This window comes from Arthrobacter sp. 10T44, assembly GCF_056393885.1.
In genome coordinates this window covers 113,226-167,552 of record NZ_JBFTGT010000008.1, presented here as the reverse complement: position 1 = coordinate 167,552, position 54,327 = coordinate 113,226, and the positions used below count along the sequence as shown (strand labels likewise).

Annotated in this window: 41 protein-coding genes, 3 tRNA genes and 3 pseudogenes (1 of these 47 cut by a window edge); 9 read left to right on the top strand and 38 right to left on the bottom strand. The window is 65.8% G+C overall.

The window, feature by feature from the left end; all coding sequences use genetic code 11:
* Together AC1DBL_RS14110 and AC1DBL_RS14105 are read left to right on the top strand one after the other, a co-directional pair.
* On the top strand, nucleotides 1-342 hold a 342-nt coding region (locus AC1DBL_RS14110), incomplete at its 5' end, for an HNH endonuclease (protein ID WP_476926352.1).
* A gap of 98 nt (nucleotides 343-440) precedes the next feature.
* Nucleotides 441-815, top strand: a complete 375-nt coding sequence (locus AC1DBL_RS14105; RefSeq protein ID WP_476917214.1) for a VOC family protein — start codon at nucleotides 441-443, stop codon at nucleotides 813-815.
* 101 nt (nucleotides 816-916) lie between these two features.
* On the opposite strand, the gene leuD is transcribed toward AC1DBL_RS14105, so the two are convergent.
* On the bottom strand, nucleotides 917-1,519 hold the full coding sequence (leuD, locus tag AC1DBL_RS14100; protein WP_476926351.1) for a 3-isopropylmalate dehydratase small subunit: 603 nt from the start codon (nucleotides 1,517-1,519) through the stop codon (nucleotides 917-919).
* Between the two features lie 46 nt (nucleotides 1,520-1,565).
* Entirely contained in the window at nucleotides 1,566-3,020 is a 1,455-nt protein-coding gene (leuC, locus tag AC1DBL_RS14095; protein WP_476926350.1) for a 3-isopropylmalate dehydratase large subunit, read from the bottom strand.
* Nucleotides 3,021-3,179: 159 nt separating this feature from the next.
* Between leuC and AC1DBL_RS14090 the strand changes: the two genes are divergently transcribed.
* Together AC1DBL_RS14090 and AC1DBL_RS14085 are read left to right on the top strand one after the other, a co-directional pair.
* Nucleotides 3,180-3,899 carry an IclR family transcriptional regulator gene (locus AC1DBL_RS14090; RefSeq protein ID WP_175322958.1) on the top strand — a complete coding sequence of 240 codons (720 nt, stop codon included), beginning with the start codon at nucleotides 3,180-3,182 and terminating at the stop codon, nucleotides 3,897-3,899.
* A 47-nt stretch (nucleotides 3,900-3,946) separates the two neighbouring features.
* Nucleotides 3,947-4,483 carry a DUF1697 domain-containing protein gene (locus tag AC1DBL_RS14085; RefSeq protein ID WP_476926349.1) on the top strand — a complete coding sequence of 179 codons (537 nt, stop codon included), beginning with the start codon at nucleotides 3,947-3,949 and terminating at the stop codon, nucleotides 4,481-4,483.
* A 19-nt stretch (nucleotides 4,484-4,502) separates the two neighbouring features.
* Here AC1DBL_RS14085 and AC1DBL_RS14080 read toward each other — a convergent pair whose 3' ends face one another.
* The 5 genes from AC1DBL_RS14080 to AC1DBL_RS14060 all read right to left on the bottom strand — a co-directional run bounded on the left by AC1DBL_RS14080 (nucleotide 4,503) and on the right by AC1DBL_RS14060 (nucleotide 11,315).
* Nucleotides 4,503-7,334, bottom strand: coding sequence for an FG-GAP-like repeat-containing protein (locus AC1DBL_RS14080; RefSeq protein WP_476926348.1), 2,832 nt, complete (start codon nucleotides 7,332-7,334; stop codon nucleotides 4,503-4,505).
* A gap of 197 nt (nucleotides 7,335-7,531) precedes the next feature.
* The gene (locus tag AC1DBL_RS14075; RefSeq protein ID WP_476926347.1) at nucleotides 7,532-9,154 is read right to left on the bottom strand and encodes a GTPase; all 1,623 of its coding nucleotides are present in this window, start codon (nucleotides 9,152-9,154) and stop codon (nucleotides 7,532-7,534) included.
* Nucleotides 9,151-10,932 carry a dynamin family protein gene (locus AC1DBL_RS14070; protein ID WP_476926346.1) on the bottom strand — a complete coding sequence of 594 codons (1,782 nt, stop codon included), beginning with the start codon at nucleotides 10,930-10,932 and terminating at the stop codon, nucleotides 9,151-9,153. The genes AC1DBL_RS14075 and AC1DBL_RS14070 overlap by 4 nt, the downstream gene beginning before the upstream one ends.
* Before the next feature lie 106 nt (nucleotides 10,933-11,038).
* Nucleotides 11,039-11,114: transfer RNA gene (locus AC1DBL_RS14065), tRNA-Glu, on the bottom strand.
* Between the two features lie 129 nt (nucleotides 11,115-11,243).
* A tRNA-Gln gene (locus AC1DBL_RS14060) sits at nucleotides 11,244-11,315 on the bottom strand.
* Between the two features lie 357 nt (nucleotides 11,316-11,672).
* Between AC1DBL_RS14060 and AC1DBL_RS14055 the strand changes: the two genes are divergently transcribed.
* The gene (locus AC1DBL_RS14055; protein WP_476926345.1) at nucleotides 11,673-13,145 is read left to right on the top strand and encodes a hypothetical protein; all 1,473 of its coding nucleotides are present in this window, start codon (nucleotides 11,673-11,675) and stop codon (nucleotides 13,143-13,145) included.
* Between the two features lie 456 nt (nucleotides 13,146-13,601).
* Here AC1DBL_RS14055 and AC1DBL_RS14050 read toward each other — a convergent pair.
* Together AC1DBL_RS14050 and AC1DBL_RS14045 are read right to left on the bottom strand one after the other, a co-directional pair.
* A pseudogene (locus AC1DBL_RS14050) lies at nucleotides 13,602-14,466 on the bottom strand (helix-turn-helix domain-containing protein); the annotation flags it as partial.
* Between the two features lie 339 nt (nucleotides 14,467-14,805).
* The gene (locus AC1DBL_RS14045; RefSeq protein WP_476926344.1) at nucleotides 14,806-15,717 is read right to left on the bottom strand and encodes a hypothetical protein; all 912 of its coding nucleotides are present in this window, start codon (nucleotides 15,715-15,717) and stop codon (nucleotides 14,806-14,808) included.
* A gap of 454 nt (nucleotides 15,718-16,171) precedes the next feature.
* On the opposite strand from AC1DBL_RS14045, the gene AC1DBL_RS14040 reads away from it, so the two are divergent.
* The gene (locus AC1DBL_RS14040) at nucleotides 16,172-17,005 is read left to right on the top strand and encodes an ATP-grasp fold amidoligase family protein (RefSeq protein ID WP_476926343.1); all 834 of its coding nucleotides are present in this window, start codon (nucleotides 16,172-16,174) and stop codon (nucleotides 17,003-17,005) included.
* Nucleotides 17,006-17,723: 718 nt separating this feature from the next.
* On the opposite strand, the gene AC1DBL_RS14035 is transcribed toward AC1DBL_RS14040, so the two are convergent.
* From AC1DBL_RS14035 to AC1DBL_RS13925, 23 genes and pseudogenes are all read right to left on the bottom strand, one after another.
* Nucleotides 17,724-17,957: an ATP-binding protein gene (locus AC1DBL_RS14035; protein WP_476926342.1), complete on the bottom strand. Its 234-nt coding sequence runs from the start codon at nucleotides 17,955-17,957 to the stop codon at nucleotides 17,724-17,726.
* A gap of 297 nt (nucleotides 17,958-18,254) precedes the next feature.
* Nucleotides 18,255-18,698, bottom strand: a pseudogene (locus AC1DBL_RS14030) (integrase core domain-containing protein); the annotation flags it as partial.
* A 557-nt stretch (nucleotides 18,699-19,255) separates the two neighbouring features.
* A pseudogene (locus AC1DBL_RS14025) lies at nucleotides 19,256-19,524 on the bottom strand (leucine zipper domain-containing protein); the annotation flags it as partial.
* A 105-nt stretch (nucleotides 19,525-19,629) separates the two neighbouring features.
* Nucleotides 19,630-20,568, bottom strand: a complete 939-nt coding sequence (locus AC1DBL_RS14020) for a glycosyltransferase (RefSeq protein WP_476926341.1) — start codon at nucleotides 20,566-20,568, stop codon at nucleotides 19,630-19,632.
* Nucleotides 20,569-20,616: 48 nt separating this feature from the next.
* A complete protein-coding gene (locus tag AC1DBL_RS14015) occupies nucleotides 20,617-22,557 on the bottom strand; it encodes a glycosyltransferase family protein (protein ID WP_476926340.1) in 1,941 nt (646 codons plus the stop codon).
* A gap of 204 nt (nucleotides 22,558-22,761) precedes the next feature.
* Entirely contained in the window at nucleotides 22,762-23,499 is a 738-nt protein-coding gene (locus tag AC1DBL_RS14010) for an HAD family hydrolase (protein WP_441417443.1), read from the bottom strand.
* Entirely contained in the window at nucleotides 23,499-25,034 is a 1,536-nt protein-coding gene (gene gltX / locus AC1DBL_RS14005; RefSeq protein WP_476893364.1) for a glutamate--tRNA ligase, read from the bottom strand. The genes AC1DBL_RS14010 and gltX overlap by 1 nt, the downstream gene beginning before the upstream one ends.
* A 118-nt stretch (nucleotides 25,035-25,152) precedes the next feature.
* Nucleotides 25,153-25,929 carry a fumarylacetoacetate hydrolase family protein gene (locus tag AC1DBL_RS14000; RefSeq protein ID WP_441417441.1) on the bottom strand — a complete coding sequence of 259 codons (777 nt, stop codon included), beginning with the start codon at nucleotides 25,927-25,929 and terminating at the stop codon, nucleotides 25,153-25,155.
* A 46-nt stretch (nucleotides 25,930-25,975) separates the two neighbouring features.
* Nucleotides 25,976-26,770 carry an MBL fold metallo-hydrolase gene (locus AC1DBL_RS13995; protein ID WP_441417440.1) on the bottom strand — a complete coding sequence of 265 codons (795 nt, stop codon included), beginning with the start codon at nucleotides 26,768-26,770 and terminating at the stop codon, nucleotides 25,976-25,978.
* Nucleotides 26,771-26,795: 25 nt separating this feature from the next.
* Nucleotides 26,796-27,170, bottom strand: a complete 375-nt coding sequence (locus tag AC1DBL_RS13990) for a DUF1304 family protein (RefSeq protein WP_476926339.1) — start codon at nucleotides 27,168-27,170, stop codon at nucleotides 26,796-26,798.
* Between the two features lie 132 nt (nucleotides 27,171-27,302).
* The gene (locus tag AC1DBL_RS13985) at nucleotides 27,303-28,415 is read right to left on the bottom strand and encodes a branched-chain amino acid aminotransferase (RefSeq protein WP_476926338.1); all 1,113 of its coding nucleotides are present in this window, start codon (nucleotides 28,413-28,415) and stop codon (nucleotides 27,303-27,305) included.
* A 95-nt stretch (nucleotides 28,416-28,510) separates the two neighbouring features.
* The gene (locus tag AC1DBL_RS13980) at nucleotides 28,511-29,563 is read right to left on the bottom strand and encodes a 3-isopropylmalate dehydrogenase (protein WP_476926337.1); all 1,053 of its coding nucleotides are present in this window, start codon (nucleotides 29,561-29,563) and stop codon (nucleotides 28,511-28,513) included.
* Nucleotides 29,564-29,635: 72 nt separating this feature from the next.
* Nucleotides 29,636-30,391: a class F sortase gene (locus AC1DBL_RS13975; RefSeq protein WP_476926336.1), complete on the bottom strand. Its 756-nt coding sequence runs from the start codon at nucleotides 30,389-30,391 to the stop codon at nucleotides 29,636-29,638.
* An 81-nt stretch (nucleotides 30,392-30,472) separates the two neighbouring features.
* A complete protein-coding gene (locus AC1DBL_RS13970; RefSeq protein WP_476926335.1) occupies nucleotides 30,473-31,645 on the bottom strand; it encodes a hypothetical protein in 1,173 nt (390 codons plus the stop codon).
* 354 nt (nucleotides 31,646-31,999) lie between these two features.
* A complete protein-coding gene (gene metG / locus AC1DBL_RS13965) occupies nucleotides 32,000-33,559 on the bottom strand; it encodes a methionine--tRNA ligase (RefSeq protein WP_441417434.1) in 1,560 nt (519 codons plus the stop codon).
* 9 nt (nucleotides 33,560-33,568) lie between these two features.
* Nucleotides 33,569-34,336 carry an ABC transporter ATP-binding protein gene (locus AC1DBL_RS13960; RefSeq protein WP_346960862.1) on the bottom strand — a complete coding sequence of 256 codons (768 nt, stop codon included), beginning with the start codon at nucleotides 34,334-34,336 and terminating at the stop codon, nucleotides 33,569-33,571.
* On the bottom strand, nucleotides 34,333-37,122 hold the full coding sequence (locus tag AC1DBL_RS13955; RefSeq protein ID WP_441417433.1) for an ABC transporter permease: 2,790 nt from the start codon (nucleotides 37,120-37,122) through the stop codon (nucleotides 34,333-34,335). Before AC1DBL_RS13955 ends, AC1DBL_RS13960 begins: the two co-directional genes overlap by 4 nt.
* A 202-nt stretch (nucleotides 37,123-37,324) precedes the next feature.
* Complete coding sequence (gene serA, locus AC1DBL_RS13950) at nucleotides 37,325-38,920, bottom strand: phosphoglycerate dehydrogenase (RefSeq protein WP_441417432.1); 1,596 nt, start codon at nucleotides 38,918-38,920, stop codon at nucleotides 37,325-37,327.
* A 137-nt stretch (nucleotides 38,921-39,057) separates the two neighbouring features.
* Nucleotides 39,058-40,083 (bottom strand): ketol-acid reductoisomerase, encoded by a 1,026-nt coding sequence (ilvC, locus tag AC1DBL_RS13945; RefSeq protein WP_441417431.1) that lies wholly within the window; start codon nucleotides 40,081-40,083, stop codon nucleotides 39,058-39,060.
* A gap of 86 nt (nucleotides 40,084-40,169) precedes the next feature.
* Nucleotides 40,170-40,682, bottom strand: coding sequence for an acetolactate synthase small subunit (ilvN, locus tag AC1DBL_RS13940; protein WP_138768975.1), 513 nt, complete (start codon nucleotides 40,680-40,682; stop codon nucleotides 40,170-40,172).
* A gap of 2 nt (nucleotides 40,683-40,684) precedes the next feature.
* Nucleotides 40,685-42,583, bottom strand: coding sequence for an acetolactate synthase large subunit (locus tag AC1DBL_RS13935; RefSeq protein ID WP_441417430.1), 1,899 nt, complete (start codon nucleotides 42,581-42,583; stop codon nucleotides 40,685-40,687).
* Between the two features lie 352 nt (nucleotides 42,584-42,935).
* Nucleotides 42,936-44,657, bottom strand: coding sequence for a dihydroxy-acid dehydratase (gene ilvD, locus AC1DBL_RS13930; protein ID WP_476908628.1), 1,722 nt, complete (start codon nucleotides 44,655-44,657; stop codon nucleotides 42,936-42,938).
* A gap of 128 nt (nucleotides 44,658-44,785) precedes the next feature.
* Nucleotides 44,786-45,724, bottom strand: coding sequence for a LysR family transcriptional regulator (locus AC1DBL_RS13925; protein WP_476926334.1), 939 nt, complete (start codon nucleotides 45,722-45,724; stop codon nucleotides 44,786-44,788).
* A 105-nt stretch (nucleotides 45,725-45,829) separates the two neighbouring features.
* Between AC1DBL_RS13925 and AC1DBL_RS13920 the strand changes: the two genes are divergently transcribed.
* From AC1DBL_RS13920 to AC1DBL_RS13910, 3 genes are all read left to right on the top strand, one after another.
* Nucleotides 45,830-46,747, top strand: coding sequence for a sunset domain-containing protein (locus AC1DBL_RS13920; protein WP_476926333.1), 918 nt, complete (start codon nucleotides 45,830-45,832; stop codon nucleotides 46,745-46,747).
* A gap of 2 nt (nucleotides 46,748-46,749) precedes the next feature.
* A complete protein-coding gene (locus AC1DBL_RS13915; RefSeq protein ID WP_476908626.1) occupies nucleotides 46,750-47,892 on the top strand; it encodes a PQQ-dependent sugar dehydrogenase in 1,143 nt (380 codons plus the stop codon).
* 118 nt (nucleotides 47,893-48,010) lie between these two features.
* Nucleotides 48,011-48,083, top strand: a tRNA-Lys gene (locus tag AC1DBL_RS13910).
* 150 nt (nucleotides 48,084-48,233) lie between these two features.
* Here AC1DBL_RS13910 and AC1DBL_RS13905 read toward each other — a convergent pair.
* The 6 genes from AC1DBL_RS13905 to AC1DBL_RS13880 all read right to left on the bottom strand — a co-directional run.
* Nucleotides 48,234-49,115: an ABC transporter permease gene (locus AC1DBL_RS13905; protein ID WP_476908625.1), complete on the bottom strand. Its 882-nt coding sequence runs from the start codon at nucleotides 49,113-49,115 to the stop codon at nucleotides 48,234-48,236.
* Nucleotides 49,112-50,041, bottom strand: coding sequence for an ABC transporter ATP-binding protein (locus AC1DBL_RS13900; protein ID WP_441417424.1), 930 nt, complete (start codon nucleotides 50,039-50,041; stop codon nucleotides 49,112-49,114). The genes AC1DBL_RS13905 and AC1DBL_RS13900 overlap by 4 nt, the downstream gene beginning before the upstream one ends.
* Nucleotides 50,042-50,207: 166 nt before the next feature.
* Nucleotides 50,208-52,673: a S8 family serine peptidase gene (locus AC1DBL_RS13895; RefSeq protein WP_476908624.1), complete on the bottom strand. Its 2,466-nt coding sequence runs from the start codon at nucleotides 52,671-52,673 to the stop codon at nucleotides 50,208-50,210.
* A gap of 317 nt (nucleotides 52,674-52,990) precedes the next feature.
* Nucleotides 52,991-53,323 (bottom strand): hypothetical protein, encoded by a 333-nt coding sequence (locus AC1DBL_RS13890; RefSeq protein WP_476908623.1) that lies wholly within the window; start codon nucleotides 53,321-53,323, stop codon nucleotides 52,991-52,993.
* A 214-nt stretch (nucleotides 53,324-53,537) separates the two neighbouring features.
* Entirely contained in the window at nucleotides 53,538-53,672 is a 135-nt protein-coding gene (locus AC1DBL_RS13885) for a hypothetical protein (RefSeq protein ID WP_441417421.1), read from the bottom strand.
* A gap of 389 nt (nucleotides 53,673-54,061) precedes the next feature.
* On the bottom strand, nucleotides 54,062-54,327 hold the 3' portion of the coding sequence (locus AC1DBL_RS13880; protein WP_441417862.1) for a MarR family winged helix-turn-helix transcriptional regulator. The gene runs 208 nt beyond the window's last position; 266 of the gene's 474 nt are visible here — the last part of the coding sequence; its start codon lies off the right edge, out of view; the stop codon is at nucleotides 54,062-54,064.

Here is a 54,327-nt window from a genome sequence, read left to right as displayed (position 1 = left end):
CTGGACCACATCATCCCCTGGCACACCGGCGGCGCAACCACAGCAGCCAACGGCGCCGGGCTCTGCGAAGCCTGCAACCACACCAAAGAAACCCCCGGCTGGAACGCACAACCCCGCCCCGGACCCCGGCACACCCTCCAACTCACCACCCCCACCGGCCACAGCTACCACTCCACCGCCCCGCCGCTGCCGGGAACCGGCGCAACCTGCCGGCCGCAACCGCGCTCCGGAGAGGGCAGGGAAACCAACGACCTTCCAAAGCCTCCGCTCCAGAACGGAAAGCTCAAGCACCGGGCCAAGGCCATCATGGTCGTCCGCCTTGCGACGCGACCGGCTGCCTAACCTCGCCGCCCGGCCACGGCGTTGTCTGGTCATTTGCGTCCGTGGTTGGTCGAAGGCCCCCTTGTCCACGGCAGGGGGTGCTGGGCTATCGTGGGGCCATGCCAAGCCAACTAGCCACCATTGCAATCGACGCCGTCCGGCCAAAGGTGGTGGCCGACTTCTGGTGCGCCGTCCTCGACTGGCATGTTGTCGAAGACGATAGCGACATCATCAGCATCGCGCCCCGGGACAAGTCCCGGCCTTCCATCGATGTGATCGCAGTGCCCGAGAGCAAGACGGTCAAGAACCGGCTGCACTTCGACCTGCGGGCTGACGGTGTATCCACCGCTGAGGAGCTGGAACGCCTGCTCGCCCTCGGGGCGCGGCGCACGGACGTGGGCCAGGGCCCGGACGTGAGCTGGGTGGTACTGGCTGATCCCGAGGGCAACGAGTTCTGCCTGCTGTCCAGAACAGTCCAAGACGTCGAAGACTGAGGAATCGTGAGTGAGCCCTGGGCCGCTTACAGCAACGCAAAAGTGCCGCCGTCGGGTCTCACAACCCGACGGCGGCACTCGTATAACTGCAGCAACCGCCCCTAGGACAGCTTGGCTGGCAGCGTCGTGGGATTGAACGACGGCCTCGTGGCCTCGTAAGCGGTGATGTCTTCCTCGTGCTGGAGGGTCAGGCCGATGTCGTCGAGCCCCTCAAGCAGGCGCCACCGGGTGTAGTCGTCGATTTCGAACGGCGCGACCACGTTGCCGCATTCGACCGTTTTGGAGACCAGGTCAACCCTGACCTCGGTGCCGGGAGCGTTTTCCAGCACTTTCCAGATCAGTTCGATGTCGTCCTGCGCCAGTTCGGCGGCCAGTAATCCCTGCTTGCCCGAGTTGCCGCGGAAGATGTCCGCGAAGCGGGAGGACAGCACGGCCTTGAAGCCGTAGTCCTTCAGCGCCCAGACGGCGTGCTCGCGTGAGGAGCCCGTGCCGAAGTCCGGTCCGGCGACCAGCACGGAGCCGGCGCTGAACGGTTCCTGGTTCAGGATGAACGCCGGGTCCTTGCGCCAGGCCGAGAACAGTGCGTCCTCGAACCCTGTCCGGGTGATGCGCTTGAGGTAGACGGCGGGGATGATCTGGTCGGTGTCGACGTTGCTCTGGCGCAGCGGGACACCGATTCCGGTGTGGGTGGTGAACTTTTCCATGGCGGATCCTTCGTGGCTGTGTGGATCGGTGCAGTCGGGGTGGGCGCTACACCGAAGCGGAACGGCGGCCAGCGGATTCGGACACAGGGTCCAGGTCCGACGGCGAGCTCAGCGTGCCGCGGACGGCCGTCGCCGCTGCCACGACGGGCGAGACGAGGTGGGTGCGTCCGCCCTTGCCCTGGCGTCCTTCGAAGTTGCGGTTGGATGTAGAGGCGCAACGCTCCCCCACCTCCAGCTGGTCCGGGTTCATGCCCAGGCACATTGAGCAGCCGGCAAAGCGCCACTCTGCACCGAAGTCGGTGAAGACCTTGTCCAGTCCCTCGGCCTCTGCCTCGAGCCGGACGCGGGCGGAACCGGGCACCACCAGCATCCGGATGTCCGGGTCCTTGGTTCGGCCGCGGATGATGTCCGCCGCGGCCCGGAGGTCCTCCATCCGGGAGTTGGTGCAGGAGCCCAGGAATACGGTGTCGACCCGGATGTCCTTCATTGGCGTGCCGGCTTCAAGGCCCATGTACTGCAGCGCGCGTTCCGCGGCGGCCTTGGCGTTCTCGTCGCCGAAGTCAGCGGGCGAGGGCACCTTGGCGGACAGGGACACACCCTGGCCCGGGTTGGTCCCCCACGTCACGAACGGTTCCAGCGTGTCGGCGTCGAGGTCCACCTCGGCGTCGAACGTCGCGTCGTCGTCGGTGCGCAGCGTGTTCCAGTATTCGACGGCGGCGTCCCAGTCCGCGCCCTGGGGCGCGTGCGGGCGGCCGTGCATGTAGTCGTAGGTGGTCTGGTCCGGGGCGACCAGTCCGGCGCGGGCGCCGGCCTCGATGGACATGTTGCAGATGGTCATCCGGGCTTCCATCGACAATGCCCGGATCGCGGAACCACGGTATTCCAGTACGTAGCCCTGCCCGCCGCCGGTGCCGATCTTGGCGATGACGGCCAGGATGATGTCCTTGGCGCTCACGCCGGGGCGCAGCGTGCCCTCAACGTTAATTGCCATGGTCTTGAAGGGCTTGAGCGAGAGCGTCTGGGTGGCCATGACGTGCTCCACCTCGGAGGTGCCGATGCCCATGGCGAGCGCCCCGAAAGCCCCATGGGTTGACGTGTGCGAGTCGCCGCAGACCACGGTCATGCCGGGCTGGGTGAGGCCCAGCTGCGGGCCGACCACGTGCACGATCCCCTGCTCGGCGTCACCCAGGGAGTGCAGGCGGACGCCGAACTCCTTGCAGTTGTTCCGCAGGGTCTCGATTTGGGTCCGGCTGGTGAGGTCCGCGATTGGCTTGTCGATGGCCAGCGTGGGAGTGTTGTGGTCCTCGGTGGCGATGGTGAGGTCCGGCCGGCGCAGCTTGCGGCCGGCGAGCCGCAGGCCCTCGAAAGCCTGCGGGGACGTCACCTCATGCACGAGGTGGAGGTCAATGAAGAGGAGATCCGGCTGGGCGTTGGCGCCTTCGCCGTCCCCCTTGCGCACCACGTGTGCGTCCCAGACTTTCTCGGCCAATGTCTTTGCCACGGCCTGCTCCCTTCACTGCTGTTTTGCCGCGTGACTGTCTCTGTCGCTTCGCGACGGTCCCGTTCCGGCTGGTTGTTGATCTCCACTGAATCAGCACTGCCGTCAAATATGCCAGCGCAATGATTTGCATCTCAGATATTGAGACGGCAATATCATTACATGGACAATTCTAGTGGCGTCGGCGTCATCGATAAAGCGGCCCATGTACTCGACGCGCTCGAGGCCGGCCCCACCACCCTGGCGCAGCTCGTTGCGGCCACCGGGCTCGCGCGGCCTACGGTGCACCGCCTCGCGCTGGCGCTCGTCCACCACCGCCTGGTGAGCCGCGACATCCAGGGCCGCTTCGTGCTCGGCAGCCGGCTGGTCGAACTCGCCTCCGCAGCAGGCGAAGACCGGCTGATCGCTTCCGCCGGTCCGGTGCTGATGCAGCTGCGCGACGCCACCGGCGAGAGCGCCCAGATCTTCCGCCGCCAGGGCGACTGGCGCGTCTGCGTCGCCTCCGCCGAGCGGCCCATCGGCCTCAGGGACACTATCCCGGTCGGCACCCAGCTCTCCATGAAGGCAGGCTCCGCCGCCCAGGTACTGCTGGCCTGGGAAGACCACGACCGCCTGCTCGAAGGCCTCCAGGCCGCCCGCTTCACGCCCACCGTCCTGGCCGGAGTACGACGCCGGGGCTGGGCACAGAGCCTCGGCGAACGCGAGCCGGGGGTCGCCTCCGTTTCGGCGCCGGTCCGGGGCCCGTCCGGACGCGTGATCGCCGCCGTCTCTATTTCCGGCCCGATCGAACGCCTGACCCGCCAGCCCGGCCGCCTGCACGCCGAGGTGGTCTGCAACGCCGCCCGGGTCCTGACCGAGGCGCTGCGCAAGACCAACGACTAACGCCCCCTGCGCGGGGGAACGCTGGACATCGCAGTTAGGCTGTGGCCATGAACAGCTATGCGGTCTTCCTCCGCGGCGTCAACGTGGGCGGAATCAATATCAAGATGGCCGAGCTCAAAGAGGCCCTCAAGTCACGTCCTTTTTCGGCCGTGAAAACGCTTTTGGCCAGCGGCAACGTGGTGCTGGCGAGTGAGCTTCCGGCGGCCGGCGTGAAAGCCGAGTTCGAGGCCTGCCTCCGGGAGACTTTCGGCTACGACGCCTGGGTGGTGGTGCTGGAAGCCTCCCGGGTTGCCGAACTCGTCGACGCCTGCCCCTACCCGGCGGACGACACCGCCACGCACAGCTACGTCACCCTCTCCTCGGATGCGGGGAGACTTTCCGAACTCTACGACGCCGGCAGCGCCCTTGAAGGGGTGGAGCTGACGCGGCTGGGGCCCGAGGCCGTGGCATGGCTGGCTCCCGCCAGCGGCACCCTCGACAGCCCCTTCAGCAAGCTCTCCGCCAAGGCCAAGTACAAAGCCAGCACCACCACGCGCAACCTGCGGACCCTGGTCAAGGTCCGCGATGCAGCCTCGGAGTTGTAACGGGGACAGGCCACAAAGACTAGCTGCTGGCGAACTTGTAACTCTGCATCAAGAATGGGTAGTTGACCGGCGCACCAACGGAACTAGTCATCACGTCCGAGTATCGGACGGTGCCTGTTGCGTCGATACCCACGATCCCGTTTTTTGCTGATCTGTGCTCAACGACTGTCGAGAATGCAGTCATGGCTTCATACCCCCCTGCAGTGAGCCGCACCGGTGCGGTCGAAACCGTCCCATTTCCCGTCCTCGCGTAGAGATAGAGGGATCCAGTGTTGTTAACGAGCAACGCGGACGAGGTGGACCCTGATGGGACGACCAACACCATCTGCTTGTTTGCCCAGCCAGAGCCGATTGGCATCGGTTCGCTCAGCGCGCCCGATGGCAGCACATTCCATGCCGAAAGTTGTCCGCCGTATCTCTCCGCTGAAAGGACCGCGAGTCCACTGCCCCAGATGCCGACAGCGAGTTTCCGGTTGTTCCAGCCACTCGCCCCAATCGTCACTGGCGCAGAAAAACCACCTTTTGACAATCCCCGGTGCAGTTGCAGTGTCCCGTCACCATGGCTGGTGAGCACATCTAAGAGACCGTCTCCGTTCCAATCCACCACGTGGCAGGACTTCACGTAGGTCGCGAAGCCCGAGTCAGCCCGAATCGGCGTGGCAAATTTGCCATCGCCAAGAGACCGTGCCACGTAGAGCCAACCGTTTGTCCCGACAGTCACTAGGTCGGCCTTTGATCGGATGGTCGGCTTCTGAACTGTGTCAACGTCAACGATGTTTGTGCCGTTCTCGGCGAAGTACAGCCGGCCCCTGCTGGTAACGACCATGTCGGTATAGTTGCCGCGGAGTATCTCTTTTCGTGTCCGAGACTCTGTATCCAACAACGTAACGGTGCCCCCAGCGAGGTGCAGGATGGAGTTGGCCTTCGGAAGGTAGGAGATGCTACTCGTCCTGTATCCCGGAGCGGCACTTCGGTTAAGTAATCGGTAGGTGAATACCGGACTTCCACTGTTCGGGTTAATCCTAATGACGCCGTTGTTCGTGCTCACGTATAGACGTCCGCGAATCATCCTGGGACTATTAATTTCCACTTCGCCGAGCAACTCGCGCTTCCAGAGAAGCCGGCCGGTACTAACATTCCACGCGAACACATGCGCGGACTTGGTGTCGTCCACCGAGCCATATCCGCCTTTTATGCCAGTGGTGCCGTAAACGACGTCACCGTCTCCTACTAGGCCCAGGACGGATTGGCCGGGTACGGGACCGCTGATTACCTTTATGTCTGCGTCGTTCGCGGGGTTGAGAATAACCAGCGCTCCAGTGTTGTGCCCGTACTCCGCGACGGTGCCGGCAACGACCCTGCCCCCGGCGGCTGCCCAGGCAAACGCTCTGGACTGAAGATACTTATCTCGAAGTTCTATAAGCCTCGTTACACTCTTCGTCGTTGGATTGAATCTAAACAGGCGACCGCCAGCATACGAACCCACATAAATGGTGCTTGCGTCGTACTGGAACATTCCTTCTATCTGCGCGATACCGGTGTCAGTCGCGGAACGCCAGATGTCCCGGGAAACTAGGTCAACCGATCCGATGCCGTCCCCCATGTAGGCGCCTAGGTACATGGTGTAGCCGGCGGTCTCGCCCATTAGGGCCTGGACTTTATAGGGCGATTCAGCAAAGACTATTTTGGCTGACTGAGCCACACTTTTTCCGGCTGTAGAGACACTGACGAATTCGTAGATCTGCCCCTCCCCGCAGAGCATGTTGACACGGGTTTCGCCGCTTGCACTCTCCACGCTCAGGGCGCACGGCGTACCAGGAACCAGACACACGAATTCCGCGGCCAGTGTGCCCGGGGCGATGCGCATCAGTTTGTGGCTTCCCAACGTATTCCAGACTGCATAGATATCGCCGGTGCCGCCCAGAGCTGAGGAGACTCGGCCGGCCGGAGCCCAGTCCCAAGGCGGCGTTATCCACTGGCCGGTCTCAAGGTCCAAGACCTTGAAAGCGGTCTTTCCGTCGGCGCCGTCGAAGTAGACAAAAAGGAAACCCGAGTGTGCCTCGATGCTGTTAACAAACCCTTTGGCCGCTGCGCCGGGAAGGGAAATTTCACGCAATTTTGAAGGCGTATCAGTGTGCCAGGTCACAATTCTGGGGCCTTCAACGCCGGACCCAGCGTAGACGTTGTCGCTGCTGTCGATGGTCAGACTTCGGACGTACTGCGCACCGGCATGGATCTGGGGGGAATGGATCGTGACGCCCGTGGACGGGTCGTAGCGGGTCGCGTTCCCGGTCGGGTAATTGCCGTTCCAAATCCTCCCTCTGGAGTCAACCGCGCGGCTGAAGGAGACGTCCGTCGCCCCAGGAGCAGCCTTATAAGCATCTGTGACTGTCCCGGCGGAGTCGATTCTCTTTACAGTGGCGCCGTAAGCGAGGACTGACTTGGTGAGCGGCTCATAGACGACATTTCTCGCACCACCTCCCCCGGCCGTAAACGGCGTGGCCGACAATTCCTTCTTCGCGGTCGACACGTCGAAGACTTGCACCTGGTCAGTCAGCCCCTGGCAGCCGGCTGCCATTTTCAACGCGCCTCCGGACGTCCGGTAAAAGGTCGCGCTGGGGTCAGGGATGCTTTTGAAGACGTTGCTGTAGCGGCGAAGCACAGCTGAAGGCTCGGTTCCGACCAGAGTCAGCGGGACCTCGGTGCTGCTGAGGGCGTCCAGTGAATTTGTCGGCAGACCGGCAGCTGTGGCGCTCTGAGTGCCGTTGGCGGACAACGCTGCTCCCGCCCCGACCGCGACGGCCCACGACAGGACGCTTCTCCGGGGAACGATTCTGGGTTGGTCTGTCACTGATGGAACCTACATTTCGCTGAAGGCGCGCCGCACTGGCATCTCGCCTGGGGAGCTAACAAGCCAGGATTGGATCGGCCATCTACCTTGGCCGATCGCTGATAAGCACCCGGTCATGACATCAAAACCTATCATCGGCTACCGCAGCGCAACCGCTGGAAATCTGCTGCTTTATGCAAGCATTTCAACGGTTTTTCCTAGTGCGGAGCTGCCGCGGACTTCAAGGCGGCGTTGAAGGACTTGAGCCTGCTGATCTCCAGTTCCACCGGATCCACCACCAGTTCCTCCGCGACGGCGGCGACCGCGGTCTGGAGCCGCTTCCTGGCGGCCGCCGCACGGGCGCGCGCCGCGGAGCCGGCAATGAATTTCGCCGCGAGGGCCAGCACGATGCCCAGCAGAACTCCCCCGGCCACCATGATGGTGGGGACGGGCCAGCCCTCGATTCGCGGAATCTCCGGCACGGGCAGCTGGAAGTAGCCCAGCGCGGCCAGCACCCCCAGCCAGCCCAGGCCGCCGAGCGCGACGAGCAGCCCCAGCCACTGGACCACGTTGAAGGCGGTCCACCACCAGGAAGTGCGCCCGGCTTTAAGATCAGTGCCGGCGATCGCCTGGTCCAGAGCGTCCGGGAGCTGCTCCCTGCCCTCGCGGGCGGCGCCGCGGATGACCGCGCGCCAGGGCCCCGGCGCGCCGTCGGACGCGGCGTCGGCAAACTCCCGCACGGCGGCGTCGGTGCGGGCCCGCTCCGGGGCCCCGGCCGGCGGCAGCGAGGTACGGTTCAGCTCCGGGCGCGCCTGGGTCCGTCGCAGGTTCAGCCGCCGCAGCGGATCGGGCCGGAACCGGACCAGCCAGCGCGTCACCGGCCAACCGGTGCGGCGCGTGGCTTCCTGCCGGTAGGACCGTGCCACGGCGTCGACCACCAGCGGCACGTTTGCGGCGACGGCCAACTCCCCGGCCAGCCGCTCCCGGGTGGACCCCCTGACGCCCGCAGCCTCGCCCGCACCGGAGGCCTCGGCAAGCCTCGCCGAGGCCCGGTCGACATCCGCGGCGAGCCGTTGCGAGAGCGCCAGCCGCTGCATGACCACCTGGCGGATGGCGGCCCGGACCTTGTCCACGCCGGTGCCGACAACGGCCGAGGCGCCCAGCACCTGGACTTTGCCCAGGCCGTCCCGCGCCAGGATGCCCTTCAGGGATTCCAGCACCGGCCGGACCTCATGTTCGGGCAGGCGGTCCACCTGGTTGAGCACTACGAGGGTGACGGCGGCGTGCGAGGCGAGCGGGGCCAGGAATTCATTGTGCACCGCGGCGTCGGCGTACTTTTGCGGATCCAGCACCCACACCAGGACGTCCACGAGGCCCACCATGCGCTGCACGATCTCCCGGTTTTCGGCCCGGGTCGAGTCGAAGTCCGGCAGGTCCAGCAGAATCAGCCCGGTGGTCTCGTCGGCGAATCCGGGGACCGCCGCGGCGTGGTGCCGGGTCCGGACGTCGAGCCAGTCGAGCAGTCCGTCGCTGCCCTCGGCACCCCAGATGCCTGCCAGCGGCTCGGAGGTGGTGGGGCGCCGTGCCGCTGCGGTCGCGATTTCTTCGCCGCTGACAGCGTTGAAGAGCGATGATTTGCCGCTGCCGGTCGCGCCGAAGAAGCCCACCACGGTGTGGTCAGCCGAGAGCGAGCGGCGGGAACTCGCCCGTTCCAGGACCCCGAGCACCTCGTTCAGCGTCTCCTCGGGCAGGGCGCCCGCGGCGAGTTCCCGGGCCTCATTGAGGGCTTCCAGCCGGCGGTGCAGCTGCGAGGCCTGCTTGGCGGCGGTGTGGCGGTTCATGCCGAGGCCGCCAGCCGGCCGAGCGCAGCGGCCTGCTCCGCGAGAGTCGCCGGAGGCACTCCGTCGGGCACCTCCAGCCGTGCCAGGAAGCGCTGCTGCTCTGCCTGCAACAGCCGCCGGCAGCGCACCTGCAGGTCCTCGCGCGCCGTCTTGGCCAGCCGGCGTACGGCATCCTCGCCGAAGACGGCTTCGAGCACGCGCTGGCCCACGACGGCGGTTCCGCCGGCCACACCGATCTCCAGGCCGGTCAGGCCCGCGGTCATCGAGAAGACCACGATCATCAGTGCCGCGCCGAGACCGTTGATGCCAAAGGAGAGCCAGCGTGCCTGGCTCCGTTTGCCTTGGCCTTCGGTCCGGATCAGCTCCATCAGGCTGCCCTGCCACGCCCGGATCTCGGCGGCCACGGCGTGGGCGAAGCCCTCGCTGGTGCCGGAGAGGTCATCTGTGCCCAGAAGTTGGCGGCCGGCCGGGTCGGAGCGCCAGCGCTGGTCGGCGTCTTCGGCGGCGTTGGCGGCCTCGTCAAGGATGACAGCCTGCAGGCCTGTTTCGATCGCAGTTTCCACCCGCACGGCCGGGGTGGGTTCGCCCCGGAAGAAGGCGCCCATCCGGTCCCGCAGCCGGCCTATGTTCTGCTCCATGACGCGGAAGAACTCGCCGGTGCCCACAAAGTCCTGCCAGCGGGCAAGGACTTCACCGCGCAGCAGGGCGCCGTCGCGGGTTGCGTCGAGGATCCGGCCGACGGCGTCCTCGTACGCGCTGCTGGCGTCCGTGGCCAGCAGCCCGGCAGCGCGGTGCTGGGCTGCCACAGCGTCCGCGACGGCCTCGACCCGGCCGCCCAGCGCCTTGACCGTGCCGTTGAGCGTCCGGCGGGCAATCGCCGCGCGGCCGGCCGCGTCGGCGGCAAGTTCCTGGAGCCAGCTGCGCAGCGGCGCGACGGCGTCGACGGGCAGCATCCCCATGGCGTCCAGCGCCACCTCGGGCACCACGAAGAGCCGCGCGGAACCCAGGCCTTCGCGGCTGAGCATGGCCTGGAGATCCGCGCTGACCTCCTCCTCTGCCGCCGCCGGCACGCGGTCAAGCACGATGGCCACCATGATGTCGCGAGAGGCGGCGTCCAGCAGCAGGCGCCAAGGGACGGCGTCGGCGTAGCGGTTGGCAGTGGTGACGAACACCCACAGGTCGGCGGCCGCGAGGAGCTGGCCGGCGAGCCGGCGGTTGTCATCCGAGATGGAGTCGACGTCTGGGGCATCCAGCAGAGCGATGCCTTGCGGGACGGCCGGGTCCGCGGCGAGCACCAGGGAGGTGATGGCGGCGGCGTCCGGGGTGGGGCCCGCCTGATGTGCGGGCAGCGGCGCGGCGACCACCGTTCCGCGGATTCGGCTCAGGCTCGGCAGCACGCGCTGGTCCTCGAACCATTCGGCGTCGCCGGGGTGGTGCAACAAAATGGGCTGGCGGGTGGTCGGGCGGATCGCCCCTGCCCGGGTCACCGGGTGGCCCACCAGGCCGTTAACCAGCGTGGACTTGCCCGCGCCGGTTGAACCGCCGACGACGGCGAGCAACGGCGCATCCAGGCTGCGGTAGCGGGGCAGGATGTAGTCATCCAGCTGGGCCAGGACCTGGCGGATGTCGAGCCGCGCGGTATCGGCCCCGGGCAACGCCAGGGGCAACGACACCGTGGACAGTTCCCGCCGCACAGCCTCAAGCAACTCGACGGCGGCGCCCTGGCTTGCGGCGGGGGTCTGCGGTCCGGGGAGGCCGGTGCTTTCGTTGGAGCTCACTGCATCATCATGCCAGTTGGGCCGGGCGGGGCGGGGCCGCCGGCGTCCAGGAGGTTGGTCGCGGCAACGGAAAACGGTCCCGGGCTGATGCCCGGGACCGTTTCGATGGTGACCCCAGCGGGATTCGAACCCGCGTTACCGCCGTGAGAGGGCAGCGTACTAGGCCGCTATACGATGGGGCCAGGTACTTCCAAACAGCATCTCTGCCATTCAAGCCAAGTCAGTATTTCATAAACTCGGCGAGTGTTCCAAATCGGCCAGGCCGCTTCGGAACCCCTGATTCACCGCGGAAACCCGCGGATTATTCAGAGCTGGGATACCAGGACTCGAACCTAGAATGACGGTACCAGAAACCGTAGTGTTGCCAATTACACCATATCCCAATGGAACTTTCGGGCCGGTTCCGCAGGTCAAAACCCGCGCTCCCAGCGCCTCAGCACGAGTAATTACTTTACCCGAGAGTTTTCCCTTGCACAAATCGGTGGCGCCGCCTCGGCCCGCACCGCCGCCAGCACCCCCTCCCGACCCTTCCAAGCGTCGCTTTTTGGGATTCATCCGCAAAAACCCTTGCCAATCCGGCTCCGCCAAGTTTACGCTCGGTAAGTTACCACCGAGTAACAAACCCCTCCCCCACTCAATTGCGGGCAGAATAACGGCCAATTTTGGATGTTAGCTGCATCACAGTTGCGGTGGGCCGGCAGCAGAGCCGTTGCCGGCGAGATCGTCGAGAGGAACAACCCGTGTCACAGAGTCGTGCCGCTACCGTCCCAACCCGCACCCGGGCGCAACAGATCGCCATCGCCATCCTGGCCCTCCTGCTGATCGCGCTACTGGGGTTCTACACCCTGGTAACCGGACGCATCACGGACGGATCCGCGAGGCTCAATGACGGGGCCGGACTGGCCTCTGCCGGGGCACAGCAGTTGAAGGATGGCGCAGGCAAACTTGCCACCGGCGCCGGACAGGCCGACGTTGGCGCCGGCAAACTCTCGGACGGCGCCGCGAAGATCCAGGCCGGGATCGCGGACAAGCTCGCCCCCGGCGCGGAGAAGCTGCAGGCCGGAGCACAAAGCCTCGCCACCGGGGCCGTCAAGATCCAGACGGACGTCGACAACAAACTGGCCCCCGGCGTCTACAAGGTGGACGACGGCGCGCAGAAGCTTGCCGCCGGGGCGGTGCAGCTCTCCGCCGCCCTGACTCCCACCGCTTCCGGCACGGCGCCGAACAACCTCGCCGACGGCGCCACCCAGCTCGACGCCGGGGCGGCCAAACTGGCCGACGGGACCGGCCGCCTCGCTGCCGGCGCCACTCAGTTGAAAGCCGGGACTGACCAGCTGAAGGCCGGCACCAACCAGCTGAAGGGCTACCGCGGAGCGAACAACAATCCTGAAGCCGGCACCGGAACCGCTGCGCTGGCCCAGGCGCTTGAGCTGCTGCAGGCGGCCGCCAACGACCCGGTCCAGGGGCTCGTGCCGCTGGCTGTGGTCAAGGACAAGATTGCGAAGATCCTCGCCGGCGCCCAGCGGCTGGATGCCGGCGCGTCCCAGCTCCAAGGCGGCGCGGGCCAGCTCCAGTCCGGCGCCGGCCAGCTGGAGGCCGGGAGCGCCCAGTTGAACACCGGAGCAGGCCAGCTCCACGCCGGAACCGGGAAGCTGACGGCCGGATTCGCCACCCTGGCCGGCAAACTCAACAGCCGCGATCCCAACAGCCCCGGCGTCGTCCTGGGCACCGAACTGCTGGCCGCCGGCACAGCCAAGATCCGGGTCGGCATGGACGGCGTTCCGGGCGATCCCGAACACCCCGGCCTGCTCAAGGCCACCGCCAGGATGACTGATGGAACCTCCCGGCTGGCGGACGGCACGCAGGCGCTGCACACCGGAATTGCCGGGGACCCCGCGGATCCGGCCAACCCCGGCCTGCTGAAGGGCTCCACGGCCCTCGCCAGCGGAGCCTCGCAGCTCTCCGAGGGCAGCACCAAGCTGGCCTCGGGCTCCACCCAGCTGTCCACCGGCGCCGGCAAGCTCGCGGACGGGAACGCCCGGCTGGCGGCAGGCACCGGAACGCTGTACTCCAGCGCAGCTGCGGTGTCGCCGTCGAACATGATCAAGGCTGACGTGGCAGTGGCCCTGGGTCTCGTGGCGCTCCTCGGACTGGGCGCCGTGGGCGCCTACCTGGCGCTGCGGAACCGGCGACTGGCACAGGAGACCGACTAGCAGGGACGCGGGCCACGAAACGGGGAGTCGGTGGCGGAGACGCTTGACGGTGATCTATTGACCCCCGGCACCGTCTCGATTTTCCGCCAGTATCGCGAACGGTATATCCGCGATCGGCGGTCGAGGACCTATTCCCATCGCGCCACGGCCGATGACTCAGACAGTACCGACGGGCGGCGGCTGATTGCTCCTCCGAACCGGATGTTTTTCGCGGTTGAACCAGATACCCGACAGGTACATGAAGGCCCAGCCCCTCCAGCAGGAGTTTTCGCGCCCGCATCCTGATGGACCCCGATTGCGAATTGATCAACGCCGCGGAAGGAACGACAGCGTCTGCCCGGATAACCGGGATGGGGCTGTCTTCGGTACCGGGCAGATAGCCAAGAGTCCCACGAACACCCTCGGAAGCGCCCAGGGTCTGCGAACACGCTTTCCCGGTCTGGGGGCATCGGGCCGACAGGCTGGTGACACCCTGTTGATGAATGTGGTTCCGATGCCGGTGTGGATTCGATCAGTATTGTGGTGCTGAAGCCAGGGCGCAAGCGCGTCGCTGGTCCAGGGGCAGTGGGTTCGATGAAGCGCTGGACTGCTCCGAGGTCCGTGACCGCCTCACGGAGCGGCGGAGTTGCGGTAGGCGAAGGCATTGCCGGTAATGACGCGTTCGATCCGGTGGCTGCCGTGGCTGGCGAAATGGGCTGCGGCGCGGGTGGAACCCGGCCGCGGTGCCCCCCTTCTCGTCGGGGAGGACCTCGGCGTAGCCTATGCGGGCATGGTCATCGACCGCGACGTGGACGTAGTCGTAGCCGATTCCGCGCCCCTGGACCGGCCCCGAGCGGCCGTGGGCCCGCCGGCCGCCTCCTTGCGGGAGCCGAGCTTCTTCACGTCCAGGTGGACCAGTTCCCCGGGGCGGGCCCGCCCATACCCGTTGGTTGTTGTCCCGGCCGCGCGTACCTGGGCGCCGGTCAGCGGATCGCAGTCCGCCAGCCGCGGGCCCGTCCCGGTGCAGGATCCGGAACACCGCCCGGGCCGAGACGCCGGTGGGCGCGGGGATCCGTGGCGACCCGAACCGGATAGAGCGCCCGGCGTTCAGCACGGCTTGTTCGCGTTCGGGAATTGTCTTGGTCGCTGATGACCTCTGCCAACTCGTCCAGTCCCGCAGCCCGACCGGCCCCTCGGCCCGGAAACGTCTGACTCACCGGTACGCCGTCTGCCGGGAATTGCCCAGCTTCGCAGCGATATGGTAGACCGGGCGGCCTGCGGCCACCCGGTCAACCATCAGGCGCATTCCATGAACGGTCAGTCGGGCGTTAAAGTGGGACACGAGGATCTCCGAGCGCCAAGTGGTGAACTAGACAGCTCCACCTAGCCGGAGGTCCTCCCGGTTTTCAAGCCCTACATGTCAACAACGTCCCGGCTCAGTGCACCTAGCGACTACGGACTCGATGGTGCCAGCCACGCGAAATAACTCGTCGAAGTAGTGACGGCTCGGCCAGCGACGGGTCGACTGGTCACTTCCACAGGAATGGTCCGGCTTTGCTGGAATGCCTCGCATGCGGGGCCACTGCCATCAGAGCTTATTACTGCTCGTCACATCGCTTGGCCGGTTGGTGATTCGGCGGCCGTGGCAGCCCGTTCTGCTGGGTCGGGATGCCCTACGATGTCAGGAATGGGTGAGCGAGACAGCCGGGGGGAGGCTCTCCACCAACGCCATGGCCTCGAGGAATCCGGCTCGGAAGTGCTCTGGGCGCGGGGGCGTGTGCTGGGCGGAGTGCTCGTAAGCGAATGTATGAACTCGCTCAGCGTTGCCGCCCTCCGCCGCGGCGGCCATAAACGGAAGGTAATGGTCAGTATGGTGAAACTCCAGGGTATTGGTGGCGTACAGCACGTAGTTGGCTGTTGGTTTGGAATAGCGTCGAATGGCTGACATCCGGTCGTCCAAGCCAATGGTCCAGTCTTCATCGGGGCCTACCGACGGGGCCCTCAATTCCGGCCACACCACGTTGCGGTAGTTTTTTTGGGCGCCCCAAGCGTACCCGTTAGCGAGATACCCGTAGATACTCGTCTGCGGGTTGAACGGCAGAGCAACCGATCGGGGGACGAGGGCTGATACCTGGAGCGCCACGAAGCCGCCACCGGATGAACCCGTGAATAAGATGCGAGTAGCGCCGATCGATTTAGCGGCCGTGACCGCCCAGTCCGCGGCCGCACGCTGGGCGTCGAAGCCATCCCATCCGGTAAACCACGCCAGCTGGAAGTAATTCTCGTGGTTCAACCACAGGGAGGGGTCAGCGAAATACATCGAGGAAACGTCGTAGCCCAAGAACGAACGGAGCCGTTCGAAGCGCGGGAGCGCATTCTTATCGCGGTCGGTGGCGCCGTGAAAGCTCACCACAAGGACATCGGCTCCCTTGTTCACGAGCAACGCGTCGAAGTGCGCCCCGTTCTCGAGGGTGTGCCGGTAGCGGCCTGCTCCTGCCGAAGGATCCGGAGAGAATCCTTCGAGATCATCCATGTTCTTGAGTGGAGCGTTAAGGCCGCCGTCTTGCAGGTCGGCCGGGGAAATCAGAGTCATTTCTTTACCTTATCGTCAGCGCACCTTCGCTGCTGCAGCCCTGTCCATCAGCAACGGACTCAGGCCCAGGGCGTGGAAAGCTTTCGAGAATCACACATCGGGGCGCTCGGCACCAATGCCGCTATCCGCACCTACGGCGGGGCTATGTGCCTGCTGGAAGCAATAATGACCTCCTCCCGGCTGACCGAGGTACCGCTGCAAGAATGCGGGCAACAGCAATCGGCCCAGGGACGGACGACAAGCATGCCGACACGGACCAGGCTCAGTCTATCTTCCGACCGAATGTGGGCGAACTGCAGCGGAGAGAAGATAAGCATCTGGCCGATCATCCCAGGTCATAGCTCGCAGCCACTATGGTCCGGTCCGCACGGGGACAGACGGCCTGCGTGAGGACGCCGCCAGGCTGCTCGCTCTCACTTTCGCGCTTTCAGCCCGGACCGCTAAGATCTGGTGCGTGGATTACTTTGAGCACCTAAAGCAGCGCCTCGACGGCAATGAAGAGTTCGTTCCCGCAGGGTTGGGAGATAAGAACCGTTCGCGGGACTTCGCGAAGCTAATCGGTGTGCAAACGCCGCGTGTCTTCTTTCGAGGGGCGCTGTCAGACCTGGTCGACGCGGAGCTACCGGATGAGTTTGTTATCAAACCTTCTTACGCATCGACCTCCATCGGGATCCTACTGCTCAAGAAAGTCGAAGACAGAAAGTTCGAGGACATCCTGCAAGATCAAGTCCTGAGCATGGACGACATCCTCGAAAGATACCGCTCCATCTCCCAGCGCTACTATGACGACCCAGAGCGCGGGGAATATATCGTCGAACAGCTCTTGCGGGATCATGAAGGCTCCACTCCGCCCCAGGACATTCGCTTCTACACGTTCCAAGGTGAAGTAGGAATGATCCTCAAGGAGGACCACCTCACTGGCAGTGCGGCCCGTGCCATGTATTTCGATGGATCTTTCCTACCCTTCTCAGACGTCCATGCCCGGTACTCCGTCGCGGACAAGGCACAGCATTTGGAAGAGATAGTCACTGCGCGGACACCTGCCAATTGGCGCGAACTCCTTGCCGTTGCCAAACGTGTTTCCGCAGCGGTGCCCTCGGCGTTCTGCCGAGTGGACCTTTATGACACGCCGGACGGCGTGCATCTGGGCGAGGTGACCTTTTACCCGGGGACCTTCTACTATCGCGACCGAAAGATCATGTCTCAGGCCGAGGCGGAGCGTCTCGGGCGACTCTGGGATGAAGCCGCCGCCAAGCTAGCGGGTTCCACGAGCGGTCGTTCTTCGTAGAATCCACCTCACTGCTCAAAACTAGAGCGCAACGCCAAAGCGCCTTCATTGTCTTCATGAACAACGGATCGAGTCCTGCGGGTTAGACAAGGGACGAGAAAAAACAACGCACCATAATCAGTGGTTACGTCCTCCCATTTCCACGCTGCTTTATCGCGACTGACTGCTACACCTCAAACAGATGCCCCTTTAAAATCCACTAACGTGACGCGTAGCGTCCTCGAGCTGTTCGGCCCCCTCACCACCCAGCTCGCCGCGGGGGCAACCACGTCTCAGTCCTTGATGTCTAGCGTTCCAGACCCGGAGCTTTGAATCGATTGGTTTCGAATCCGACCCCGTCTCCGCTTATCGTGCGCACCCAGGCAGGTCAGGACGGCCTCTGATTCGAGGACCTCACCCTGAGATGGCGGACCCGGTGTCAGCGATGCTCGATAACTGAGCCGTTCGTGGGTTGAAAAGTGTGCTTCGTGATCGTTCGTTATTCCGCCTAATTGTCCGGTCGTGTCGAAGGCATGGGCCCGTCGACGTAGGTTCGACGGTGGCTTGAGCCCCAAGGGTGACTTCCTTTGCGCAAAGGACGATGGAAGCGATCATGGCCGAGGCGAGGACTCGGTCTCCGATACGTGGCCCCCAGTGTGCGAACAGCAGGTTCCAGGTCAGAGTCGGTGAGGCGTGCCGCAGCGGTGGTCGCCCGCCCTGGAACCGGGCAACCATGTCGTTAACAGTCGCGAACACGGCCCGGCGGCCCGACTGGGTGCCCCCGGCGGCGACGGGCCGCTGGGTGGGTTTTGCCAGCTCCGGAAGGCCCGCGCAAGACGATGATGGATGCTTCGCTGGGGAACTGGCTGGTTTCCAGGTCCACGATCGTGTTACGTTCGAGGCCGGGCTGGTAGTCGAAACTGAAGCTCTCCCTCATTTTGCGCTTAGAAGCGCTTCGGGACCTGGCGACCACCAATGTTGACCTTGAACACCGCGCAGGTCATCGGTGTGACGAACGCGGCCGTACAGGCTTCGGCAGGTGGGTCGTCGCTCGCCGGTCCGACCAAGCGCCGCGGCGACCGAGTCGTCCTCCTCAACCCTTCGGCGGCACTCCGTAATGCCTCCGGATGCGGTTCCCGGGACCTCGTCGAACATAGCGGGCCACAGACGGCCCGTCTCTCGCTCACGCTCTCCCACTGATGGAAGTCAATCGAAGTCCTCATCATAGCCCGCGAGACCGCAGCGACGGTCGCAGCAAGAAAACCCGCCATCAACCGTTTGAAACGGACCGGCCGGGAGCCGGCCCAGCTGTCCCGCCCCCAGGCAGGTTGGCTAAGCCGCTGATGGGCGGGTGGCCTCCGATTGCGGTGTTAGGCCTTTGGTGATTGTAGTATTGCAGCCGTGCCGGGAGGGCGCTTCTGCGGGCCGATTCGGAGGCGTAGAAGCGTTTGAACGCCCACCCCTCGGCGAGTGTTCGGTGGAAGCGTTCGATCTTTCCATTGGTCTGCGGCCGGTAAGGGCGGGTCTTCTTTGGCGTGATGCCCAGTTCCCGGCACTTGTCCCACCAGAGATGGGATTTATGGGCCGAGCCGTTGCCGGAGAGGACCTGTTTGACTGTGACGCAGCGGGCGGTAAACCATGACACTGCCCGCTGGAGTACTCCAACTGCGGTAGCCGCCGTTTCATCTCCGTGGAACTCTGTGCAAGCGACCCGGAAGAGGCATTGGGGTTGGGACATGAGGACCTCACGGTCGCTGCAGCGCTTGTCTACGCAACTCAACTGTGCAGCCGGAGGTCCCCAGCTATAAGTCAGCGACTCCAGCGAGTCACCACATTCACCGAACCCACGTCCCTGGGCAGTACACCCAGCCGAACTCGAACCTCGTGCATCAGGCTCGGAAGTGCAGTCCGAACGGCGGCATATGCATTCATCGGGGAATTCGCCACAAACCGCGGGGAACCTGTTCCGACACAGTTCCACCGGACCGCATTACGGCGTTCACGAATAGGTCCGGGGGCCTGTTCGTGGACCGCGCGACGATGGACCTGAGGCTCGGATTCAAAGAACGGTAACCGGGCACACCGTGGCTCTGAGCAAGACAATCGGCCTTAATCGCGTTTGAGGCTTGCGGCCCCACTCAAAGTCCAGCGCAACAACGATCCCAACCCTACAGGCCTGCGGGCCGGCTTGCCCCCGCAGGCCAAGGCTCGAGCGCCCACAAAGCACGAAGAGCCGATACACATACTAACGTCTCGGGTCTCAGCTCTAGTTCCGCTGCGGCGGGTGCAATGCAGCGCCAGACTCCGCCGCTCCGTGCCGGGCTTGGTGCGATTCGGGCTCCGGTACGGCAGCGATGACAAGTCATCCTTCCATCCTCACCGCAGGCCCGGTACCGGTGCGCCCGTTGCCTCGCCGTGGCCGGCGAGCATCGGAACCGTTGTGCGGCGCGGCGCAAAGTCCGCCCTCCTCGCTAACCAGCCCGGCGAGCTTTCCCGCGCCTGAGCGTCGGGTCTGCATTGGCATTGCTGACGTAGGACACGAGAGCCTCCTGGCGTCGAGATGAGTGTGGTAACCCAAATCGGTACCGGAGGCTCTCCGTCTTTACATCGCGCCACGCGGTTCACAAACTGCCCCGGAACTGCACCTAGAGTTCTGAGGGCTTCGGAAGACCAGCAGCTTCCAGGATCGCCCCCGCCATGCCGACTAGGGAACCAACAGGCACCAAACGGTAATCCTCTATCGGATGCTCACGGAGCGGCCCAACATCGTAGGCAACGACAGAGGCACCACACGCACCAGCCTCGGCGACACCATAGCCGAAGGACTCCGAAAGCGCAGTACTGCAGAAGACTCCACCCCGCTCCGCCACCGCTCGATGAATGGAGCCCATTTCTTGCTGAGCCACATTTAAGTAGACATCAACTCGATCCTCTACATCGTAGTACGCTGCTGCCGCCAGCAGAGAACCCATCCGGGCGGGGTCTGTCTCCAAACTTGCGATCATTAGTCCGTAAAAGTTATCCGGCAACAACTTTAGGACACGAAGAAAATCGATGTAGTTTTTCTGGGTATTTTCAAATCGCCCAATCCACAACAGCGGCGTCATGCCGTCGCGGGAGAGAAATTGCGCTGAAGGCCCCTCCAAGTTGAACGAAGTCCGGTCCACCATATTGGGCACCGATTTCACTTGGACGTGCTTTCTTCGCGGCAAACGTGATCGCACAAAATCGGCCGCCCATTCGCTGGGAGCATGAATCTCGTCGACCGCATCAAAGCTGAGTTTCGCTAGCTCGGCCTCGACAATCGATGCGATCGGTGAGTGGAACTCATAGAATATCGAGGTAGTGCCGTCCCACTCCAGTTGTGCAGGCAGGTCCGGAAGGCTGGTGATGGAAACCTCATGATATTTGAAAATACTGAGTAGATAATTTATGTAGTTCTTTAGCCTATCCTTACGGACAATCCTCACGGTGCAGTTTGGGAGTGCTTCATAGGTCTGCAGACCGCCCCGGTCGAACAAAAAGACAAAATCGTACTGGGTGTCAGGATTCTCGAGCGCACGCGCTCGATAGACGCTGGTCATTCCCCCTAGTGAACAATTCGTATATACGGTCAAAACGCGTTTCTTCACTTAAACCCCTTCAAGAATTGCCAGCATTTCCAGTGCTCGCTTAGACCAGGTCACCTCGGTGATATAGGCTTCGTAGGACGCGAGCTCAGCTGGCGTTATCGGCCGTGAAACGGCGTCCTGAACGCCATTGACTGCTGACTCGACATCCGTGTAAACCCAAGTGCCCGGGATACTCTCCACCGATCCCATGGGGGCACTAACAGTCCTGAGGCCCAGGGCGACGTACTCATAAACCTTGTTGGGATCAACACCGTAAGTCAGCGGCGATATCTTAAATGGTATGAGACCTGCCCGCCACCCCTTTGCGTATTCAATGCATTCATGGTGCGGCATGGCACCTAGATAAGCCACATTTATTGGAAGTGCGAGATCCTCGGGGAACTCATGCCCGATAATCTCGAAGTCCACCTGGGGTAACCGCTGCGCCACCGCGATGAGCAGATCCCAGTCAAACCAAGAAGGCGTGAGGTGACCGATGTAGCCAACCTTCTTCGAGTTACGTCTGAGCTCCATGGACGCATCCGTGCGCAAATAGGCCGCACTCTCAACTAGTTCATCTGGCGCGGCATTGGGGACCAATCTGACATCGTTTCGGCCAGCTATGGTGGAGATCTTCTCTCGAAGCCTCGGACTAACGGCCACCACGAGGTCAGAACGCTTGGCGACGCGCGCCTCAAGAAGTGGATTGAACCACTTGGAATAGCCTACTCGGTTGAACTCTTCCATATCATCACGTACTTCGTACATGACCGTCCATCCGCTGTCTTTCATCCGATCGATCGAAGAAGCCGTCTGGAGGTCCGTAAACGAAGAACATATGAACTTGTTCTTTCGACCTTTGCGCTGAATTGCAACATCCATGAAGGTCTTGAAGTTCTTGCGGTCCATCTGGAGAATGCGTTCGTGCGGCCTGGACGATTCGTCAGCTTCAAGCGAACCGAACGGGAAAAAGACCACCCAGTTGCCCGCTTTCGCATATTCTAGAGCGAGCCGGTTGGATCGCAACAGCAAACTCCCGTTTCCAATAGCGCGGGCTGTTGTATAAATAACAATGAGGCCGTCATCTTCAGGCATACCTTCGAAGAAACGCCGCAATGGCAAATCAGAGGTACTAGATTCTGCTTCTGAGAAGAAGCGGACTTCAGGCGCCTGGGATAGCGTTATGCGACCGGCAGTCCAGTCCTGACCCCTTAGTCGAACAGAGCGGCAGTCAGCCGGGAGCCTAATGGAAGTAGAGAGCTCGCAATCCTGCTGTTCTAGCCCGGCCTCCAAATAGAGGAACGCTCCGTGCAGCGGATTCACCGCGAGATCCCCTGTCGGCGGCAGTAGGTCTCCTCCGACGCCAAGAAAATCAACCAGTATCAACGCCTTGGTCGCCTTGCGCTGGTCATCCCCCTGGAACTTAAATCCGAGGTGCAACTCACTTGTTTCATCTGGCACCGTAAGCGTGGCGGTGTAATCGCTGACCGGCATCGGCACTGGCTCGCCCATGACGGTGAGGAACTCCGAGTTTTCATTAGTACCTTGCCGCTGCAGAACCGGGAGGCGGTTCAGAATGGTGGCTACCTTGTTGTTCCACACATGGCCGTTTAGCTCGCAACGAACTGCCCCGGGGGGTACCTCTAAGTTCTGGAAGGTATGAGCCGGGCTTGTGTCTCGGCTCGGTTCGAGATAAAAGAACGGCCCATGCACCTTACTGATGAAGTGCTTTTCCACCGCCTCGACGACGAGTCCGTCCTGATCGTAGAACTTGTACGCGACCAGAGCGGCACGCGGCACCCCATGCGGTTCAGAAAGCGATTCAATTGAAACCAAGATGCTCGTGCAACCCTCAGTGATTTCAATCTTACCGTGGTACTCCGAAATGCTCTGATTTACCGCCGCTGACATGAGGTCAAACTCAGATGGTTCTTGGTCTAACATTTCGCTTTTACCTGTCATTGCTACGTGTACCTCTTCATGTCAGTTCGCCGTTCAATGTTTCCTGATGAATTCTTCTTGGCACGACCGCCAGGTCCTGCAGTCCCTACTGCGTTCGCGCTCAGCATTTAGCGATCCGCGATCCTTGTTCTTATGTCCTTGCCAAGTTGCTTAAACAAGAAGTCATGACTGAACGAATATATACCGAATCGCCCGACTGCCGCGTCAGGCCAGCAGCTCCAGCAGCGAACCGATCTCGCGCCCGGAGAAGCCTGCTGCGGGCTCCCCGCCGCGGTTCAGCCACACGCCCAGCAGGCCCGCCGCCGTCGAGCCTTCCGCGTCAAGAAGCCGGTTGTCGCCGACATACAGCGTTTCGCCGGCCCCGGTTCCGAGCCGGCGCACCCCTTCGAGGTAGATCGCGGGATCCGGCTTGGGCACGCCGACCGTGTCCGTGCCCACGAGGACGCCGATGCGCCCCAGCCCGGCGGCGTCAAGCTTCACCCGCTGGTAGTCGTGCACATTGTTGCTCACCGCCCCGTACGGAACGCCGGCGGCGTCGAGCGCGTCCAGCAGCGGCGCCACGTCGTCAAAGGCACGGATGTAGCTGTGCTGGCGGCTGGCGTAGGAGCTCACCCAGTGGTGGGCCTGCTCGCCCTCCTCGAGTTCGACGCCGAAGTGACCCAGCGCGGCCCGGCCGCGCAGCAGCCGTTGTTCGTTGAAGCTCAGTTCGCCGGCCAGGTAGCGGTCGTAGAAATGGGTCGTCTCCCGCGTGAAGATCCGCCCGAACCGCTCCCAGCCGGCCTCATCGAGACCGGGAAGGAGGTGTTCGCTGACATCCCGCAGGGCGGTCGTCATCGCGAACTCGAGGTCCACGAGGGTGTCGTCGATGTCGAACAGCACCCCGCGGATGCCGTCCAGACCGGCGGCGAGGATCCCGCTCCCGGACCCGGACCCGCCGTTCATCAGCCGCGGAACGCGCGCAGGCGGGCCAGGGACGAATCCTTGCCCAGGATGACCATGGACTCGAACAGCGGCGGCGAGATCCGGCGCCCGGAGATGGCCGTGCGGACCGGGCCGAACGCCAGGCGCGGTTTCACGCCCAGGCCTTCCACCAGGGCCTCCTTGAGGGCGGCCTGGATGTTGTCCGCGGTCCAGTCGGCCACGGGTTCCAGCGCTGCCAGGGCCGCGTCGAGCACCTCGGTCAGGTTCTCCGGGAGGCCCTTGCGGGCGTCGTCGGCGACGTCGATCGCGTCGTCGGCCTTGAACAGGAAGGCCAGCATCTCAGGCGCTTCGCCGAGCAGCGAGATGCGCTCCTGGATCAGCGGCGCTGCTTCCGCGAGGATCTCCTCCTCACGGGCGCTCAGCTGCTCCCCGACCAGGCCGGCGGACTGCAGGTAGGGAACCAGGCGGCCGCGGAAGTCCTCCGGGTCCAGCATGCGGATGTGCGTGCCGTTAATCGCTTCGGCCTTCTTGATGTCGAAGCGGGCCGGGTTGGCCAGCACGTCATTGACGTCGAAGTTTTCGATCAGCTGTTCAACGGTGAAGATGTCCTCGTCCGCGGAGAGGCTCCAGCCCAGCAGGGACAGGTAGTTCAGCAGGCCTTCGGGGATGAAGCCGCGGTCCCGGAGCAGGAAGAGGTTGGACTGTGGGTCGCGCTTGGAGAGCTTCTTGTTGCCCTCCCCCATGACGTACGGCAGGTGCCCGAAGACGGGCAGGTAGCTGGCGACGCCGATCTCCATGAGCGCGCGGATCAGGACGACCTGGCGGGGCGTGGAGGAGAGCAGGTCCTCGCCGCGCAGCACGTGCGTGATACCCATCAGGGCGTCGTCGACCGGGTTGACCAGGGTGTAGAGCGGCGAGCCGTCGGCACGGACGATCACGTAGTCGGGGATGCTGCCGGCCTTGAAGGTGATCTCGCCACGGACCATGTCCGTGAAGGTGACGTCCTCGTCGGGCATCCGCACGCGCAGCACGGGCTTGCGGCCCTCGGCCTTGAACGCAGCGAGCTGTTCCTCGGACAGATTCCGGTCGAAGTTGTCGTAGCCCAGCTTGGGGTCGCGGCCGGCGGCGCGGTGGCGGGCTTCGACTTCCTCCGGGGACGAGTAGCACTCGTAGGCGTAGCCGGCCTCCAGGAGCTTGGCCACGACGTCCTTGTAGAGGTCCAGGCGCTGGGACTGGCGGTACGGCTCGTGCGGGCCGCCCACTTCCACGCCCTCTTCCCAGCTGATGCCGAGCCACTTGAGCGCCTCGAGCAGCTGCTGGTAGCTCTCCTCCGAGTCGCGTGCCGCGTCCGTGTCCTCGATGCGGAACACGAAGGTGCCCTTGGTGTGCTTCGCGTGGGCCCAGTTGAACAGGGCCGTGCGGATCAAGCCGACGTGCGGGGTGCCGGTCGGCGACGGGCAGAACCGGACGCGGACCGGGGTTTCGGCGGTGACTTCACGGGTCATTTCCGTGGTGGCGGTGCTGGAGGCGGCGTCGGGCGCAGAAGGAGTAGTCATAGTGGTACCAACTTTACCGCGTGCCCGCCGTCGGATTCCGCTGCGGAAACGGACAGCCGCACCGTGGGTCCACGGTGCGGCTGTCCGAAATCGGCGCGGTTTCTTCCGCGTGGGGCAGTTAGCGGCGGACCACCGGGTTGGAGAGGCGGCCGATGCCCTCGATCTCGACCTCGAACCGGTCTCCTGCCTTGACCAGGCCAACGCCGGCCGGGGTGCCGGTCATGATGACGTCGCCGGGGAGCAGGGTGAAGGCCTGCGAGACGATGGAAACGAGTTCGCGGACGCCGCGGATCATCTGGCTGGTGCTGCCGTCCTGGCGGAGCTCGCCGTTAAGCCGGCCCTGGATCTGCAGGTCCTCGGTGTCCAGTTCGGTCTCGATCCACGGCCCCAGCGGCGCCGAGGTGTCGAAGCCTTTCGCCCGTGCCCACTGCAGATCGGTCTTCTGGACGTCCCGGGCGGTGAGGTCGTTGCCGCAGGTGTAGCCGAAGACGACGTCATCGACGCGCTCCTCCGGGACGTCCTTGCAGATACGGCCGATCACGACGCACAGCTCGGCTTCGAAGGAGACCTCCTCGGAGAACTCCGGCAGGATGATCGGATCGTTGGGGCCGATCACCGAGGTGTTGGGCTTGAGGAAGAGCAGCGGCTGCGCCGGCACCTCGTTGCCGAGCTCGCGGGCGTGTTCCACGAAGTTGCGCCCGACGCCGATGACCTTGCTGCGCGGGATGATCGGGGCGAGGAGGCGGACGTCCTCCAGCTTGTGCTTGACGGCGGTCCGCTCCACACCGTGGAAGAAGGGGTCGCCATTGATGACAGTGACTTCCTCACTGCCGGGCTGGCCCTCAACAATGCCGTACATGGGATCAGAATCGACTACAAACCGGGCGATACGCATGGTTCCTAGCGTACCGTCTCAGGCGGCAAGGCCCGGGCTGCGCGATTCAGGAGGGGCCACGTGAGCGCAGGTAATCGAGTTGTGCGGCGACGGACAGTTCCGCCGCGGGCCGGACAGCCGGGTCGACGGCGGCGTAGACGGCGTCGGCCACTTCTTCGACGCCCGCCTCCGCTCCGAGCCCGGCGAGGGCGGCGCGGATCTGGGCCAAGCGGTCCTGCCGGTGGTCCCGGTAGGCGCGAACGATGCTGTCCAGCGCCGGAAGCATGGGGCCGTGGGCGGGCAGGACGGTGGCCGGACCCAGGCTTTCCAGCCGGTCCAGGGACTCGAGGTAGTCCCCCAGCTTGCCGTCGGGGTAATCCAGGACGGTGGTGCCGACGCCTAAGATGGTGTCCCCGGTGAGGACTGCGCCGTGGGCTCCGTCCTGGGGCAGGTGGAAGCAAACCGAGTCGGAGGTGTGGCCAGGTGTCGCCAGCACGCGGATTTCCACCCCGGCGGCATGCAGCACCTCGCCCTCCCGAAGCGGCTCTCCCCCGTGGCAGTGTGCGGGGTCTGCGGCGCGGACGGGGGCTCCGGTGAGTTCGGCGAAGCGTGCCGCGGCCGCGGTGTGGTCGGCGTGGCGGTGCGTAATGAGGATCAGTTCGACGGCGCCGTACTGGGTCAGTTCGCGCAGGTGGTCTTCGTCGAGGGGTCCCGGATCCACCACCACGACGCCGGCCGAGCCGGGTGCCGCCACCACGTAGGAGTTGGTGCCGTGCAGGCTCATCGGGCCCGGGTTCGGGGCAAGGCGGAACCGCGTCAGCTCGGTGCTGCGGACCAGGGCGCGGGCATCATCGGGAATCACTCTTCCATCTTCCCACCGGGGACGCTCAAAGGAGCAGCAGGACGACAATGACGGCGGGCAGAAGGGCCTCGGCGATGGCGCTGGCCCAGAGCCGGCGCTCGGACAGGACCAGAATGATGCCCAGCAGGACGTGGCCGACGGCGGTGAATAACAGGAGGGTTCGGCCGGCCGCCGGCTCCGCACCGGTCAGCATGAGCGCACCGATAATCGCGCCCACGCCCCAGATCATGTTGTAGAAGCCGAGGTTGAAGGTCCACATCCGTACCGCCGCGACGTCTTCCGGTTCGATCAGGAAGAGCCGGTAGAACCGCTGGTCACGGAAGAAAAACGACTCCAGGATGCCGACGGCGATCAGGACGATCCCGAAAACGATGCCCAGAACCTGTATCAGCCCAGTCATGGCTCCAGTGTGGCGCTGCGGCCGGCAGGAAAACAGGGACTTCCGGACCATAAGGGTGTGTTGGCTGGCGGCCGCAAACTGCGGCGGCCCGCACCCGAAGGTGCGGACCGCCGTCGTACTTGTTGCTGCGGGCTACGCCAGGCGGGTCAGCCAGCCGTGCGTGTCCTCCACGGTCCCGGTCTGGATGCCGAGCAGCTGCTGGCGGATGGCCATGGTGGTCTCGCCGGCCGTGGCGTCCTCGGAGCCGATGAACTCGGTATCGTCCTTGAGCACGCCGATCGGGGTGATGACGGCTGCGGTGCCGCAGGCGAAGACCTCGGTGATCTCGCCGGAGGCGACACCGTCGCGCCACTCATCCAGGGTGATCTTGCGCTCGGTGACCTCGCGGCCCATGTCCCGGGCGACCTGCATCACGGAGGAGCGGGTGACGCCCTCCAGGATGGTCCCGGACAGCGCGGGGGTCACCAGCGAGCCGTCCTTCATCACGAAGAAGACGTTCATTCCGCCGAGTTCCTCGACGGCGTTGTCGTTGAACTGGTCCAGGAACAGGACCTGCTTGCAGCCGTGCGCCTCGGCTTCCTGCTGCGCAATGAGGGAGGCTGCATAGTTGCCGCCGCACTTGGCGGCGCCGGTGCCGCCGCGGCCGGCACGGGCGTATTCGCGGGAGATCCAGATGGAAACCGGCTTCAGTTCGCCGCCGAAGTAGTTGCCGGCCGGAGAGGCGATGACGCGGAACGACACTTCGCGGGCAGCCCGGACGCCCAGGAAGGCCTCGGTAGCGATCATGAAGGGGCGCAGGTAGAGGGCCTCGCCGTCGCCGGAAGGAACCCATTCCCGGTCCACGGACACGAGCTCGCGGATGGCGGTAAGGAAGTATTCCTCCGGAAGCTCCGGGAGGGCGAGCCGGCGCGCAGACTTGTTCAGGCGCGCGGCGTTGGCTTCGGGCCGGAACGTCCAGATGGAGCCGTCGGCGTGGCGGTAGGCCTTAAGCCCTTCGAAGATCTCCTGGCCGTAGTGAAGGACCGCTGCGGAAGGATCAAGCATGATGGGACCGTAGGGTTCGATCCGCGGATCGTGCCAGCCGCCTCTGCCCTCGGCGTCGACGCTGTAGTCGACGATCGCGGTGTGGTCGGTGAAATGGTCGCCGAATCCCGGGTTGGCCAGGATGGCTGCACGTTCTTCAGCGGACTTCGGGGTTGCCGAGAGCCGCTGGCTGAATTCGACGCCATGGGCAGTCTGGGTCATGGTTCCTCCACGGTCGGCTGCCTGGTGTATGAACGTGGTTCATCCTCGGACCACGGCAGCATTTTGGTGATTCGCAACAAGCTTACGCCCGGGTGTCAGAGGGCGGCGGCGATCGCGTCGCCGATGGCGGCGGTGCTCCGGTAACTGCCGTCCCGGCTTTCGACGTCGGCGGCGACGGCCGCCTCGATCTTCCGTGCCGCAGTTGCGTAGCCCAGGTGGTCCAGCAACAGCGCTGCGGACAGGATGGCCGCGCTGGGGTCGGCCTTCTGCTGGCCGGCAATGTCCGGCGCCGATCCGTGGACCGGCTCGAACATGGACGGCGCGGTGCGGTCCATGTTGATGTTGCCCGAGGCTGCGAGGCCGATGCCGCCGGTGATAGCGGCGGCAAGGTCGGTGAGGATGTCACCGAAGAGGTTGTCCGTGACGATGACGTCGAAGCGCGCCGGGTCGGTGACCATGAAGATCGTGGCAGCATCCACGTGCAGGTAGTCGTGGCTGACCTCGGGGAATTCCTGCGCCACTTCTTCCACGGTCCGCTTCCAGAGGTGCCCGGCGAAGACCAGGACGTTGTGCTTGTGCACCAGGGTCAGCTTCTTGCGCGGGCGCTCGTTGGCGCGGCGGAAGGCATCCCGGACCACACGCTCCACACCGTGGGCGGTGTTCAGCGAGACTTCGGTGGCCACCTCGTGCGGGGTGCCGGCCCGCAGCGTCCCGCCGTTGCCGACGTACGGCCCCTCGGTGCCTTCGCGGACCACGATGAAGTCGATGTTGCCCGGGTTCGCGAGCGGGCTGCCGACGCCGGCGTACAGCCGGGAGGGGCGCAGATTCACGAAGTGGTCCAGGCTAAAGCGCAGCTTGAGCAGCAGTTCGCGTTCGATGATCCCGGAGGGGATCCGGGTGTCGCCGGGGGCGGCTCCCACCGCGCCAAAGAGAATGGCGTCCCGGGTACGGAGGTCGGCGAGGGTTTCTGCCGGCAGCGTCTCCCCCGTCTCCAGCCAGTGCTGGGCGCCGAGCTTGTAGTGGGTCTGCTTCAGGTCGATGCCTTCGGCGGCGGCGGCCTTCTCCAGGACCTTTAGCGCCTCGGCCGTAACTTCCGGGCCGATGCCGTCGCCTGGGATGACTGCGAGATCAATCGTGGATGCGCTCATGTTTTCAGGGTAGCCAAGGCATCCACATGCTGGTCAAATTGTCTCAATATTCGGAAGGGCGGCGGGGGATCCTCAGCCGGCCGCAACCGGGGACGCGACCACGGTCACGTTCTTTCCCCAGAGGTCCCCGGTATAGCAGGAAATCAGCACCAGTCGATTGGGGACGACGGACCAGATTGGGCTGTCCTTCAGGCCCGACTTGAGGTAGGTGGTCACGGAATCCACCTTGTAGGTGATGACGCCGGTGGCCGTCTGTACAGTCAATTTGTCGCCGCGTGCGGCCATCGTGCTCAGGTGGTTGAAGGGCGCGTCGACGCCCTGCCAGCTGTGGCCGACGACGTAGGTGGTGTTTGTCGACCCGACACCTGGCACGCCGAAGGGGGTGAGCCAGTAGCCGTCCATGGTTTCGGGAGGAACGATGCTCTGGCTTGCAGCTTCACTCTGGCTGGGCTGCAGGGGATGAATCACCACGTCCATCCGCGCTGCGGGATAGGAAATGCGCTGCGGGGCGGCCGCAGCCGGGCCCGGCGCCGGCGGGGCGGTGCGTCGGACGGCCGCCTTGGGGGCTGCCTTTTGTGGAGCAGACGAGGTGGGTCCAGGGGCGGACGGAACCGGGCTTTGCGCTGCTGCGGTGGCCGTAGGAATGGGTCCCGCTGCGGGCCCGGCGGCGCCGCTACCTCCGGCATTGAGACCGAAGGCCGCGTAGACGAGCCACGCCGCCAGCAGCCCAACGATGCAGGCGACCAGCACCAGTTTGTCCCGGCCACCCAGCAGCAGTCCACGCGGTGCCGTCTCGACGGAATGATCGGCATTACGGCGAAGGGCCATGAGAGCTCCTGGTGCAGTGCTTGCTCGAGGGCAGTAGCTGTGCGGGCCGGCTGCACAACGGCAACCGGCCCGCATCTTTCCTTAGCTGTTGGCGTTACCGCTCCGGACCATGCCCCGGAGCAGGGCCGTTGCGGCCCCCGCTGTCAGGAGTCCGGTCAGCACGGAGAGCCAAAGCGGAATTCCGGCACTGGGAGTGCCGGCCACCGCCGTCTGGACGTTGAAGCCCATGTTGACCACGGGAGCACCCTGGGCCGCGCCGGTCGGCGGTGCCACAGGCTTCGCTGCGGGCGGCGCTGCGGGCTTCACAGCCGGCGGGTTCTTGGGCTCGTGTGCCGGCGGATCCTCACACTCGTCCTTGTCCCACTTGCCCGGCCAGTCGCAGTCGTCGCCGTGGTGATGACCCTTGTCGCCCTTGTCCCACTTGTTCGGCCAGTCGGCGCGGTCTCCCCTGTCTCCATGGTCGCCCTTGTCACCGCGGTCGCCCTTGTCCCACTTGTTCGGCCAGTCGGCGCGGTCGGCCGTGTCGCCATGGTCGCCCCTATCCCACCTGCCCGGCCAGCCGGCGTGGTTTCCCTTGTCGCCACGGTCACCCGGCTCGCACTTATCGTCCTTGCCGGGCCAGTTTGCGTGGTCGCCATGGTCGCCCTTGTCGCCGTGGTCGCCGTGCTCGCCATGGTCGCCCTTGTCGCCATGGTCGCCCTTGTCGCCCGGCTTGTGCGAGCCGTCCGGCTTGTCACCCGGCTTGTGCGAGCCGTCCGGCTTGTCACCCGGCTTGTCGCCCGGCTTGTGCGAGCCGTCCGGCTTGTCACCCGGCTTGTCACCCGGCTTGTGCGAGCCGTCCGGCTTGTCACCCGGCTGGTGCGAATTGTCTGGCGTTCCGCCGTTTGCCGGCGGGTTGGTCACCGGAACGGTCGGAGTCTCTGGAGTCCCGCCGTTGGCCGGCGGATCGGCCACTGGCGGGATCGTCACGGGCCCCGGCAGGGGGTCCGGCTTCTCCGAGTTGTCCGGCGTACCCGAGGCCACGGGCGGGATGGTCACCGGACCCGGCAGCGCATCCGGCGCCCCCGCGATGTCCGGTGCCCCCGCGATGTCCGGTGCGCCCGGGTTGTCGGGCTGGCCGGCGCCAGGCGCCTGGCCAGGGCCGCCCGTGCCGGGCGAGGATGTCACTTCCCCGCTCCCGGTGTCACCGCCGCCGACAGCAGCGGCGTTGGCCGTGCCCGCTGAACCCAGCAGTGCCAGACCTAAAATCCCCATTGTTGCCATAGTTCGTCTCATTTTTGGTTGCTCCATCACGAGTCGACTTTCGACCTGACGGCACCCAGCGGAGCAACATCGGCGACCGGGTGTGCGAGTCCCGGTCTGGAACATTGAGGGTGAGTGATGAGTTACTCCCCCAAGGGCTTCATCAGACCGCTAACGCCGTAACCGTATGCCGGGGCAACTCGGAGAGTCCCGAGTAATCTCTGCCCGCTTTCACTCCCGGAGCACCCGTTACGAAAGGGAAACTACTTGGGCGCAAGAAAGCGAGGTGACAGTTCACGGCGGTGTTCCGGGCGAACACTGCCGTGAACTGTCACCTCGCGGGGTGGTGCGGGGGATCAGCTGGGGCTACGCCTCTGCGGGCTCCTCGTACTTGGGAAACACCGGGGCCGGGGCGGGCAACGGCGTCCCGGCCTCGATCGGGGTCTCCAGGGCAGCGAAGTCGCGGGCTTCCCCTTCGGACTGGCCCAGGCTGTCAAGGATGGCCGCGGCCGCCGTCGGCATGACCGGCTGGGCGAGGATGGCGACGATCCGCAACACTTCGAGGGTGACGTACAGAACGGTGTTCATGCGTTCGACGTCGGTCTTCCGAAGCACCCACGGAGCCTGCTCGGCGAAGTAGGCATTGGTGTCGCCGAGCACGTTCCAGATGGCTTCGAGCGCGCGGCTGAATTCCTGCTTCTCGAACGCTGCGCGGGCGATGCCCAGCAGGCCCATGGCCTGGCCCAGCAGTGCGGCGTCCTCTGCGCTGAAGCCGGCCGGGACCGGGACGCGGCCCTCGCAGTTCTTCGCCACCATGGACAGGGAACGCTGCGCCAGGTTGCCGAAGTTGTTCGCCAGGTCCGAGTTCATCCGACCGACAATCGCGTCGTGGCTGTAGTTGCCGTCAGCGCCGAACGGCACCTCTCGGAGCAGGAAGAAGCGGACCTGGTCCAGTCCGTACTGCGCCACCCAGTCAGCCGGCGCCACCACGTTGCCCAGCGACTTGGACATCTTGATGCCCTGGTTGTGCAGGTGGCCATGGATCATCACACGCTTGGGCAGTTCCAGCCCGGCGGACATCAGGAATGCCGGCCAGTACACAGCGTGGAACCGGGAGATGTCCTTGCCGATCACGTGGACGTCGGCGGGCCAGTACTTCCGGAAGCTCTCCGAACCCGTGTCCGGGAAGCCGACGCCGGTCAGGTAATTGGTCAGCGCGTCGACCCAGACGTACATGACGTGGTCCGGGTTGCCCGGCACCGGCACACCCCATTTGAAGGACGTCCGGCTGATCGAGAGGTCCTCGAGGCCGCCCTTGACGAAACTGATGACCTCGTTGAAGCGGCTGTGCGGGGCGCCGAAGTCCGGGTGGTCCGCGTAGAGGGCCAGCAGCCTGTCCTGATAGGCCGAGAGCTTGAAGAAGTAGCTCTCCTCCTCGGTCCAGGTCACCTCGGTGCCGGTTTCGGAGGCGTAGCGGAGGCCGTCTTCACGGACCTCGGTCTCGTCCTCGACGAAGTAGCGCTCGTCGCGGACCGAGTACCAGCCGGCGTACTTGGAGAGGTAGATGTCTCCGTTGGCTTCCATCCGCTGCCAGAGCGCCTTGGCCGCCTCGTAGTGGTCCGGGTCCGTGGTACGGATGAAGCGGCTGAGCGAGATGCCCAGATCATCGCTCATCTGGCGGAACGCGGCCGAGTTGCGGTCGGCAAGCTCCTTGACCGGGATGCCTTCCTTTTCCGCCGTCTGCTGCATCTTCAGGCCGTGCTCGTCGGTGCCGGTCATGAAGAACACGTCATAGCCGTCCAGCCGCTTGAACCGCGCCATCGCGTCGGTGGCGATGACCTCGTAGGCGTGGCCGATGTGCGGCACGCCGTTGGGGTAGCTGATGGCCGTGGTGATGTAGAACGGGGTTTTTTCGGAAGGCGTCACGTTATTAACCTAGATCAGTTCGGTCAGGGTATCGCTCTGGCGGACAAGTTCGTGGTCGTGTGAAGCGACCAGGACGGCGATGCCGTCCGACGTCGTGTCCTTGAGGATGCTGATGATGCGGTTGGCCGAGGTGCGGTCCAGGCTCGCGGTGGGCTCGTCGACCACCAGCACGCGGGTGCCGAGGATCAAGGCCCGGGCGATTGCGACGCGCTGGCGTTCGCCGCCGGAGAGCTGGGCGGGACGGTGGCGCATGCGCCGGCCCAGGCCGACGAGGTCCAGGAGGTCCTTGGCCATGTCGCGGCGCTGTTCCACTTCGCCGTCGGGGACGGCCGGAAGCAGCACGTTCTCCAGCGCGCTCATGCCGTCAATCAGGGCGCCGCCCTGGTCGACGTACCCGATCAGCGCACGGCGGCGGTCGGCGATTTCGTCGTCGCCCATGGTTTCGAGCGAGTCGCCTTCCCAGAACACCCGGCCCGACGTCGGCAGGGTCAGGCCCGCGCCGACGGTCAGGATGCTGGTCTTGCCCGAGCCGGAGCGGCCGGCGACACAGTGCATTTCGCCGGCGTGCAGCGTCATGTTGAAGTCGTCGACGACGTTGACCGCCTCCGCGCCGCCCTTGCCGCCGCCGTAGTGGATGGTGATGTTGCTCAGTTCCAGCGGTGTGGCGTGGTCCGTGGCCTTCACGATCGTGTTGGCGCGGGTCTGGTGGCCGCCGTTCCCGGTGCTCTCCGGCATCCGGTTCCGGGCCGCCCTGGTCAGGTTCAGCTCGTTAGTCATTGGACCACTTTCGTTGCAATCGGAATCCAGCAAAGTACAGCCACGAGTCCGGCGATTCCGGCCCAGAGTGCGGCATAGGGGGCGAGGAGCAAGCCAATGCCCAGGGCGCCAAGGACACCCAGCGGCACGGCGATGGCTCCCACCATGGCATTTTCGAAGAAGCGGACCTGGCCCAGCATGTCCGGGTTCCAGCCCATCGCCTGCAGGATCCCGAGATACTGGCGCTTGGCCCCCAGTTCGAAGCGTCCGGTGACCATGGTCAACAGCAGGCCCACGGCGACGCCGGACACGCCCAGGATGATGCTCGGCATCGCGATACTGGCCGCGGCCAGTCCGCTGAGGGCGCTGGCGCCCGCGGCACGCGGAATGTCGATCAGCAGCGCGGCGAGTCCGCCCACCGCGGCACCGAAGACGCCGACGGCGACGGCGAGGGAGCCGGTGTTGAACTTGTTGGTGCTCAGCTGCCGGCTGGCGAAGGTCAGCGGCGAATCGACGGGGATGAGCCGTTCATCGTGCTGCGGTTCCTGGTCGATGACCTCCCGGTGCCGCAGCTGCTGCGCCGCGAAGTAGGCGGCGCCGCAGTAGAGGACCAGGACCGAAGCGGAGACGACCGCGGTGGCAGGGTTCCAGCTGAGCAGGCTCAGGGCGATCCCGGCGACGGCCAGCAGTGCCGCGCCGACGCCGAACTCGGCGAGCACCCAGGACCGGATCTTGCGTTGCGTCCAGCCCATGGCCCGGAGCGTTCCGGCCTCGCGGCGGCGCTTGCGGACATAGCTGACGGTGGAGGCGCCGGTGAGCAGGGCGGCCCCGCACAGGGTCAGGAAGAGCAGGGTGAGGTTGGTGCCGGTCAGCGAGCCGGAGACCGCGTCGGCGGCGTCCTGGCGAACCCAGGACTGCTGCACGGTGCCCAGCGGCGACTCCTTGCCGGCGTCGTCCTTGGAGTAGCCGGGCACGAAGATGCTGGCGTCCTCGCGGGCCGAGCCTGCAACCACGGTCGCCTGCAGGCCCATGTCGCGGATCTCGCTGGCAAGCTTCTCGACCTCGGGCTGGGCCTGCTTCCAGCTGCCGTCGACCTTGGCACGGACGCGCACGGCGTCGATCACGGAGGCGTTCTTCTCGTAGCCGCGGGCCGCGGCCAGGCCGTAGTAGTCGGTGATGGCGCCGGCCGACTGGCTGACCAGGCCGGTACCGCTGAGTGAAGGCTTGAGGGCGGTCTTTTCGACGTCCTTGCCGTCGGCGTCCTTGGTCAGGGTGAACGGGGTCGGGTCATAGCCGCCGAGCGGAAGCCGGTTGACGTCGCCGGCCGCTTCCTGGACCTTGGCTGGATCGAAGGTGCCGTAGACCATGGCCAGCGGGGTGGCGGGCTTCTTCCCGGTCGCAAGGTTTTCGCGGTAGGAGCGCTCGTCGACCGGGGTGCGCTGCGTCTGGTCCACCGGGGCGTCGTTGGCGCCCTTCTCCGGCAGCCGGTTGACGGTGACCCAGTCGCCCGGGACCGCGGACTTGTCGACGGCGCCGTTGCCGGCCGTCTTTCCGTCCTTGTACTTGGGCGCGGCGGCGAAGTCGGTGCTCCAGGTCGCGGGGTTGTAGAGGCCCTGGCCGAAGCTGCCGGTGTCGCCGAGCAGCTTGGAGAGGTCCTTGGATCCGGGCCACTCCAGGGCGAACGGGGACTTGGAGACGAAGGGAAGGTAGTCCTTGTCCAGTGAGCGGGTCACGGTGCCGACGTCCTTGGTGACGTTGCCGGCGTCGTCGATTTCCTCGATCTTGACGGAGTACTTGAGGTCAAGGGAGGTGCCGGACCGGACGATCAGCGGAATCGCCTGCGAATCGTCGGTCAGCTGACCGGCGCGCTTGGCCTGCTGGTACTGCGTCATCAGCGGGGCCCAGTACTTCAGCTTGACGCCAAGGAAGTCGGGGCCTTCCTTGAGCTGTTCCATGCTGATGCCGCTGGTGAAGAGGCTTTCGAAGTGGCGGCCGATCGCGCCGGCATTGCGGGCGTCGGCCGGGGGCGCCTTCTCCAGCGGCGCGAGGAAGTCGCCGGAGCCGCCCAGGAGCGCGCGCTCCGAGACCGGATCGACGGCGACGACGGACTCGGTCACCTGCGGGGCCAGCGGCAGCGAAACCGAGAGGTTGAACAGGTTGTGCTCCGAGCCGCCGGCCGGGGCGGGGAACTTGATTCCGGTCTCGCCTTCCGGGCCCGCGATCCGGACGTTCTTGCCGCCGGCCACTTCCTCTTCGATGAGCTTGGCCTTGCCGAGGGAGCCCTCGGCGGTCGTCTTGAACAGGGTCTGATCGGACGTGCCGTCCGACTTCACGGCACTGGCGGTGAGGCGGTATTTCTTGGCCGTGTCGCTCAGGACAGACTCGGCGGCGGGCCACTTGGACGGATCGGTGGCGCTGGGGTCACCGGCGGTGCCGGCCAGTCCGGCGTTGTAGCCGAGGTAGTCGGTAGCGTCGAGGCGCGGGGTTTCGAGGTTCTGCGAGACCCGGGAAACGAGGCTGATCGGAGCCGCGACCGAGGTGCCGGAAAGCTTGCGGATGGAGTCCAGCTGTTCGAAGCTGATGCCGCCCTGGCCGGTGGCGATTTCGGGCTGCATGAGCCCGCCGTTGTCGTCGGCCTTGGCCTGGACGAGGACGTCGTAGAGCCCCCGGGAGTTCTGGTCAACGGTGCGGTTCAGCGCGGCCTGCGACTGGCCCTGCACCAGCACGGACAGGCACATGGCCACGATCAAAATGGACGCGGTCAGCAAAAGCACTCTGCTTCTGATGAACCTCTGGACGGCGTTCATTGGGCTCCTGAAAGCTGGATTGCGTGCGCACACCGCTGTTCATTCCGCGCGGAAATGAAGGCGTCCCCGGCCGGGTGTGCAAAAGTAAAGGCCGGTCTGCCGGCCAAATCCGAAATTCGGACCTAGCCATTGTACGCAGACCGGCCGCTCATTCGTGGCCGCCTGCGACGGTGTTGCCGCCGCAGGCGCCCACGCTGGGGACCTAGTCCTCGAGGTCGACCTCGCGGACCATATCGGCGCCGATTCCGGCCTTGATCGCTTCCAGCACCTGCTGCGGCACGGAGCTGTCGATGGTCAGGAGCGCAAGCACCTGGCCGCCCTCCGCCTGCCGCGCCACCTGCATGCCGGCGATGTTGATGTTGTTCATGCCGAGGATGTGCCCGATCGTGCCGATCACGCCCGGACGGTCCGAATAAGCCACCACCACGAGGTGTTCGCTGATCGGGATTTCGACCTCGAAACCGTTGATTCCGACGAGCTTCTGGATCTGCTTGGGCCCGGTCAGCGTGCCGGCCACCGAGATCTGGCTGCCGTCGCTCAGGGCCCCCCGCAGGGTCAGGACGTTGCGGTAGGACTCCGTGTCCGGGGTGGTGATGAGCCGGACGTTGATCCCCCGCTGCTCGGCGATCACGGGCGCGTTGACGTACGAGACCTGTTCGGTCACGACGTCGGCGAAGATGCCCTTGAGGGCCGCGAGTTCGAGGACCTTGACGTCCAGCGAGGAGATTTCGCCGGCCACCTCCACGTCGAACTGGGTCAGCGAAGCGTGGGTCATTGCGGTGAAGATCCGGCCCAGCTTCTCGATCAGCGGGATCCCGGGGCGCACGTCCGGGGCAATGACGCCGCCGGCTACGTTCACGGCGTCTGGCACCAATTCGCCGGCGAGGGCCTGGCGGACGGACTTGGCAACGGAGACGCCTGCCTTTTCCTGGGCCTCGTCGGTGGACGCGCCCAGGTGCGGGGTCACCACGACGTTGTCGAGCTTGAAGAACGGCAGGTCGGTGCTGGGCTCCTTGACGAACACGTCGACGCCGGCGCCGGCGATCTCGCCGGACTCCAGTGCCGCGTACAGGGCTTCCTCATCCACCAGGCCGCCGCGGGCGACGTTGACGACGTACGCGCTGCTCTTCATCTTCTTGAAGGCCTCCGCGCCGAGCATGCCGACGGTCTCGGGCGTCTTGGGCATGTGGATGGTGATGAAGTCCGACTGGGCCAGGAGCTCGTCCAGGGTCACCAGCTGCACGCCGAGCTGGGCGGCGCGGGCGGAGGTGATGTAGGGGTCGTACGCGAGGATCTTCGTGTCGAAGCCCTTCAGGCGGGCCGCGACGAGGGCGCCGATCCGGCCGAGGCCGATGATGCCAATCTTCTTCTCGAAGAGCTCCGTGCCGGTGTACTTGGAGCGCTTCCACTCGCCGTCCTTGAGCGCGGCGGAGGCCTGCGGGATGTGGCGGGCGAGGCTGAGGATGTGGCCGACGGTGAGTTCGGCGGCAGAGACGATGTTCGACGTCGGGGCGTTGACCACCATGACGCCGGCCTGGGTGGCGGCCTTGATGTCGACGTTGTCCAGGCCCACGCCGGCGCGGGCGATCACCTTGAGGTTCTTCGCGGCGGCGATGGCCTCGGCGTCCACCTGGGTGGCGGAGCGGATCAGGATCGCGTCGACGTCGGCGATCGCGGAGAGCAGCTGGGAACGGTCGGCTCCGTCGGTCTGGCGGATTTCAAAGTCCGGGCCGAGGGCCTCGACTGTGGCGGGCGAAAGTTCCTCAGCGAGGAGTACGACAGGTTTGGTGCTTGTCACCGGTGACCTCTTTAGCTCTCTTGTATTCAGGTGGGGATTTTGGTGAAACGTCGGTGGTGCAGATGTTGCGGGTGGTGCTGAACGCAGGGGAGCCGGACCCCGGTGCGGGTGTCCGGCTCCCCTGCCGGCCAGTTGCCTTAGCGGGCCACTGATCCTTCGGTGTAGTCGTCTTCGTTCTTGATCCAGGAGAACAGCTTGCGCAGTTCGCGGCCGGTGGCCTCGATCGGGTGGTCTTCACCCTTCTTGCGCAGGGCCTTGAACTCGGGGGCTCCGGCGTCCTGGTCGTCGATGAAGCGCTTGGCGAAGGTGCCGTCCTGGATGTCCTTGAGGACGGCCTTCATGTTTTCCTTCACCTCGGGGGTGATAACGCGCGGGCCGGAGACGTAGTCGCCGTATTCCGCGGTGTCAGAGACGCTCCAGCGCTGCTTGGCGATACCGCCCTCGACCATCAGGTCGACGATCAGCTTGAGCTCGTGCAGCACCTCGAAGTAGGCAACCTCGGGCTTGTAGCCGGCCTCGGTGAGGGTCTCGAAGCCGTACATGATCAGCTGCGAGGCGCCGCCGCAGAGCACAGCCTGCTCGCCGAAGAGATCGGTTTCGGTCTCTTCGGTGAAGGTGGTCTCGATGACGCCGGCGCGGGTGCCGCCGATCGCCTTGGCGTAGGACAGGGCCAGTTCCTTGGCCTTGCCGGACGCGTTCTGCTCGACGGCGATCAGGTCCGGCACGCCGCGGCCGGCTTCGAACTCGCGGCGCACGATGTGGCCCGGTCCCTTGGGTGCGACGAGGGCGACGTCGACGTCGGCCGGCGGCTTGATGTAGCCGTAGCGGATGTTGAAGCCGTGTCCGAAGAACAGGGCGTCGCCGGCCTGCAGGTTCGGGGCGATGTCCTCGGCGTAGACGTGGCGCTGGACCTGGTCCGGGGTGAGGATCATGATGAGGTCTGCCTCGGCGACGGCGTCGGCGACGTTGAGAACGCGCAGGCCCTCGGCCTCGGCCTTGGCGCGGGACTTGGAGTCTTCCTTCAGGCCGACGCGGACGTCAACACCGGAATCGCGCAGGCTGAGGGCGTGGGCGTGGCCCTGGGAGCCGTAACCGATAACGGCGACGGTGCGGCCCTGGATGATCGACAGGTCGGCGTCGTCGTCGTAGAACATTTCAGTCACTGGGGTGTCTCCTTTGAATGGATTCTTTGGTGTTGTCTGGGGAAATTCAGGGTATTGCTGTGTTGCTGCAGGCTTGGCACGGCCGCCTAGGCGGAGCGCAGGGCCCGGTCGCTCATGGAACGGGACCCTCGGCCGACGGCCAGGGTGCCGGACTGCACGATTTCGCGGACGCCGAAGGGCTCCAGCACCGAAAGCAGTGCGGTGAGCTTGTCGGGGTGGCCCGTCGCCTCAATGACCACCGACTCTGTGGAGACGTCGACCACTGAGGCACGGAACAAGTCGGCTGCCTGGGTTACCTGCAGCCGGGTTGCGGCATCCGCACGTACCTTGACCAGGATGTGGTCGCGCTGTACGGAAGATTCGGGGGTGAGCTCGACGATCTTAATCACGTTGATCAGCTTGTTCAGCTGCTTGGTGACCTGTTCGATCAGCTCGCCGTCGGCGTCGACGACGACCGTCATCCGGGAGATGCCCGGAACCTCGGTCGGGCCGACGGCCAGGGAGTTGATGTTGAAGGCGCGCCGGGCGAAGAGGCTGGCGACGCGGGTCAGCACACCGGGTTTGTCTTCGACCAGAACGGAGAGTGTGTGGCGGGTCATGTTCAGTCCTCTTCTTCCCAGTCCGGGGTCATGTTGCGGGCAACCTGGATCTGGTCGTTGCTGACTCCGGCGGGAACCATCGGCCACACCATGGAGTTGGGGCTGACGACGAAGTCGATCACGACCGGGCGGTCATTGATTGCCAGTGCCTTCTGGATGGTGGCGTCGATGTCCTCGTCCCGTTCGCAGCGGAAGGAGGCGCAGCCGTAGGCGTCCGCCAGCTTGACGAAGTCCGGGATCCGGACGGTGTCATGGCCGGTGTTCAGGTCGGTGTTGGAGTAGCGGCCCTCATAAAAGAGGGTCTGCCACTGGCGCACCATGCCCAGCGAGGAGTTGTTGATGACCGCCACCTTGATCGGGATCTTGTTGATGGCGCAGGTGGCGAGTTCCTGGTTGGTCATCTGGAAGCAGCCGTCGCCGTCGATCGCCCAGACCACGCGGTCCGGCTCCCCCACCTTGGCGCCCATCGCGGCCGGCACGGCGTAGCCCATGGTGCCGGCGCCGCCGGAGTTCAGCCAGGCGTGCGGGCGTTCGTACTTGATGAACTGCGAGGCCCACATCTGGTGCTGGCCGACGCCGGCGACATAGACGCCCTCGGGGCCGGTGAGGGCACCGATCCGCTCGATCACGCGCTGCGGTGCGCTGAGGCCGTCCTCGGGTTCGGTCCAGCCGAGCGGGTAGGTCTCCTTGAGGTTGTTCAGGAAGGCCCACCAGTTGCCGAGGTCCGGGGTGCCGGAGGCTTCGAACTGGAGGCGCAGGGCATCACTGAGCTCCGGGATGATCTCCTTGACTGAGCCCACGATCGGCACGTCGGCGGTGCGGTTCTTGGAGATCTCCGCCGGGTCGATGTCCGCGTGGATGACCTTGGCGTTCGGGGCGAAGGACTTCAGGATGCCGGTGACCCGGTCATCGAAGCGCGCACCGAGCGTGATCAGCAGATCGGATTGCTGCAGCGCGGTCACGGCGGACACCGTGCCGTGCATGCCTGGCATGCCGACGTGCTGCGGGTGTGAGTCCGGGAAGACGCCTCTGGCCATCAGCGTCGTAACCACGGGGGCGCCGGAGAGTTCGGCGAGTTCCCGCAGTTCCGCGGACGCGTGGGCCTTGACCACGCCGCCGCCAACGTACAGCACCGGCTTTTTGGCGGCCGCGATCAGCCTGGCCGCTTCACGGACCTGCTTGCTGTGGCCGCGGACCACCGGCCGGTAGCCGGGCAGGTCGATCTTGGGCGGCCAGGAGAAGGTCATCTGGCCCTGCTGGGCGTCCTTGGCCACGTCCACGAGGACGGGGCCGGGACGGCCGGTCGAGGCGAGGTGGAACGCCTCGGCCATCACGTGCGGGATGTCGTTGGGGTCGGTCACCAGGAAGGAGTGCTTGGTGATCGGCATGGTGATGCCGACGATGTCCGCCTCCTGGAAGGCATCGGTGCCGATGACTCCGCTGGAGACCTGCCCGGTGATGGCCACCATCGGCACGGAGTCCATGTGGGCGTCCATGATGGCGGTAACGAGGTTGGTGGCACCGGGGCCCGAGGTGGCGATGCAGACGCCAACCCGCCCGGTGACCATGGCATAGCCTTGCGCGGCGTGGCCGGCTCCCTGTTCGTGACGGACCAGAATGTGGTTCATTTTGGAGGCCATCAAGGGGTCATAGGTGGGCAGGATCGCGCCACCGGGCAAACCGAAAATGTCCTGGACGCCGAGTTCTTCGAGCGAGCGGACGATTGCTTGCGAGCCGGTCATCACCGTCGGGGGTACGACGTTGTTCGGCCCAAGGACGGGAGAGGCAGCAGCATGCTCGACGCCGGCGTCTGCCGGGCGTTCGATGCGTTCCGGAGCCTTGTGGGCTCCAGCGGACTTTGTGGCCATCAGCGAGGGGCTGATCGGCGATCCTTTGCTCATCGGACTCTTCCTTTGGTGGATCTACTGTGATCGTGGAACTACGGGTAATAAAAAAACCCCTCAGCCTTGGCGGCTCTTCGAGGGGTTTGCGCGTGACGGTTCGTTACCAGTCGGGCTATGGAGCCACGCGCTTGGTAAGTACGACGGAGACACCTGAAGTGACGCCCGCGGTAACGATCTCGATCATGAGTTCAGTTTTCCCTCTGAGCAAGACAGGTGTCAACGAGCCAAGCCCCTGTCTCACGATGTGGACTCCATTGTCCACTTTTTGAACGCCTCTCCCAAGTAGCTCGCATTAGTTGTCGTTATGGGGCCCCATAACGACAACTAATGCGAGCCAGTTGGGCAGGTATTACCCGCAGTAGGCGCCCGTGGAGGCGCTGTGGACGAGCTTGGCGTACTTGGCAAGCACGCCCTTGGTGAACTTGGCCGGCAGCGGCTCCCAGCCCACCTTGCGCGCTTCGAGCTCGGCGTCGTCCACCAGGAGGTCGAACGTCCGGGCCCCGATGTCCACCCGGATCCGGTCGCCGTCCTTGACGAAGGCGATGGGGCCGCCGTCGACCGCTTCCGGTGCGACGTGGCCGATGCACAGGCCCGTTGTTCCGCCGGAGAAGCGGCCGTCCGTGAGCAGCAGGACATCCTTGCCGAGGCCTGCGCCCTTGATCGCGCCCGTGATGGCGAGCATCTCGCGCATGCCCGGGCCGCCCTTGGGGCCCTCGTAGCGGATCACGACGACGTCGCCGGCCTTGATCTGGCCCTTGTCCAGCGCGTCCAGGGCGCCCTGTTCGCGCTCGAAAACGCGGGCGGTGCCTTCGAAGACGTCGGCGTCGAAGCCGGCGCTCTTCACGACGGCGCCTTCCGGAGCCATCGAACCGTGCAGGATGGTGATGCCGCCGGTCTTGTGGATCGGGTTGTCCATGGCGCGGAGCACCTTGCCGTCCGGGTCCGGCGGGTTGATCGAGGCGAGGTTCTCGGCCACGGTCTTGCCGGTCACGGTGAGGCAGTCGCCGTGCAGCAGGCCGGCGTCGAGCAGGGCCTTCATGATGACCGGGACGCCGCCGATCTTGTCGACGTCGGTCATCACGTAGCGGCCAAAGGGCTTGAGGTCGCCCAGGTGCGGGATCCTGTCGCCGATCCGGTTGAAGTCCTCAAGGCTCAGCTCGACCTCGGCCTCGCGGGCGATGGCCAGCAGGTGCAGCACCGCGTTTGTGGAGCCGCCGAAGGCCATGGTCACGGCGATCGCGTTCTCGAACGCCTTCTTGGTCATGATGTCGCGGGCGGTGATGCCAAGGCGCAACAGGTTGACGACGGCCTCGCCGGACTTGTGCGCGAAGACGTCGCGGCGGCGGTCGGCCGAGGGCGGGGCGGCGGAACCCGGAAGGGACATGCCCAGGGCCTCGCCGATGCAGGCCATGGTGTTGGCGGTGTACATGCCGCCACAGGCGCCTTCGCCCGGGCAGATGGCCCTTTCGATCCGGTCGAGGTCCTCGCGGCTCATCTTGCCCGCGGCGCAGGCGCCCACAGCCTCGAAGGCGTCAATCAGCGTGACTTCCTTCTCGGAGCCGTCTTCGAGCTTGACCCAGCCGGGCATGATCGAGCCGGCGTACAGGAAGACGCTGGACAGGTCCAGGCGGGCGGCCGCCATCAGCATGCCCGGCAGGGACTTGTCGCAGCCGGCCAGCAGTACCGAGCCGTCGATCCGTTCGGCCTGCATGACGGTCTCGACCGAGTCCGCAATGACTTCGCGGGACACCAAGGAGAAGTGCATGCCCTCGTGGCCCATGGAGATGCCGTCGGAGACGGAGATGGTGCCGAACTGCATCGGGAACCCGCCGCCGGCGAAGACGCCTTCCTTGGCGCCCTGGGCGAGCCGGTTCAGCGAAAGGTTGCAGGGAGTGATTTCGTTCCACGAACTCGCCACGCCCACCTGGGGCTTTGCGAAGTCGTCGTCGCCCATGCCGACCGCCCGGAACATGCCGCGCGCGGGCGCGGCGTGGATTCCGTCGGTAACGACCCGGCTGCGGGGCTTGATGTCCGGCTTGGTCTCTGTCGCTGTTTGGGTGTCCTCACTCATGGCTCAAAGTCTAGGGCTCCGCCGTCGGCAGCAACGAGCCGGACTGGCTCATTAAGCGTAAAACCGGGAATATTTCGCCCAAATAGTGGACGGTTGTCTCACCTCTTGGACTCCGCGGCTCGTTCGGCTCAAATGCTGTGAGCCGCGTCACGCAGCTCGGGGGCTTCGGCGACCGCCTGGGCCTCCGCCTTCAGCAGCATGAGTACCTGCTGGATGGTGGTCCGGGCGGCGGCCTCGGGACGAGCCAGGGCCACGATGCTTCGGCTGGCCTTGACGCCGCGGAGCGGGCGGAGCACAAAGCCCCGCCCCTGGTTCTTCAGGGCGGTGTAGCGCGGCAGGAGGCTCAGCCCGTGCCCGGCACTGACCAGCGCCTCCAGCACCCGCAGGTCCGGGAAGAGCTGCGCCCGCAGGGCCGGGGAATCGGCCTGCATCTCGATTTGCCGCAGGACGGTATCAAAGGGAAAACCGTCGGGCACGCCCATCCAGGGGAACCCGACGACGTCCTCGGCGCTGAGCGTCGCCTTGCCGGCCAGTTCGTGGTCCGCCGGCACCGCCACGTCCAGCGGTTCCTCTATCAGGGGGATCACCTGGAGGCCCTGGCGGGCGAAGACCTCGGGTCCGTCCACGCTGTGGGCCAGGACAATGTCGTAGTCCGCGGCCAGCGCGGCGAAGCCGGCGACGCCGGGGTCCTCGAAATGGGCCTCGAAGCGCAGTCCGTCGATCTCCTTCACGCGGTGCAACAGTCCCGGCAGGAACATTTCCGTGGCACTCGGAAAGAACGCCGCCTTGATGTGCGTCTGCCAGCCGAGGCGGTAGGTGTCGATGGTTGCCTCGGCGCGGGCCATGGCCGTGGAGACCTCCGCAGCGGCACCGGCCATGGCCAGCCCCGCCTCAGTCAGCCGCACTCCCCTGCCGGACTTCTCCACGAGCACCACACCGAGTTCGTCCTGCAGGGTCTTGAGCTGTTGTGAGACTGCGGAAGGCGTTACCCGCATGGCCTCGGCGGTGGCCCCCACGGTGCCGCGGTCCGCCAGCTCGCGAAGAATCCGCAGTCGCTTGAAGTCCATGATGCGAGGCTACACGGGGCCGGTCCGGAACGCTGGACAGCCGCGTCGGGCCGGACGTAACGTCAAACAGCGGCAACCTTGCCGCCTGGACAGAAGGATTCGGCTATGGATTGGATTATCTGGCTCATCGTCATCGTGGTGATTGTCGGCGTCGTGTGGTGGCAGCTGAACCGCAACAATGCCCGCAGTGGCGCTGGAACCCCGACGTCCACCGGGTCCGGAGCCTCGTCGAGGGCTGCCGGGGACCGGGCAAGCCACGACGGCGCCCTGTCCGGCGGGACCGCCGCCGCGTCGGCCGCCGCGGCCGCGACCACGGGGATGCCTTCCGCCGCCGGATTTGGCAACGCCGAGCCGCAGCCGCCAACCACCGCCGACGACGACGCGGCGGGTGCACAGGCGGGGAGCACCACAGCCGAGGGAGCTCCCAAGGAGGACGCGCCCGCCGAGGGCGGCACCGCAGCGGGCGTCGCTGCAACGGCCAGCACCGCAACGGGCGGCACCGCAGCGGGCAGCTCCGAGTGGGAGACCCAGTGGTCGGAGACGCCGCCGGCCGAGGCACATGCCGCCACGCACCACGACCTTCCGCACGGGGGCCACGGCGAACACCTGGCCCACGGCGTCCACGCCGAAGCGCCGGAAGCACACACCCCCGTGCACCACGCCGAATACACCGAGCCACACGCCCCCACCCTCCCCGGCGCGGAGTCCGCCGCGGCCGAGGCTGCGGAACTGGAGACGGCGCAGGCAGCATCATCGGCCGCACTCACCGAAGGCTCAGCCAGCCACACCGCGGCGCCCTCCGGGCATCTGGCCGTTGAGCAGCCGTACGGCGAGGGATCTGCCGCGCCGGCCGCGGATGGAAGCGGCCCGGAGGGCTTCACCGTCAAGGGCAACGCCTCCTCGATGATCTACCACGACGAGACCAGCCCCTCCTACGAGGAGACCCGGGCAGAAGTCTGGTTCCTTTCCGCCGCCCATGCGGAAGCAGCGGGCTTCCGGCCGCCCCGCCGCTCCCGGCTGTAGCAATGCAGCGGCGGTCGCCGCGGCGAGCGGCGCGGGCAGCGGCGGTGGCGGTACTGGCTGCGTCCCTGGCCGCGGCCGGCTGCACCGGCAGTCCACCCGCTCCCCCGCCGCCCGCCAGCAGCCCGCCCGCCAGCAGCGAGCCGGCTGCCAGCAGCCCACCCGCCAGCAGCGAGCCGGCTGCGGGCGTCCTGAGAGTTGCCGGCCGCATCGACGCCGGGCTGACGCTGCCCTGGTCTGTGGTCTTCCTGCCGGACGGCACTGCCCTTATCTCGGAACGGGACAGCGCGCTGCTAAAGTCCGTGCCGCCAGGCGGCGGTCCCGCAGCGACGGTCGGCAAAGTGCCCGGCGTCAACCCCGGCGGCGAGGGCGGACTGCTGGGGCTGGCCCTTTCTCCTCAGCTTGCGGCCGGCCGGTATCTATACGCGTATTTCACGGCCGGGCCGGACAACCGGATCGCCCGCTTCCGGCTCGCTGGGAACGGCCTCCCGGATCTGGGCGCCCCCGAAACCATCTTCACCGGAATTCCCAAGGCCTCCACACACAACGGAGGCCGCATCCGGTTCGGCCCCGACGGGTACCTCTACGTCGGAACCGGCGACTCCCAGCGCCGCGACCAACCCCAGGACCGCAACGCCCTCGGCGGCAAGATCCTGCGCCTCACCCCGGACGGGAGACCCGCTCCCGGCAACCCCTTCGGCTCGAACCCCGTCTACAGCCTCGGGCACCGGAACGTCCAAGGGCTCGACTGGGACAGCGCGGGCCGGCTGTGGGCGAGCGAATTCGGTCCGGACAGAGACGACGAACTGAACCTGATCGTCCCCGGCGGCAACTACGGCTGGCCCGAGGTGACGGGAGCCCCGCACCGCGAAGGGTTCCTTGACGCCAAAGTGGTGTGGCCCTCGACGGCGGACTCCTCGCCCAGCGGGCTCGAAATCGTTGGCGACACGGCCTACCTCGGCGCCCTGCGTGGCCAGCGGCTTTGGGCGGTACCGCTGCGCGGCGAATTTGCCGGCGATCCTGTGGCCTATTTCACAGGCAAATATGGTCGGATCCGCGACGTTTCGCTCGCCCCGGACGGACGCCTCTGGGCGCTCAGCAACGGCCAAAACCCTGATTTTGTGCTGGTTTTGGGGCTGTCCAACTAGCCGGGGAGCCCCGTCGGCCGCTCGATTTCACACTGCACTAAAACTCGTGTAGAGTTTCATGTCGTTGCGGAGAACACCGCGGGAAATAAAAAGCCCGGGGCGAACGAAAACAACAGCTGCACCTCTAGCTCAACTGGCAGAGCAATTGACTCTTAATCAATGGGTTCCGGGTTCGAGTCCCGGGGGGTGCACAAGCCAAAACCCCGTCTTTTCGGTCTGACCGGAAAGACGGGGTTTTTTGTTTTGCATGGATCGGCGGCCCTGGATCCAGGGCCGCCGGGAGCGTACCCACATGCGACGCCGGCGGCGACCCGGTCAGGCGTTGCTGTCAGGCGTTGCTGTCAGGCATCGCGGTACTTCACCGACGCGAGTCCGCCGCCCACTGCGGCTGCCGTCCAGGCAAGCACAACAAGGCCGCCCTGGACCGGGGTTAGCCGCTCGGGCGAGGTCCGGATGGCGACCATGTCGCCCCCGGCGGACGCGGGCAGGAACAGGCCGACGTCCTGGAAGGCGTCCCCCAGGCCCGACAAGATGGCAACGATTACCGGAAGAATCATGAGGATGCCCAGCGTGGCGACAAGGCCGCCGGCGCTGTTGCGCAGCATGGCACCAATGCCAAGGCCCAGGACGGCGATCAGAGCCAGGAAGACGGCGGCGTTGAGAATGCTCCGGACCACACCGTCGGCGGTAAGTGCGTAGTCCAGACCCTGCGGCTGCAGTATCGGCTGGGCCACAGCGTACGAGATGAGAGCTCCGAGGATGCCGGTGGCGAAGGCGGTTGCGGCGATGACGAGCGTTTTCGACAGCACGGCGGTCATCCGGCGTGGCACGGCGGTGAGCGTCGTGGTGATCATGCCGGTGCTGTATTCGGAGCCGATCTGGATGACGGCCAAGGAGGCGATCAGGAACTGGGCGACCATGATCCCGGTTGCGGGGACTTCGCGGGCAAATATGCTGAATTCCTTCAGGATGCCCTCCCGCTCAGCTCCAGCGGGCCCGCCGTAGACGGCGAACGAGGCAGCCATGTCTGCCACGGAGAAGGCTTTGAGCATGCCGACCCCGACCATGCCGAGCAGCGCGACGGCGAGGATGACGTAGCTGGAACGCAGCGAGGTCAGCTTGATCCACTCGGCGTGCACGGCCCGGAGGAAGGTGAGCCTGGTCCCGCTGTCCCGGCGAGGGACGGCAGTGGCACCGTTGCTCGAGGTTACTGTGGTGCTCATCGGTTTCCCTCTCCGGCCCCGGCCAATGCGGCGGAGCGGTATTCGACATCGTCGCGGGTCAGTTCCATGAAGGCCTCTTCGAGCGTCGCCCGGACCGGGGTCAACTCGTGAATCAGTGCATCGCATTCCCGCGCTATCCAGGCGATCTTCCGCGGTTCGGCACCGGAGACTTCCAGGAGGCCCGGTTCAAGTTCGCGAAAGAGGATCCCGCTGGCTGCCAGCCCCGCCTGCAACCGGGTTGATTGGTCGCTGCGCACCAGCGCCCTGTCCTGCCCCTGGGCAAGGATCTCGGCTACGGGCGCGTCCGCGATGATCCGGCCCCGTCCGATGACGATCAGGTGGTCGGCAGTCTGCGCCATCTCGCTCATCAGGTGCGAGGAAAGGAAGACCGTCCGGCCCTCGGCGGCGAGGCCTTTGGCCAGGTTGCGGACCCACTGGACGCCTTCCGGATCGAGTCCGTTGACAGGCTCGTCGAAGATGACCGTCCGGGGATCCCCCAGCAGTGCGGCAGCAATGCCGAGGCGCTGGCCCATGCCGAGCGAGAACCCTTTGACGCGCTTGCGGGCCGTCTCCGAGATCCCGGTCATCGCCATGATTTCCTCGACGCGGCTGCGGCTTATGCCGTGTGTGGCTGCCAGAACGGACAGGTGTTTGAAAGCGCTGCGGGCCGGGTGAACAGACTTGGCATCCAGGAGGGCACCGACTTCGTGCAGCGGCGCCGCGTGCCCGGCATACGGCCGTCCGTTCACCAGCACCCGCCCCGCGGTGGGCCGGTCCAGTCCCAGGATCATGCGCATGGTGGTGGTCTTGCCGGCCCCGTTCGGGCCCAGGAAGCCGGTCACCTGCCCTGGCCGGACGGTGAACGTGACGCCGTCAACGGCGGTGCGCTTCCCGTAGGTCTTGGTAAGGCCGAATGCCTCGATCATGGTCCAGCTTTCTTCTCGGCGAGTCTGGCGGCTGACGTTCCGTTCGGAGCCAGCACACAACTCACCGCCCCCGCTACCAGTAAACATGCGGGGGTGCCGCCTGCGCGGGATTCAGGCGCCGTTTTCTGCATTTCTTCTGCCGCGGGTTCTTGCGGCACGCGGGGGTTTACGGGACGCGGGCGCTGTACCCCGAGTACCGGGCCAGGCTGGTGTAGCCGGCCTTCGAGCCCACAACGCGCACACTCATGACGTCGTAGCGGTCGGCCCAGATGATCCGGTAGTAGCGGCCGGTGGCACCGGAGATTGCCGCGCCGGACCGGTACCACTGGTAGCGGAAAGCAGTGCCGGCGGTCCAAGTGCCGGTGTTGGCGGTCAGCGTGTACCCGTAGCGGGCGGAACCGGAGATCCATGGCCGCGTGGAAACAAGTGTTCCCGCCGCGATGGCACTGGTCGTGGCGGAATCCTTCACGATGGTGGTGTACCCCGCCTTGATCCCGCCGACCCGCAGCCGCATGATTTTCCCCTGATCGGCGCCCCCGAGGGTGTACTTGGGCCCGGTGGCCCGGCTGATGGGAAGACCGGAGCGGTACCACTGGTACTTCAGGAACGTGCCGGCAGTCCAGGTGCCCGGTACCGCTGTGAGCGTGTAGCCCACCTTGCGGGTGCCGCTGATCATTGGTGTCGGGCCGGTAAGGGTACCGCGCGCCACGGCAGCCGGCGAAGGCGAGTCAAGGGTAGCCGATCTCTGGTCGGGCCACGATGCCGTCACCCGGACCTTCAGGGTCTGGCCAAGGTCGCCGGCTCCGAGGGTGTAATGGGTCCCGGTAGCCCCGCTGACCGCTACGCCGGACCGGACCCATTGGTACTGGCGTGCCACGTCGGCCGGCCAGTCCTGGGGGCCGGCCGCCAGCGTCGAGCCGACCCTGGCCGTCCCCGAGAGGGAGGGCTGCGGGACCACTGCGACGGGACTGGTGGTGGCCGCACTCGGGTTGTAGCCGTCGGCGGAGCCGGTCACCGTGACGCTCAACAGGGCGCCTGCGTCCGTGGTCGCGGCCGGGTAGGTCACGGCCGTGGCGCCGGGGATCGCGACGCCGTCGCGCCTCCACTGGTAGCTCAGTGAGGCTCCTTCGGGCGACCACGTTCCCGCCGAAACCGTAAGCGCGTGTCCGACGACGGCGTCCCCGTCGATCCGCGGCACGCCGGCCGTGATGTAGGGGACGGCACTTGGCAGTACGGAGCCGACGGCGGCGGCCGCGTCCACTAGACCGTTGCCGCAGCCTCCTGTGCTGCAGGTGCCCGGCAGCGGCCTGGCCGTCTCCTTGAGGATTGTCTCGACCTGGGCCGGGGTGAGGGCCGGGTCCGCGGACAGCATGAGGGCCGCGACGCCGGCAACGTGTGGGGCGGCCATCGACGTGCCCTGCATGTAGCCGTACGTTTCGGAGCCCTGCACGGTGGTGCCATTGTTCCAGGTCGAGAGGATGGTGTTGGCCCGGCCGGTGGAGCTGTCGCCGCCGGGGGCGCTGACGTCGACCTCGGGACCGTAGTTGGAGTAGTAGGCCTTGTTGCCTTCACGTCCGGTCGCGCCGACGGTGATGATGTTGTTGCAGTTGGCCGGGGTGGAGCCGGAAGCGGGTGAATTCTCGTTGCCGGCGGCGGCGACGACGGTGACGCCCTGCGCGGCGGCGTAGTCGAGTGCGGACTGGAAGTAGCTGCCGCACTGGCCGGATCCGCCCAGGGACATGTTGATGACCCTGGCGGGGTTCGCGTTGGCCGGGACTCCCGTAACGGTTCCCCCGGCGGCCCAGACGACGGCGTCGGCGATGTCGCTAAGGTAGCCGCCACAGGTGCCGAGGGCCCGGACCGGGAGGATCTTGGCGGAGTAGGCGACGCCGGCGATGCCGATGCCGTTGTTGGCCGCCGCGCCGATCGTCCCGGCGACGTGGGTTCCGTGCCAGGACGACGATGAGCCGTTGCAGGAGTCCCCTGCGTCGCTGGCATCGCCGTCGCGGCCGTCCCCGTCGTTCGACTTAGTGCTGTCGGAGATGAAGTCGTAGCCCGGGAGGACGCTCGTCAGGTCGCTGTGGGGCGTGATGCCGGTATCGATGACGGCCACAACGGCGCCCAGGCCGGAAGTGGTGTCCCAGGCCGCGGGCACGCGCATCCCTGCAGTGTCTTCGGACAGGTCCCATTGCTGCGGGTACAGCGGATCGTTCGGGGTTGATGCCGGGCGGACGAAGGTGTCTGGCTCGGCGTATTCGACGTTGGACTGGACGCGCAGGGAGGCAAGGACTTTGTCGCTCCCCCGAGGGGTCAGCGCGCCGTCGGCCTGGACGACGGCCGCCCCGCGTGCCGTGGCGTGCAGCTCCTTGACGGAGACGCCCGAGCTCCTGGCCGCCTGGCCGTAAGCCTTGGCCCGGGCGTGGGCCGTACCGGCGGTTCCGGTCTTGAACTTCACGACGAAGCGGCCGCTGGCCCCCGCGGGGGGCGCCGAGGCAGTCGAGGGGGAAGCGACCGGGCGTGAATCGATGGCTGGATCCGTAGCCGCTGCGGCCGGGAAGGCGAAGAGGGTGCCAAGCAGGACAGCGCCCGTGCCCAGTGATGCGACGGCCGTGGAAAGACGCCTTGTGGTCATGCGGGTCCTCAGGGCATGGCCGGCGTCGGCCGGCGGACGGGCGAGAGCGGGAAACGTACGCGCTCAACCAGCCCCGGGTCTCCGAAAGAACTTTAACCCAGAAGCATCGGGTCTCGCCGCAAATTGCGGGAGCCCTTGGTCTTTCCTGCGCGTTTCCTGCCGGTGCAGACAGCAACGTCCTAACCTGTGAGCGGGGCGCGCGACGCTGTCCGGGGCCTTCTTAGGGAGCCCGGTCCCCGCGGCGCCTGAGCCCCAAAACTGCCCAGGCTGACAGGAGCAGGCCTCCGGCCGCCAGCAGGAACGCCCCCGCGCGCAGTTCAGGACCGCGGCCCTGTGAAACCTGCGCAACGACCGCGGGGGCCTCCGAAACGGCGGATTGCGGCGACGACGGCGTTCCCTCCGCCGCAGAGGGCGTAGCAGTGGCCCCGGCCGGGACCGAGGCCGCGCCCGATCCCTGGACCGGGGCCTTGGAGGGCGCCGCCCGGACGGCGGTTTTCGCGGAGGGGGCCGGTGCCGGGCTGGAGGGTGCGGCGGACGATGGTGCCGGAGCGGCCGGAGCGGCCGGCGGTGCCGACGGTGCTGCCGGAGCCGTAGCCGGGGGCTTGACGGTGCTCGACGGCGTCGGGGTGGGGGTGGCCGAGGGCTCGCATCGGCCCAGGGGGATCAACACGACCGGACCGCAGGGTTCGGCGTCGGCCGGGGCGGCGATAGCGAGGGTAGTGGAGGCAACCAAGGCAAGGACGGCCAGGGCCGTGACAGCCCAAGAGGCACTCTTACGCGTTCGCATCCTAGACATCCTACGTTCCACGGATCGGCGCCTCGGGATTTCCGGACAGCTCGCGCCCTTACGGCGCTGGCCCGGGCCTAGCGCCGACCGGCTGCCGCCAGCTGGAAATGGATGGGCAACGCGAGCTGGATCGGTTCAGTGCCCAGCGGCTCGTCGAGCAGCTCGTTGATCGAGGTCTGCCCTTCCAGCTCAGGCGGTGGCACCGTTTCCATAGGAAAACCTTATGCGAGCCTCCACCCGGGGAGGGGTCAGGACACGGGGTGGGCTGGATCAGGGAACAGCCCTATGCAGCCCCGCGTCAAACGCGGGACTCACGTTGCGACGGGACCGGCTGCCGGCGAACAGCGGCTAGGATTTCGCCGGCGCCTCTTCGTGAGGGTCGCAGCCCTCACAGAAAACAGTTGTGGCGTATTCGCCGCAGCACTGGCAGTGATGTTCCAGGGACCTGGCTTCGAGGACGTACCTTGTCATGACCTCATGCTCGCCCAGCAGGGCTGGCTTGAACCCAGTAGTAGCTACTTGTTTCCCGCGCCGGGCTATCGGGGTCCGGAGCAAGCGCCGGCAGTGCCCTAACTTGTCGGCGCCAGTGGGCGACCGCGGCCTAGTTGGCTTCGGCGGACACAGTAGGCTCCACCGCTGTGACGATCGCCTTCGCTTCCGTCGTGGACATGCGGTTGGCCAGTTCCCGGACCACGGACTGCAGCTCGTGCCGCAGGGAGTCGGGATCGATCGAAGCGGCGGCGAGCACCGAGCGCTCCATGTCCGCGGCCGCAACGACGGCTTCGCGGCCGCGGTCCGTCAGGGTGACGACGTGGCTGCGGCGGTCCGAGGCGCTGCGCTCCCTGGAGATGTGACCGTGGGCTTCAA

Coding starts and splice junctions, on each gene's coding strand:
- AC1DBL_RS14085 (WP_476926349.1), top strand. CDS start 3,947: ATGAACAGCTATGCGGTCTTCCTCCGCGGCGTCAACGTGGGCGGAATC.
- gltX (WP_476893364.1), bottom strand. CDS start 25,034: ATGACTACTCCTTCTGCGCCCGACGCCGCCTCCAGCACCGCCACCACG.
- AC1DBL_RS14000 (WP_441417441.1), bottom strand. CDS start 25,929: ATGCGTATCGCCCGGTTTGTAGTCGATTCTGATCCCATGTACGGCATT.
- AC1DBL_RS13980 (WP_476926337.1), bottom strand. CDS start 29,563: ATGAGCGCATCCACGATTGATCTCGCAGTCATCCCAGGCGACGGCATC.
- AC1DBL_RS13960 (WP_346960862.1), bottom strand. CDS start 34,336: ATGACTAACGAGCTGAACCTGACCAGGGCGGCCCGGAACCGGATGCCG.
- AC1DBL_RS14020 (WP_476926341.1), bottom strand. CDS start 20,568: ATGACCAGCGTCTATCGAGCGCGTGCGCTCGAGAATCCTGACACCCAG.
- AC1DBL_RS14045 (WP_476926344.1), bottom strand. CDS start 15,717: ATGACTCTGATTTCCCCGGCCGACCTGCAAGACGGCGGCCTTAACGCT.
- AC1DBL_RS14105 (WP_476917214.1), top strand. CDS start 441: ATGCCAAGCCAACTAGCCACCATTGCAATCGACGCCGTCCGGCCAAAG.
- AC1DBL_RS14010 (WP_441417443.1), bottom strand. CDS start 23,499: ATGAACGGCGGGTCCGGGTCCGGGAGCGGGATCCTCGCCGCCGGTCTG.
- ilvN (WP_138768975.1), bottom strand. CDS start 40,682: ATGACCCGCCACACACTCTCCGTTCTGGTCGAAGACAAACCCGGTGTG.
- AC1DBL_RS13970 (WP_476926335.1), bottom strand. CDS start 31,645: ATGGGGATTTTAGGTCTGGCACTGCTGGGTTCAGCGGGCACGGCCAAC.
- AC1DBL_RS14075 (WP_476926347.1), bottom strand. CDS start 9,154: ATGAACCGCCACACCGCCGCCAAGCAGGCCTCGCAGCTGCACCGCCGG.
- AC1DBL_RS13990 (WP_476926339.1), bottom strand. CDS start 27,170: ATGACTGGGCTGATACAGGTTCTGGGCATCGTTTTCGGGATCGTCCTG.
- AC1DBL_RS13885 (WP_441417421.1), bottom strand. CDS start 53,672: ATGGAAACGGTGCCACCGCCTGAGCTGGAAGGGCAGACCTCGATCAAC.
- AC1DBL_RS13975 (WP_476926336.1), bottom strand. CDS start 30,391: ATGGCCCTTCGCCGTAATGCCGATCATTCCGTCGAGACGGCACCGCGT.
- AC1DBL_RS14090 (WP_175322958.1), top strand. CDS start 3,180: ATGGACAATTCTAGTGGCGTCGGCGTCATCGATAAAGCGGCCCATGTA.
- AC1DBL_RS13985 (WP_476926338.1), bottom strand. CDS start 28,415: ATGACCCAGACTGCCCATGGCGTCGAATTCAGCCAGCGGCTCTCGGCA.
- AC1DBL_RS13920 (WP_476926333.1), top strand. CDS start 45,830: ATGGATTGGATTATCTGGCTCATCGTCATCGTGGTGATTGTCGGCGTC.
- AC1DBL_RS13935 (WP_441417430.1), bottom strand. CDS start 42,583: ATGAGCAAAGGATCGCCGATCAGCCCCTCGCTGATGGCCACAAAGTCC.
- AC1DBL_RS13905 (WP_476908625.1), bottom strand. CDS start 49,115: ATGAGCACCACAGTAACCTCGAGCAACGGTGCCACTGCCGTCCCTCGC.
- ilvD (WP_476908628.1), bottom strand. CDS start 44,657: ATGAGTGAGGACACCCAAACAGCGACAGAGACCAAGCCGGACATCAAG.
- AC1DBL_RS13925 (WP_476926334.1), bottom strand. CDS start 45,724: ATGGACTTCAAGCGACTGCGGATTCTTCGCGAGCTGGCGGACCGCGGC.
- AC1DBL_RS13955 (WP_441417433.1), bottom strand. CDS start 37,122: ATGAACGCCGTCCAGAGGTTCATCAGAAGCAGAGTGCTTTTGCTGACC.
- AC1DBL_RS13890 (WP_476908623.1), bottom strand. CDS start 53,323: ATGCGAGCCCTCGGCCACCCCCACCCCGACGCCGTCGAGCACCGTCAA.
- AC1DBL_RS13900 (WP_441417424.1), bottom strand. CDS start 50,041: ATGATCGAGGCATTCGGCCTTACCAAGACCTACGGGAAGCGCACCGCC.
- leuD (WP_476926351.1), bottom strand. CDS start 1,519: ATGGAAAAGTTCACCACCCACACCGGAATCGGTGTCCCGCTGCGCCAG.
- AC1DBL_RS14015 (WP_476926340.1), bottom strand. CDS start 22,557: ATGACAGGTAAAAGCGAAATGTTAGACCAAGAACCATCTGAGTTTGAC.
- AC1DBL_RS13895 (WP_476908624.1), bottom strand. CDS start 52,673: ATGACCACAAGGCGTCTTTCCACGGCCGTCGCATCACTGGGCACGGGC.
- AC1DBL_RS13915 (WP_476908626.1), top strand. CDS start 46,750: ATGCAGCGGCGGTCGCCGCGGCGAGCGGCGCGGGCAGCGGCGGTGGCG.